At 40.0% G+C, this 57,671-nt stretch carries 54 protein-coding genes (2 of these 54 running past the window's edge); 12 read left to right on the top strand and 42 right to left on the bottom strand.

What is annotated here, in order from left to right:
• The 3 genes from OQX62_RS05120 to OQX62_RS05110 all read right to left on the bottom strand — a co-directional run.
• A protein-coding gene (locus tag OQX62_RS05120) for a hypothetical protein (protein ID WP_265830336.1) crosses the window boundary here: on the bottom strand, positions 1–6 show its 5' end (the start). The gene continues 594 nt to the left of window position 1, outside the view; the window shows 6 of its 600 coding nt (coding positions 1–6); the start codon lies at positions 4–6; its stop codon lies off the left edge, out of view.
• A gap of 84 nt (positions 7–90) precedes the next feature.
• The gene (locus tag OQX62_RS05115) at positions 91–528 is read right to left on the bottom strand and encodes a DoxX family protein (protein WP_265830335.1); all 438 of its coding nucleotides are present in this window, start codon (positions 526–528) and stop codon (positions 91–93) included.
• A gap of 61 nt (positions 529–589) precedes the next feature.
• The gene (locus OQX62_RS05110; protein WP_265830334.1) at positions 590–1,192 is read right to left on the bottom strand and encodes a TetR/AcrR family transcriptional regulator; all 603 of its coding nucleotides are present in this window, start codon (positions 1,190–1,192) and stop codon (positions 590–592) included.
• 229 nt (positions 1,193–1,421) lie between these two features.
• Between OQX62_RS05110 and OQX62_RS05105 the strand changes: the two genes are divergently transcribed.
• Positions 1,422–2,396: a YihY/virulence factor BrkB family protein gene (locus OQX62_RS05105; RefSeq protein ID WP_265830333.1), complete on the top strand. Its 975-nt coding sequence runs from the start codon at positions 1,422–1,424 to the stop codon at positions 2,394–2,396.
• A gap of 99 nt (positions 2,397–2,495) precedes the next feature.
• Here OQX62_RS05105 and OQX62_RS05100 read toward each other — a convergent pair whose 3' ends face one another.
• Positions 2,496–2,939 (bottom strand): KTSC domain-containing protein, encoded by a 444-nt coding sequence (locus tag OQX62_RS05100; protein ID WP_265830332.1) that lies wholly within the window; start codon positions 2,937–2,939, stop codon positions 2,496–2,498.
• A gap of 223 nt (positions 2,940–3,162) precedes the next feature.
• On the opposite strand from OQX62_RS05100, the gene OQX62_RS05095 reads away from it, so the two are divergent.
• The 8 genes from OQX62_RS05095 (at position 3,163) to OQX62_RS05060 (ending at position 12,209) form a co-directional block, all read left to right on the top strand.
• Positions 3,163–3,348: a Sec-independent protein translocase subunit TatA/TatB gene (locus OQX62_RS05095; RefSeq protein WP_265830331.1), complete on the top strand. Its 186-nt coding sequence runs from the start codon at positions 3,163–3,165 to the stop codon at positions 3,346–3,348.
• A gap of 46 nt (positions 3,349–3,394) precedes the next feature.
• A complete protein-coding gene (locus OQX62_RS05090) occupies positions 3,395–4,075 on the top strand; it encodes a response regulator transcription factor (RefSeq protein ID WP_265830330.1) in 681 nt (226 codons plus the stop codon).
• 9 nt (positions 4,076–4,084) lie between these two features.
• Positions 4,085–5,446, top strand: a complete 1,362-nt coding sequence (locus OQX62_RS05085; RefSeq protein WP_265830329.1) for a sensor histidine kinase — start codon at positions 4,085–4,087, stop codon at positions 5,444–5,446.
• Between the two features lie 68 nt (positions 5,447–5,514).
• A complete protein-coding gene (locus OQX62_RS05080) occupies positions 5,515–6,804 on the top strand; it encodes a TolC family protein (protein ID WP_265830328.1) in 1,290 nt (429 codons plus the stop codon).
• A gap of 8 nt (positions 6,805–6,812) precedes the next feature.
• Complete coding sequence (locus tag OQX62_RS05075) at positions 6,813–7,916, top strand: efflux RND transporter periplasmic adaptor subunit (RefSeq protein ID WP_265830327.1); 1,104 nt, start codon at positions 6,813–6,815, stop codon at positions 7,914–7,916.
• Positions 7,917–7,944: 28 nt separating this feature from the next.
• Complete coding sequence (locus OQX62_RS05070) at positions 7,945–11,094, top strand: efflux RND transporter permease subunit (protein ID WP_265830326.1); 3,150 nt, start codon at positions 7,945–7,947, stop codon at positions 11,092–11,094.
• A gap of 177 nt (positions 11,095–11,271) precedes the next feature.
• Entirely contained in the window at positions 11,272–11,514 is a 243-nt protein-coding gene (locus OQX62_RS05065; RefSeq protein WP_265830325.1) for a hypothetical protein, read from the top strand.
• A gap of 5 nt (positions 11,515–11,519) precedes the next feature.
• Positions 11,520–12,209, top strand: coding sequence for a YgaP-like transmembrane domain (locus OQX62_RS05060; RefSeq protein WP_265830324.1), 690 nt, complete (start codon positions 11,520–11,522; stop codon positions 12,207–12,209).
• 5 nt (positions 12,210–12,214) lie between these two features.
• On the opposite strand, the gene OQX62_RS05055 is transcribed toward OQX62_RS05060, so the two are convergent.
• Positions 12,215–12,691, bottom strand: coding sequence for a DUF5362 family protein (locus tag OQX62_RS05055; protein ID WP_265830323.1), 477 nt, complete (start codon positions 12,689–12,691; stop codon positions 12,215–12,217).
• A 127-nt stretch (positions 12,692–12,818) separates the two neighbouring features.
• On the opposite strand from OQX62_RS05055, the gene ychF reads away from it, so the two are divergent.
• Positions 12,819–13,913 carry a redox-regulated ATPase YchF gene (gene ychF / locus OQX62_RS05050; protein ID WP_265830322.1) on the top strand — a complete coding sequence of 365 codons (1,095 nt, stop codon included), beginning with the start codon at positions 12,819–12,821 and terminating at the stop codon, positions 13,911–13,913.
• A gap of 408 nt (positions 13,914–14,321) precedes the next feature.
• Complete coding sequence (locus OQX62_RS05045; RefSeq protein WP_265830321.1) at positions 14,322–14,720, top strand: hypothetical protein; 399 nt, start codon at positions 14,322–14,324, stop codon at positions 14,718–14,720.
• On the opposite strand, the gene OQX62_RS05040 is transcribed toward OQX62_RS05045, so the two are convergent.
• The 32 genes from OQX62_RS05040 to OQX62_RS04885 all read right to left on the bottom strand — a co-directional run bounded on the left by OQX62_RS05040 (position 14,717) and on the right by OQX62_RS04885 (position 48,727).
• Positions 14,717–14,962: a hypothetical protein gene (locus OQX62_RS05040; protein WP_265830320.1), complete on the bottom strand. Its 246-nt coding sequence runs from the start codon at positions 14,960–14,962 to the stop codon at positions 14,717–14,719. The two genes, OQX62_RS05045 and OQX62_RS05040, sit on opposite strands and share 4 nt — an antisense overlap.
• 11 nt (positions 14,963–14,973) lie before the next feature.
• Positions 14,974–15,639, bottom strand: a complete 666-nt coding sequence (locus tag OQX62_RS05035) for a hypothetical protein (protein WP_265830319.1) — start codon at positions 15,637–15,639, stop codon at positions 14,974–14,976.
• Between the two features lie 514 nt (positions 15,640–16,153).
• On the bottom strand, positions 16,154–16,906 hold the full coding sequence (gene istB / locus OQX62_RS05030) for an IS21-like element helper ATPase IstB (RefSeq protein WP_265830318.1): 753 nt from the start codon (positions 16,904–16,906) through the stop codon (positions 16,154–16,156).
• Positions 16,907–16,926: 20 nt separating this feature from the next.
• A complete protein-coding gene (gene istA / locus OQX62_RS05025) occupies positions 16,927–18,477 on the bottom strand; it encodes an IS21 family transposase (RefSeq protein WP_265830317.1) in 1,551 nt (516 codons plus the stop codon).
• 363 nt (positions 18,478–18,840) lie between these two features.
• Positions 18,841–19,617, bottom strand: a complete 777-nt coding sequence (locus OQX62_RS05020) for a restriction endonuclease (RefSeq protein ID WP_265830316.1) — start codon at positions 19,615–19,617, stop codon at positions 18,841–18,843.
• A gap of 5 nt (positions 19,618–19,622) precedes the next feature.
• A complete protein-coding gene (locus OQX62_RS05015) occupies positions 19,623–21,683 on the bottom strand; it encodes a hypothetical protein (RefSeq protein WP_265830315.1) in 2,061 nt (686 codons plus the stop codon).
• 298 nt (positions 21,684–21,981) lie between these two features.
• Positions 21,982–22,671, bottom strand: coding sequence for an FRG domain-containing protein (locus tag OQX62_RS05010; protein ID WP_265830314.1), 690 nt, complete (start codon positions 22,669–22,671; stop codon positions 21,982–21,984).
• Between the two features lie 29 nt (positions 22,672–22,700).
• Positions 22,701–22,985, bottom strand: a complete 285-nt coding sequence (locus tag OQX62_RS05005; RefSeq protein WP_265830313.1) for a hypothetical protein — start codon at positions 22,983–22,985, stop codon at positions 22,701–22,703.
• Positions 22,986–23,416: 431 nt separating this feature from the next.
• Positions 23,417–23,854: a hypothetical protein gene (locus OQX62_RS05000; RefSeq protein ID WP_265830312.1), complete on the bottom strand. Its 438-nt coding sequence runs from the start codon at positions 23,852–23,854 to the stop codon at positions 23,417–23,419.
• A gap of 709 nt (positions 23,855–24,563) precedes the next feature.
• Complete coding sequence (locus OQX62_RS04995) at positions 24,564–25,358, bottom strand: hypothetical protein (protein WP_265830311.1); 795 nt, start codon at positions 25,356–25,358, stop codon at positions 24,564–24,566.
• A gap of 123 nt (positions 25,359–25,481) precedes the next feature.
• The gene (locus OQX62_RS04990; protein WP_265830310.1) at positions 25,482–26,234 is read right to left on the bottom strand and encodes a hypothetical protein; all 753 of its coding nucleotides are present in this window, start codon (positions 26,232–26,234) and stop codon (positions 25,482–25,484) included.
• 228 nt (positions 26,235–26,462) lie between these two features.
• The gene (locus tag OQX62_RS04985) at positions 26,463–26,819 is read right to left on the bottom strand and encodes a hypothetical protein (RefSeq protein ID WP_265830309.1); all 357 of its coding nucleotides are present in this window, start codon (positions 26,817–26,819) and stop codon (positions 26,463–26,465) included.
• A 42-nt stretch (positions 26,820–26,861) separates the two neighbouring features.
• Positions 26,862–27,176, bottom strand: a complete 315-nt coding sequence (locus OQX62_RS04980; protein WP_265830308.1) for a hypothetical protein — start codon at positions 27,174–27,176, stop codon at positions 26,862–26,864.
• A 315-nt stretch (positions 27,177–27,491) separates the two neighbouring features.
• On the bottom strand, positions 27,492–28,073 hold the full coding sequence (locus OQX62_RS04975) for a hypothetical protein (protein WP_265830307.1): 582 nt from the start codon (positions 28,071–28,073) through the stop codon (positions 27,492–27,494).
• Between the two features lie 409 nt (positions 28,074–28,482).
• On the bottom strand, positions 28,483–29,277 hold the full coding sequence (locus tag OQX62_RS04970) for a hypothetical protein (RefSeq protein WP_265830306.1): 795 nt from the start codon (positions 29,275–29,277) through the stop codon (positions 28,483–28,485).
• Positions 29,232–30,275 carry a hypothetical protein gene (locus OQX62_RS04965; RefSeq protein ID WP_265830305.1) on the bottom strand — a complete coding sequence of 348 codons (1,044 nt, stop codon included), beginning with the start codon at positions 30,273–30,275 and terminating at the stop codon, positions 29,232–29,234. The genes OQX62_RS04970 and OQX62_RS04965 overlap by 46 nt, the downstream gene beginning before the upstream one ends.
• Positions 30,276–30,354: 79 nt before the next feature.
• Entirely contained in the window at positions 30,355–30,801 is a 447-nt protein-coding gene (locus OQX62_RS04960) for a hypothetical protein (RefSeq protein ID WP_265830304.1), read from the bottom strand.
• Between the two features lie 156 nt (positions 30,802–30,957).
• Positions 30,958–31,353, bottom strand: a complete 396-nt coding sequence (locus tag OQX62_RS04955; protein WP_265830303.1) for a hypothetical protein — start codon at positions 31,351–31,353, stop codon at positions 30,958–30,960.
• A 62-nt stretch (positions 31,354–31,415) separates the two neighbouring features.
• Positions 31,416–32,441: a hypothetical protein gene (locus tag OQX62_RS04950; protein ID WP_265830302.1), complete on the bottom strand. Its 1,026-nt coding sequence runs from the start codon at positions 32,439–32,441 to the stop codon at positions 31,416–31,418.
• 82 nt (positions 32,442–32,523) lie between these two features.
• Positions 32,524–33,096 (bottom strand): tyrosine-type recombinase/integrase, encoded by a 573-nt coding sequence (locus OQX62_RS04945; RefSeq protein WP_322973706.1) that lies wholly within the window; start codon positions 33,094–33,096, stop codon positions 32,524–32,526.
• A 1,574-nt stretch (positions 33,097–34,670) separates the two neighbouring features.
• On the bottom strand, positions 34,671–35,906 hold the full coding sequence (locus tag OQX62_RS04940; protein WP_265830301.1) for an endo-beta-N-acetylglucosaminidase H: 1,236 nt from the start codon (positions 35,904–35,906) through the stop codon (positions 34,671–34,673).
• A 572-nt stretch (positions 35,907–36,478) separates the two neighbouring features.
• Positions 36,479–37,555 (bottom strand): SGNH/GDSL hydrolase family protein, encoded by a 1,077-nt coding sequence (locus OQX62_RS04935; protein ID WP_265830300.1) that lies wholly within the window; start codon positions 37,553–37,555, stop codon positions 36,479–36,481.
• A 102-nt stretch (positions 37,556–37,657) separates the two neighbouring features.
• Positions 37,658–38,635, bottom strand: coding sequence for a sugar phosphate isomerase/epimerase family protein (locus OQX62_RS04930; protein ID WP_265830299.1), 978 nt, complete (start codon positions 38,633–38,635; stop codon positions 37,658–37,660).
• A gap of 116 nt (positions 38,636–38,751) precedes the next feature.
• The gene (locus OQX62_RS04925; protein ID WP_265830298.1) at positions 38,752–39,558 is read right to left on the bottom strand and encodes an alpha/beta hydrolase family protein; all 807 of its coding nucleotides are present in this window, start codon (positions 39,556–39,558) and stop codon (positions 38,752–38,754) included.
• Between the two features lie 13 nt (positions 39,559–39,571).
• Positions 39,572–40,165 (bottom strand): LutC/YkgG family protein, encoded by a 594-nt coding sequence (locus tag OQX62_RS04920; RefSeq protein ID WP_265830297.1) that lies wholly within the window; start codon positions 40,163–40,165, stop codon positions 39,572–39,574.
• Between the two features lie 2 nt (positions 40,166–40,167).
• Positions 40,168–41,550: a lactate utilization protein B gene (locus OQX62_RS04915; RefSeq protein ID WP_265830296.1), complete on the bottom strand. Its 1,383-nt coding sequence runs from the start codon at positions 41,548–41,550 to the stop codon at positions 40,168–40,170.
• Between the two features lie 6 nt (positions 41,551–41,556).
• Positions 41,557–42,291, bottom strand: a complete 735-nt coding sequence (locus tag OQX62_RS04910; RefSeq protein ID WP_265830295.1) for a (Fe-S)-binding protein — start codon at positions 42,289–42,291, stop codon at positions 41,557–41,559.
• Between the two features lie 5 nt (positions 42,292–42,296).
• The gene (locus tag OQX62_RS04905) at positions 42,297–43,691 is read right to left on the bottom strand and encodes an FGGY-family carbohydrate kinase (protein ID WP_265830294.1); all 1,395 of its coding nucleotides are present in this window, start codon (positions 43,689–43,691) and stop codon (positions 42,297–42,299) included.
• Entirely contained in the window at positions 43,691–44,965 is a 1,275-nt protein-coding gene (locus OQX62_RS04900) for a TIM barrel protein (protein WP_265830293.1), read from the bottom strand. The genes OQX62_RS04905 and OQX62_RS04900 overlap by 1 nt, the downstream gene beginning before the upstream one ends.
• A gap of 10 nt (positions 44,966–44,975) precedes the next feature.
• Positions 44,976–47,093 (bottom strand): bifunctional aldolase/short-chain dehydrogenase, encoded by a 2,118-nt coding sequence (locus tag OQX62_RS04895; protein ID WP_265830292.1) that lies wholly within the window; start codon positions 47,091–47,093, stop codon positions 44,976–44,978.
• A gap of 21 nt (positions 47,094–47,114) precedes the next feature.
• A complete protein-coding gene (gene rhaT / locus OQX62_RS04890) occupies positions 47,115–48,191 on the bottom strand; it encodes an L-rhamnose/proton symporter RhaT (protein ID WP_265830291.1) in 1,077 nt (358 codons plus the stop codon).
• 248 nt (positions 48,192–48,439) lie between these two features.
• Positions 48,440–48,727 (bottom strand): hypothetical protein, encoded by a 288-nt coding sequence (locus OQX62_RS04885; RefSeq protein WP_265830290.1) that lies wholly within the window; start codon positions 48,725–48,727, stop codon positions 48,440–48,442.
• 220 nt (positions 48,728–48,947) lie between these two features.
• Between OQX62_RS04885 and OQX62_RS04880 the strand changes: the two genes are divergently transcribed.
• Positions 48,948–49,850: a helix-turn-helix domain-containing protein gene (locus tag OQX62_RS04880; protein ID WP_265830289.1), complete on the top strand. Its 903-nt coding sequence runs from the start codon at positions 48,948–48,950 to the stop codon at positions 49,848–49,850.
• Between the two features lie 35 nt (positions 49,851–49,885).
• Here OQX62_RS04880 and OQX62_RS04875 read toward each other — a convergent pair whose 3' ends face one another.
• The 5 genes from OQX62_RS04875 to OQX62_RS04855 all read right to left on the bottom strand — a co-directional run.
• The gene (locus OQX62_RS04875) at positions 49,886–50,917 is read right to left on the bottom strand and encodes a GntR family transcriptional regulator (protein WP_265830881.1); all 1,032 of its coding nucleotides are present in this window, start codon (positions 50,915–50,917) and stop codon (positions 49,886–49,888) included.
• Between the two features lie 43 nt (positions 50,918–50,960).
• The gene (locus OQX62_RS04870; protein ID WP_265830288.1) at positions 50,961–52,673 is read right to left on the bottom strand and encodes an alpha-L-rhamnosidase C-terminal domain-containing protein; all 1,713 of its coding nucleotides are present in this window, start codon (positions 52,671–52,673) and stop codon (positions 50,961–50,963) included.
• A 225-nt stretch (positions 52,674–52,898) separates the two neighbouring features.
• On the bottom strand, positions 52,899–55,634 hold the full coding sequence (locus tag OQX62_RS04865; protein WP_265830287.1) for a glycoside hydrolase family 78 protein: 2,736 nt from the start codon (positions 55,632–55,634) through the stop codon (positions 52,899–52,901).
• Positions 55,635–55,641: 7 nt separating this feature from the next.
• The gene (locus OQX62_RS04860) at positions 55,642–57,156 is read right to left on the bottom strand and encodes a RagB/SusD family nutrient uptake outer membrane protein (protein ID WP_265830286.1); all 1,515 of its coding nucleotides are present in this window, start codon (positions 57,154–57,156) and stop codon (positions 55,642–55,644) included.
• A 19-nt stretch (positions 57,157–57,175) separates the two neighbouring features.
• Positions 57,176–57,671, bottom strand: the end of a protein-coding gene (locus OQX62_RS04855) for a SusC/RagA family TonB-linked outer membrane protein (protein WP_265830285.1). 2,633 nt of this gene lie beyond the right edge of the window; the window shows 496 of its 3,129 coding nt (coding positions 2,634–3,129); its start codon lies off the right edge, out of view — the gene reads right to left on this strand; its stop codon occupies positions 57,176–57,178.

Genomic DNA, 57,671 nt, shown 5'->3' with positions numbered 1-57,671 from the left:
TTTCATCTTTTTCTTTTTTTAAACGATGCATACGTTGCATCTGTCCAGCATATAACGCTTAAACACAGATTTATTGTTTGCTGCCGGTCTTTAGTAACCCCTTTTCGAACGGCTTCCCTTGATGCTGATCATACTGTCGACACTGAACCTACCGCCACCAGAGAATAACAACAGCACATAAGTCAGCAAATAATGCAGTCCCATTTCTTTTTCTTTCATACCATCATTTCCATGGATGATAAAAACCGCTACCAGCATCGTAATGATCAGTGGCAACACAGCTAATCTGGTAGCAAAACCCAACAGCAATAATATAGAACAAAATACTTCAGCAAAAACTGCCATCACCAGGGAAAGAATACTTCCTACACCCAATGGATCAGGAAATGTAATTGTACCACCGGCCAATAACATATTAAACTTTGGTATTCCGTGAGAAAGCATCAATAAAGCTATTGCAACACGTAAAATCAACACCGCAATATCCAGACTGCGGTGATTGTAATTGGTGTTAAATATTCTGTTCATTATGTACTAATGTTTTATGTATGTATTTAATCTATGGTAAATATATAACATAAAAATTTATTTAAAGCATTAAGGATTTAACAAAACCCTGCATAGCATCCTTTAAGATCATCTTTTTCAACTGATCAGGCTTACCATCCTTCTCTATCATTTCTATGGAAACCAATCCGTGAAGGATCGACCAATAGGTATGGAACTTCAGAAAATAGTCTGCTTCCGTATTTTTCGCCAGCGCCAATGCCTCTTTTATGGTGGAAATCAGTATCGATGTCATTTCCTTCATTTCAGAAACCTGGTTAACCATTTCGCAGGCAGGAATACCCAGCCCAAACATCAGCTGATAATATTCCTTGTTTTCGAAAGCGAACTCCCAGTAAGCATCTGCCATTTCGTATAACTGGTCTTCAGGCAACTGATGCAATCCCTTTGCACGGGATAAGGTACAGGCGAGTTTCTGAAATCCTTCGATAGAAAACTCCAGTAAAATGGCTTCCTTATTTTCAAAGTGATTGTAAATTACCGGGATGCTGTATTCTATGGCATCAGCAATTTTTCTGATAGAGAGCGACTGCCATCCATCAGTAATGACCATGTTCCAGGCTGCCGCCAATATGCCGGACCGAACCTCTTCTTTGTGCCTGATTTTACGTTCAACTATGCCCATCTCATTAAAATTATTAACAGTGTTAGCAAAAGTAATCGCATTATCTTTCAGTTTCCAGGAAATCTTATTTTCTGACTTAATTGCAACAAAATCATTTTTTAAAACAGAACTGGCAACTCATTTGCTTTGAAAACGATAGCTATCTATCGAAACCACCACGAGCACACAGCTCACAAATAGCAATGAAAATGATCCTGGTAGCTTCATAACAATAATTATTGATGAAAATATGGAAAAACGCGAAAAAAGAAAACTATCCTTTAAGGGAATCTGGAAAGTATTAACAGAGTCATTTGGCGGCTTTACGGATCATAAAGTGACCAAGCTCAGTGGTTCACTGGCCTATTATACCGTATTTTCTATGGGTCCCCTCGTTATTCTGCTCATTTCCATTTGCAGTATGGTCTGGAGACGGGAAGCTATTGAAGGTCAGATTTACTACCAGCTTGTTGATTTTCTTGGAAAAGACACAGCCTTACAACTGCAGGAAATTATTAAAAAAGCAGCAGTAAGTAATCAGAGCGTATTTTCTGCGGTAGTTGGTGGAGCTACACTCCTTATCGGTGCGACCACCGTATTCGCGGAGATCCAGGATTCCATCAATACGATCTGGGGATTAAAACCGAAACCAAAAAGGGGTTGGTTGAAAATGCTGCAGAACAGGTTTCTCTCTTTTTCAGTCATCCTCAGTCTCGGATTTATCCTGTTGGTTTCCCTCGGCGTTACCTCTCTGATAGATGGTTTCAGCACTAAACTGCAGGCTACTTTTAACCAGGTTTCAGTGATCTTCTTTTATATTCTTAACCAGTTGATTACCTTATCTGTCATCTCACTGATATTCGGCGTAATTTTCAAAGTATTGCCCGATGCGCAGATCAAATGGAAAGATGTAACCTTAGGCGCTATCGTAACTGCGGTATTATTTATGATTGGTAAATTTGGTATCTCCATTTATATCGGCAGCAGTGATGTGGGGGGTACCTATGGTGCAGCAGGATCTCTAGTAGTCTTGTTGTTATGGACCTACTATTCTTCCATCATCCTGTTTTTCGGCGCAGAATTCACCAAGGCTTATGCCATCAATTACGGTTCAGAGATTCGTCCCAATCACTATGCGGTGACTACACGTGAAGTAGAGATTGAAACCGGTGGCGATTCTATCCAGGAAAACGACAAAAAACCCACACAGATAAAAGAGAAATAAAAAAAGGTTAGCCTTAAGGAATTGAGATCAATTACTTAAGGCTAACCCGATCTGAACCTAAAAGGTGCAGGTATACGATGTATTAGAATAAAACGCTGATTAAGCTGTTTCTAATTTAACTGTATTTCTGTATGGGAATGAATTGAAGATATGACGACGTGCAAATCTTCCGGGAGAATCAGCATTCACTAATTTCACGTAAATCGCTTTAGGTACTTCGAAATACTCATAGCTGCTACCGTCCAGGAACTGTACTGTAAGCACTAATCCTTTCCAGTTATAGTCAGCAATACCACAAGTTGCAGTAGTGTTGGTATATTCCTCAATTGATAAGGCTAAAGTTTCAGGAGCAATACTTACCAGGAAGTGGTATGCTTCAATGATTTCTTTACTTTTAACTTCGGCAGCTACTCTTGCTTCATCTTCCTGAAATTTATCAGGGTGGAATTCCTTCATTAAATTCCTGTAGATAGTTTTTAACTCCTTCAGTTCGGCATCTTTCTGAACACCCAATAATTTTCTGTAATCGACAATCTTCTTCATAATGTTTTTAATGCAATATTGCCCATGATTAACAGGCTGAATTGCAGGCTCAACCGATCCCTCAGGGAAACAATTTTGCAAAGGTACACTTTTAAAATGTAATCAAAGATTAAGGTTTGGTTAAGATTATTTTAATGTGATTTTAATTCGCTTTTAACAGGGCTTTAACTTCAGCGTTTTACTTTTGATTATTTATTCTTTATCCCCTTTAATCATTAATAACATGATGAATCCAACACTCCTTGCTGCATTGGGTACGCCGGAAATCCTGGTTATCCTGGTCGTAATTATGCTTCTTTTTGGCGGCAAAAAAATTCCTGAACTGATGAAAGGCCTTGGCCAGGGCATCAAAGAATTTAAAGACGGACAAAAAGAAGAGCCTGAAACAGGAAAAAAAGAGGCAGAATAAGTTCCGAATAGATTCTACATTTGTATTTAAATAAAATAATTCAGGTATGTATAAGATTGGATTAGCAGAAGACGATGAGAAAATAGCCAGCCTGGTAAAGGCCGGACTGGAAGAACATAACTACATCGTCACCACTATGCCTGACGGGATAATGGCACTCTATGCTTTCCAGGAAGAGAAATTCGACCTGATTATATTAGATGTGATGATGCCGGGAATGAATGGTATTGAAGTATGCCGCAAACTCAGGGAAACCAATAAAGAGGTTCCGGTTTTGATGCTGACGGCTTTAGGTTCCATTGAGGACAAGGTTTTGGGACTCAATTCGGGTGCCGATGATTACCTGCTCAAACCTTTCCACTTCAAGGAATTACTGGCCCGGATCGAAGCTTTATTGAGGAGACAACAACTCGTCACACCTCAGCCGCAGGCACATACCATGGTATTTGAAGATATTGTGCTGGATACCTATAGTAAAACCGTAAGCCGCGCCGGTAAAGATATACAGCTGACAGCCAAAGAATTTACCTTGCTGGAACTTTTCCTGAAACATCCTAACCGTTTATTATCACGTCAGTATATTGCAGAAAATGCATGGGATATTAGCTTTGATACCGGCACAAATGTGATTGATGTGTATGTCAACTTCCTGCGCAACAAAATTGAAAAAGGATTTGAAAGAAAACTGATCCACACCAAAATAGGTATGGGATACATCCTTAAATAAGCGCTGCCGATGAAAATTAAAGACCGCCTGGCCTTATATTTTACGCTGATCAGTACCTTTACACTGCTGGCTGTTTTGATCGTGGTCTATTTTGCCTTCCAGAAAGTAATGGAATCGGAGTTTTTTGACCGGCTGACTGACCGGACGATGGTGACGGCGAAGCTCTATTTAAAAGCAGATGAAATCTCGACTGACGCACTTGATGCCGTAAGGGCACAATACCTGGAGCGGTTAAATGGAGAAGTCATACGGATTTACAATGAACGCAACAATGCCACATTTATAGGTGATGATGAACAATTCTGGACCAATGAGACGATCAATAAGGTTCGCCAGGAAGGTAAAGCCAGGTTCAAAGACGGAGAGAGGCAGGTTGTAGGCATCTTTTATAAAGATAACCAGGGCGACTTTGTGATTATTGCCTCAGCTATAGACCATGGAACGACGGTCAGAGTACAGCAGTTACTCAAAGTAATGATCGTTGTATTTATCATTATTTTCATCGGATTACTGCTTTCTGCAAGATGGATAGCAGAAAGGATCCTCTCCCCACTCGATGTTTTCATTCAGCAGGTAAAATTGATTAAATCCAATAACCTCGATTTCCGTGTAGCAGAAGGGAAAAACAAAGATGAAATTACCCTGCTTGCCCAGAATTTCAACAACCTGATGGAGCATATGGAACATGCCTTTATCCTGCAAAAAACATTTGTGGCCAATGCCTCACATGAACTGAGAACACCCGTTACGCGGATGGTCATTGGTGCAGAAATCAGCCTCTCAAAAGAAAGGGAAACACAGGAATACAAACAGGCCTTACGTTCCATGCTGGAAGATGCCGAGAAACTGGACAACATTATCACCGGATTAGTTCATTTGGCACAGGCAGATCTCGAATATGGCGCGGCACAACTGGAGCAGGTCCGTATCGATGAAATGATCTGGCAGATGCAGGCAGAATGGAACCAGAAAAAAGGGAGTAACAAACTAACGGTAGAAATGAAAAATCTGCCTATGGATGAACAGTTGCTGACCCTGCAGGCCAACCCTACGCTTTTGCAGATTGCGCTGGACAATATCATCAGCAATGCCTTTAAATTTTCTGACAATCAGCAGGTGAGCTGCCTGCTTGACATTACGCCTCTTGGTATAGACATCACGATCAGTGACCAGGGCACAGGTATAGAGGCTTCAAAGCTGGAACAGATTTTCAAACCTTTCTACAGCTCTTCAATAAAGGTAGAACATGCCGGCAATGGTATGGGGTTATATATGGCACATAAAATCATCACGCTTTTTGGCGGAAAGATCACTGTAACGTCATCTAATGCTTCGGGAACCACATTTCTCGTTCAATTCCATTCATTTTAACCACTTTTTAATTCGCCTTTAATTCACCTTTAATTTCGCCAGATTAGATTTGTTTAAACATTAAACAGATGGCGACCAACAAATTAAAACTCTTTATATTATTTACCGGATTTGTCCTGCCAGGCTTAACCAACAATGCAGCAGCCCAGTCTACTGACACGTTAAAACTCAGCCTCCCTGTAGCAGAACAGCTTTTTATCAGGAACAATTACCAGTTAATTGCCCAAAACTATCAGACAGATCAGGCAAAGGCAGATATCATCACAGCAAGATTATTTGATAATCCGGAGCTTGAAGCAGAAACGCAGTTATATAATAGTGAAACAAAAAGGTTTTTTGAAACTTCCAGAACTCAGGGACAATATTCGGCCTCCATCTCACAACTGATCAAACTGGCTGGGAAGCGCAACAAAAATATTCAACTGGCTACTGCCGGGGTAAAGCTGAATGAATACCAATATTTTGACCTGATGCGTACCCTGAGGTATAATCTGAGATCCAATTTCTATAAAACCTATTACGCGCAGCAAAGTGCAAAAGTATACGAAGAGCAGATCAACTCGCTGAAAAAACTACTTGCTGCATCAGAAGAACAGCTGAAAGCCGGAAACATTGCCATGAAAGATATGATCAGGATCAAATCATTGCTCTACAGTCTCCAGACCGAATACAATAACCTGGAGAATGACATCGAGGATAGGGAAACTGACCTGAAACTGATGACCAATGTAAAGCCAGATGCGAACCTGCAGCTGGTCATGGATCCTTCCGAAGAACAGAACTACCAGCTCAGCAAATCTGTCTATGTTAACCTGCTGGATTCTGCCCGTAACAATCGTGCAGACCTGAAAATGAGTCAGGCAGGAATTACCTATGCAGAGAAAAACCTGACACTTCAAAAAGCAATGGCCGTACCGGATGTACAGTTTTCACTTCTTTATGATCTCCAGGGCAGTTATCCCAACAACTATGTTGGTCTGGGTATGCATATTCCAATCCCTTTATTTAACAGAAACCAGGGCGAGATCAAAAAAGCAAAAGTTGCCATTGATGCCGGCAGGAACATGCTGAACCAACAGGAATCCACACTGGAAAATGAAGTATTTAACAGTTATCAATCGGCATTAAGAACAGAGCGCTTATATGATGGCTTCGATAAAAACTTTAATTCCGACTTCGATAAACTGATTGGCGAAGTGGTAAAGAATTTTAAAAACAGGAACATGAGTTTGATTGAGTTTATGGATTTCTATGACTCTTATAAACAGAATACGCTGCAGATGAATGACCTGAAATATCAGCGGATGAACGCTAAAGAAGAGATGAATTACGTGACTGGCTCTACCATATTTAAATAATACAAGACATGCAAACCCAATTGAACAACCTCAGTAAGCTTATGCTGAGCCTGCTGACTGCTGCCCTACTCTTACAAAGCTGCTCGGAGCAAAAAACCGAACCGCCAAAAGATGATAAATTTCTAATTACAGACTCATTGATCAGCAGGTTGATGATAGATACGGTAAAAAGTCCGAATAATGAATCTGACCTGAGCTTCTCCGCCAAAATTGCCCCCAATGAGGAGACCACCGCAAAAATATTTCCGATGGTTAGTGGAAATGTACGTGCTGTACCTGTAAAATTAGGCGACAGGGTGAGTAAAGGACAGGTACTGGCCACTATGGGCAGTCCGGAAATGGCTAATTATGATAAAGAAGCCATCAGCTCCTCTGCAGAACTCAGAAATGCAGCAAGAAGTCTGAAGGTGGCCGAAGACATGTTCAAAAGTGGGCTGTCATCCGCCAGAGATTTAGAAGAAGCAAAAAATGATTATCTCGTTAAACAGGCAGAAGATAAACGCAGCAGGGCTGTACTGAACCTTAACGGTGGCAGCACTAACGGAACTTATACTTTAAGATCGCCTATTGCTGGTTTCGTCATTGATAAAAACGTAAACAGTAACATGCAATTGCGTGCAGACAACAATGAGGCTTTATTCACCGTTGCAGATTTATCTACTGTCTGGGCGCTTATTAATATTTACGAATCAGACATTTCCAGCATTCAGCAGGGCGATCCGGTAAAGATCTCCATCCTCTCCTACCCTGATAAAGTTTTCAGCGGGAAAATTGATAAGATATATAATGTGCTTGATCCCGACAGCAAGGTGATGAACGCCAGGGTAAACATTCCAAACCCGGGTTACCTGCTGAAACCAGGCATGATGGCTACTGTACAGATCACGGCTAAGTCTGATAACGTTTTGCCATCAATCAATGCAGATGATATCATTTTTGACGAAGATAAAAGTTATGTGCTCGTTTTGGATAAAGTGAAAAAAGTACGGATACAGGAAGTGGAAGTCGGCCGGAAATCTGGCAGCAAAGCCTACATCAGTAAAGGTTTGCAGGCGGGCGACCGTGTCATTGCTTCCAAAACCGTATTCATTTACCAAAGTCTCAAAGACTAATTTTCAGGAATCTCTTTAAAACATCAAAATGAACAAGTTCATTAAGTCTATCATAGGATTCGCCTTAAAAAACAAGTATTTCGTATTCTTCGCCACCTTCATTATGGTGATAGCAGGATATATCAGTTTCAAAAATACGACCATAGAGGCATTCCCGGACGTAACCAATACCAATATCACCATCATCACCCAATGGCCCGGAAGAAGTGCCGAGGAGGTAGAGAAATTTGTGACGCGACCACTGGAAATCGCGATGAACCCGACAGAGAAAAAAACAAGTATCCGTTCTTCGTCTTTGTTCGGACTTTCAATTGTGAAAATCACCTTTGATGACGATGTAGATTATGCCTTCGCCAGGGTGCAGGTCAACAATCATATTGATGATGCAGATATTCCTGCCGGAGTAACCCCGGGCATTCAGCCTTCATCTGGTCCCACTGGTGAGATTTTCCGTTATACCCTCCAAAGCGATAAAAAATCCATCAGGGAACTGAAAACCCTGCAGGACTGGGTAGTGGAAAGGGAGTTACTCTCTGTACCGGGCGTAGCCGATGTGGTAAGTTTTGGCGGTGAGGTAAAAACCTATCAGATCACCATAGATCCGCAGAAATCTATACAATATGGCGTAACCGCGAAGGAAGCCTATGATGCCGTTTCCAAAAGTAACATCAACGTCGGTGGTGATGTCATAGAGCAGGCAGGTCAAGCCTATGTAGTGCGCGGAATTGGGGTATTGAATAACATTGAAGAGATCAGGAACGTCATCGTAGAAAACGTAAACGGAACCCCTGTTTATGTAAAAACTATCGGAGAGGTTACTGAAGCAGCTTTACCAAGACTGGGACAGGTAGGAAGGGATAACGATCCTGACGTAGTGGAAGGTATCGTAGTGATGCGTAAAGGTGAAAATCCAAGCGAGGTACTCACCAGCCTGAAAGCAAAAATAAAAGAGATCAATGATAACATCCTGCCCGGGGATGTGAAGATCAATACTTTCTACGACAGGGAAAACCTGGTGGATTATGCCATACATACGGTAATGCATAACATGATGGAAGGGATTATCTTCGTTACCGTGATTGTGTTTCTCTTTATGGCCGACTGGAGAACAACGGTTATCGTTTCCATCATTATTCCACTCGCTTTACTCTTTGCCTTCATCTGCCTGAAATTAAAAGGGATGTCTGCCAACTTACTCTCGATGGGGGCGATAGATTTTGGAATTATCATCGACGGGGCCGTCGTGATGGTCGAAGGAATTTTTGTGGCGCTCGATCACCGTGCCCATAAGGACGGTATGGAGAAATTCAACAAACTCAGTAAACTCGGCATTATTAAAAGAGCCTGTTTAGAGAATGGTAAAGGTATCTTTTTTGCGAAGCTGATCATTGTAACCGGTTTGCTGCCCATCTTTACTTTTCAGAAAGTAGAAGGAAAAATGTTCTCTCCACTGGCCTGGACATTAAGCTTCGCCTTATTAGGTGCGTTGATCCTTACCTTCACTCTTGTACCCGCACTTGCGAGTGTATTATTGAATAAGAATGTAAAAGAAAAAGATAACTTCTTCCTGAGGGCAATTACCAATGGTACCGTTAGGTTTTATAATGCCTGTTTCAAATCAAGAAAGATCGTTTTCCCCATTGCATTGGTGATCCTTATCGGCGGACTCTTCAGTTTCAAATTTCTTGGAACAGAATTCCTGCCTACCCTTGATGAAGGATCCATTTATGTAAGAGCCAGTGCACCACTCAGCATCTCTTTGAGTGAGACCAAAAAGTTATCAAATGAGATCCGTAAGATCTTCCTTCACTTTGACGAAGTCAAACAAGTGGTTTCACAGACCGGAAGACCCAATGACGGAACAGATGCTACCGGCTTCTATAATATGGAGTTCCTGGTAGATATCTATCCTAAAGACGAGTGGAAACGCCATGAAAGCAAAGAGCAGCTGATTGAGCGCATGCAGGAAAAGCTGAAAGGTTATCCCGGCATCAGCCTTAACTTCTCACAGCCGATTTCAGATAATGTGGAAGAGGCCGTATCAGGCGTAAAAGGATCTATTGTGGTAAAAATGTTTGGAGAAGACTTCAAATACATTGAAGATAAAGAGGAGAAAATAGAAGCTATCCTTAAGACTGTACCCGGTATCGAGGACTTAGGTATCCTGAGAAACCTGGGTCAGCCAGAACTTCAGATCAACCTGGATCAGACCAAGATGGCCCTTTATGGGGTAACCGCAGAAGATGCCAACGCTGTAATTGAGATGGCCATTGGCGGTAAATCTGCCACGCAGATCTTTGAAGGAGAGCGTAAATTTGACCTGAGGATAAGATATCCCGATTCTTTCAGACAAAATGAGGAGTCGATCGGTAACCTGAGGATTCAAAGCATCTCCGGTGCGAAAGTGCCTCTGAGCGAGATTTCAACCATTAAAAAAGTAACCGGTCCCAGTATCATCTACCGCGACAAACATGAGCGCTATGGCGCCATCAAATTCTCTATCAGGGGAAGAGATATGGGCAGTACCATTGCTGAGGCGCAGGCTAAAGTGAATGCCGCCATCAAACTCCCTAAAGATTACAAACTGCAGTGGGCAGGAGATTTTGAAAACCAGCAAAGGGCTACAGCAAGGTTATCCCAGGCTGTACCTATCAGTTTATTGCTGATCTTCTTTATCCTCTTTGTACTGTTCGGAAATATTAAAGATTCACTCCTGGTATTGAACAACGTACCATTTGCGATGGTTGGCGGGGTACTTGCCCTGCTCATTGCCCATGTGAACTTTAACATCTCCGCAGGGATCGGCTTCATTGCTTTGTTTGGGATTTGCGTGCAGAACGGTGTGATTTTACTCACCAAGTTCAAAACCAATATCGCCGAGTTGAAATACCATCCTACCTGGACGTTTTCTGACGCACTAAAAGATGGTATAGCCACCAGGTTACGTCCCGTGATTATGACAGCCATGATGGCGGCAATAGGTTTAATGCCCGCGGCTTTGTCAACCGGCATAGGTTCTGAAGCCTCAAAACCTTTAGCTATCGTAGTCATAGGCGGATTAATTACCAATACATTATTCAGTTTGTTTGTCTATCCAATCGTATTTTACTGGGCTTACCAGAAGAAAGCGAAACAACTTACAGACACCAGGGATTTGGCAAGAACAACACACCTATAGTTATTGCTTGGTTAGGGTTGTGTTTGCAGCGGCGGCGAAGATTGGCAGGTTTTCAGTCGTTGCTGACAAACACTAGGAAGGGGATTCGCGAAAGCGGCCCCTTTTTATTTGCCTTGTCATTCCAAGATTATTAAAACAGTGTCGCCCATGAACTGTTATTAAAGAAACAACGAAAACATGGCAGATTTAGAACTACATAACCCGGAATTTAAAATCACTGTTTCCCTTAGCGGAGCGGAAAAAACGATCACTGTTAAACCAGATGAAACCAGTGATGGTGTAGAATATTACATTTGTTTTTCAGGATCAGACAAGATTACACAGATCAGATTAGATGAAGATGGCACCTGGGATCAGATGTGGGGCGAACTTTCTCCTGAAGAGGTAAATGCTATCGGTTCAGCTATTCAGCAAAAATAAATGTTATGCAGACACATTCCAAACACCTGAAACTACATACACCCGAGCAAAAATTAGTGCGCCGTCAGTCAGCCAACCTGGGCCTGACTGAACGCTTTGTTTCCATATTTGCAGGGGGAATATTGTTAAGCAAAGGATTAAAAAATCCTTTTAAGTCCACCTTTTTATATGGTGCGTATTTAACCTACCGCGGATTTACAGGCAATTGCCTTGTGTATGAAGCTTTGGGTGTAGACAGCAGGAAACCACAGGCCATCAATGTACGCGGGGAGTTCATCATTGATAAACCCTGCTACGAAGTCTACAGCTACTGGCGTAACCTCAATAACCTGCCGAAAAGCATGAAACATCTCCTGGATGTAGAAGTGATAGATGAGCATTTATCCCACTGGAAAAGTAATGCACTGGGAAGTTTGTTACCTATCGACTGGAATTCAGAAATTGTAAAAGACGAACCCGGACGGTTAATCGGCTGGAGATCTGCAAGCGGTTCTGTTTTGCAGCATGTTGGAAGAGTAGAATTTGATGAAACTCCCGACGGAGCAGGTACCGTCTTAAAAATTGTTTTGTCCTACCATCCTCCTGTTGGTGGTGTAGGCATAGGTTTAGCCCGATTACTAAACCCATTATTTGAGTCGCTCCTCTCCAAAGAGATCAACTCTTTCAAAGAAAGAATCGAAGCTACCAGGCGTTAGTCTGATTAACGGCTGGCCAGCATCATAATCGATAAAAGTATCGTGACGATATAAAATACGATGAAAGCGATGGTCAGCACGCCAAAAAATTTGAAGAAAGATTTAAGTTTACTCATTGCGGCGGTCAGGCTTGCCTGATCGCCATATAATACGGCCTGATTGGCTGCAGAAGAAAATTTAAACAGCAGCAAGCTTGGATAAAACTGCAGAAAAGCAATCACTAAATAAATAGCGGTAATCCCTCCTGACCCAAGCTGTAGCAATGGATTATTCGGCATGGATGCCTGCAGTGAACCTAAAATTGCATCTACGCTAAATGCTGAAATGGCAATCAGTGCCGAGAAGATAAATCCTACTACCGAGAGAAACCTGCTCCATTTAGCAGTATCGTAAATATAGCTGCGTATATCTTCTGAAACCATTAAAGTTACTGGTTCTTCGTTTTCCAGCAGTTCAGGTTTAGTTTCCTCAAAGTTTTCCATAACGGCGTATTGTCAGTTTTTTTTAATTTTCTAAACATAGAGAATATTTGCGTGTGGCACAAGTTTATTCTGTCAGGGATTTAAAAAAATTGATACCTTTGCGCCAAATAAAGAAAAAAAATCATTCATGGCATTACAATGTGGTATAGTCGGTTTACCAAATGTTGGAAAATCCACCTTATTTAACTGTTTATCTAACGCAAAAGCTCAGGCAGCTAACTTTCCTTTCTGCACAATTGAACCTAATATTGGTGTAATTACTGTACCGGATGAAAGGTTAACAAAACTTGCAGCACTGGTTAATCCTAACCGCGTTGTTCCAAATACAATTGAGATCGTAGACATTGCCGGTTTGGTAAAAGGTGCATCCAAAGGTGAAGGCTTAGGCAATCAGTTTTTAGGAAACATCAGAGCTACCAATGCAATTATACACGTTTTACGTTGCTTCGACGATGGAAACGTGATCCACGTAGATGGTTCGGTTGACCCTATCCGTGATAAAGAAATTATAGACACAGAATTACAGCTTAAAGATTTGGATACTGTTGAGAAACGTATTCAAAAAGTGGAAAAGCTGGCTAAAACTGATAAAGAAGCAAAAAGAACATTCGAGATTTTAAGCGTGATCAAACCTCACCTGGAAAGCGGAAAATCTGTACGTTCAGCAGCTTTGAATGCGGAGGATTTTGAGTTTATTGAAGGTTTAGGACTATTAACACAAAAACCAGTCATGTACGTGTGTAACGTAGATGAAAATTCAGTGATTAACGGTAATGCATATGTTGACCTGGTAAAGGAAAATGTAAAAGGCGAAAATGCAGAGGTATTAATTATCTCCGCTAAAATTGAGTCTGAAATTGCTGAACTGGACAGTTATGAAGAGCGTCAGGAATTTTTATCTGACCTGGGCTTAGCAGAATCTGGCGTAAACAAATTAATTGTTGCAGCTTACCGTTTATTGGACCTGTTCACCTACTTTACTTCAGGCGTGCAGGAAGTAAGAGCATGGACAATCACTAAAGGCTTTACAGCCCCTCAGGCAGCTGGAGTAATTCACACCGACTTTGAAAAAGGTTTTATCCGTGCAGAGGTAATTAAATACAATGACTTCATTACATTAGGTTCTGAGAATGCCTGTAAAGAAGCTGGTAAATTATCAGTTGAAGGCAAGACTTACGTAGTTGAGGATGGTGACATTATGCACTTCCGTTTCAACGTTTAAGCACTTAAAAATAGTTTATAAAGCCGTGATTATGCATTTTGCACATCACGGCTTTTTTGTGTTTAAACGGATTTTGCATCTTTACCCGACTATCACTTAATAATTAAATAGATTTAGCAATTACCTTATAGCTATTATCTGTAATTATTTTAATATATTACTATATTTTAAAAGAAATTTATATTAGATTTGATCCTATCATATGTTGATATATGAATTGTTAGGATTATAAAAAGATATTGCGTCGCAAAGATACTCGCTTAAGGAAACTGGTAATTTCAAAGGAAACGAGGGGACAATTGCAATGCTCACGCTTTTGGCGTGAGCTTGTATGTTCGTTTCTGAGTTACCAGTACCTGAGCGGAACAGCCGCAATTCCTTTTTTAACAGGATAATGTTTAAAAAGCAATGAATTATACTTTCAACATCGAGAAAGAACTAGAGCTTTCCGGCTTTAGCATGCGGAATATTACTGATGCTGAGGCAATTTTCGTGGCAGCATATGAGAAATTATACGCGAATGACTCCGGCGTAAGCCTGTCTGCAATGGAAAAAACTTCCTTCGTCCCCCTTAAATCTGTAGCGGCTGATAAAGAGACACTGCAGGAAATATTTGCATTCTCCGTCATATTTGAACTGTTTCCCTACCAGATGAGGCTGGTTGTCAGAAAACCTAATTTAAGCACTGGCGGCAGGAAAACAAAAAAGATGTACCTGATTGAGAACGATCGGGAAATGAGCCTGATCGATTTTGATGAAATAGCAGCAAGATTAAGTCTTAACGACCTGAACAAAAAACACGATTAATCTTTCTCAGCCATTTGAGAGACGCAGGATTCTACATATTCTCCTATTTTTTTGGCAATAGGTTTCAACACATTGTACTCTGTTTTCCACTTCACTATACTCCCCCCTTCTGCAACCGGTCGGATTGATCCCATGAAATTTGCATCTTCAAACACCCGATAATCTGTACCTTCAACAGGTTTAAGAATTAATAATTTCCTCGGTTGTCCCCTGTATTCGTATTCGTAAATAAACTGGTGCATGGTTGTTCAAATTAGTTTTCCGGGCTAAAGGTAAGGTTTGCAAATTCACCACCTGAGTTATTCCCAACAAAAAATCCAATCATCCCCTCTTTATGTTTGCTTAACTTTTTAACAGATAAACTGGATTCTCTATTGCCGTTCACATAAACTTTCACTTCGGTCTCCGTAAGCACCACTAATACATGGAACCATTTTTCAGGATCAGGAGAAGCATGGACAGCATGCTCATACTTTCCCGGGAAACTATCCCGAAGTATTTCCCAGTCATATTTTGGCAGTGAGATGTACTGAACACTATGTGCCTTTTTCAAAGAATCAGGCGAAAGGAAATTGAAAGGTCTGAAATAAACAGCATCAAAAATCTTATTGTTTACTCCCTGGAAGGCAAGTCCCACAAAACTGCCTTGTGGTTTATCATTACCCTTTACATCGAATTCGATGCTACCCGTATAAAACTTTGTCCCGGGGATCCATGCCAAACCATAGTCAGCCGCTTCATTAAAGTTGATACCATTATACTCAGATTCAACAAGTGACGTTATCTTCCTATTGTATAAGGGCATTTTATTCTCTGACACTAGCTTCTTTAAATCAAGTATAGTTTTGAGGTCCTGAGCAGAACAAATTGAAAATGGCAGGACAAAAAGTACAATCAGAAGTCTCATTTTTCTATTCATAACTGAAATTTAAACATTTCAGGAATGTTTACTAGATGAAACACTGTTAAATAATGTTAAAAACGGAAGTTTTGTTAAAATAAAGTCACAAAAGCTTAGTGTATTTTTTACACTCTATTTTTTTTTATTACATTTGTATTGTCAATGCGAGAGCAACTAATAACTACTCCGCATTTAAACAAAGATAATTATCGTTCATCAAGCTTCAATCTTGAACTTGAGAAATAAAGGAAAACCCGTTCATACAGGTTTATATTTGGTTAGAATAGGGATGTGTCTGGATGGAACAACCCTTTCTTTTTTTTATAGCCTTTTGTAAACTGGAATTCAGACTCTTAGGAGTGACTTAAGGGACATGTGGTTTATAATCTGTTATTTATTTATATGTTAGTAATGTGTATATTCCGGTGAAACTGACCACTTCATTCCGTGGCAAAGTGACCAGCTATTTTGCTGGCGAAGCCTTTTAGGACAGCCTCAGTAAAAGTGGGTTAAACATAATTATTTTTTGCTATTATTGGTAGTTATTTTCTATAAGAACTTGCTGTTTTTTCTTACGCAGCGATTCTCCCTTTAATTCAATTCTATTTGAGTCGTGAACAATTCTATCAAGAATAGCATCGGCTACAGTTTTTTCCCCAATTATCTCATGCCACTTGCTTACAGGCAGTTGGGAGGTAATAATTAAAGAGGTCTTTCCGTGGCGGTCTTCTATGATTTCCATGAGTGCGGCCCGACTTTGCGCATCAAAAGGTTGAATACCGAAATCGTCTAGAATCAGGAGTTGCTGTCGCTCTATCTTAGCAATTTCCTTCATGTAGGAGCCATCAGCTTTAGCGATCTTTAACTTAGCGAAAAGCTTAGGAGTACTGTGATAAATCACTTTATATCCCAATATACATGCCTGGTGTCCAATTGCTGATGCGATATAACTTTTACCAATGCCAGTGCTCCCTGTAATCAGCAGACATTCGCTACGTCCTATGAATTGGCAGTCTGCCAGACGCATAATTTGATTTCTGTCAATTCCACGTTCTGTATGGTAGGAGATATCCTCAATTGAAGCTTTATAGCGAAATTTGGCATAGAGCAACTGCCTCTCTATACGTCTGTTCTGTCGATCTTCCCACTCTGCTTCGATCAAATGGGCCAGAAATTCATCAGTAGAATATTGCTGGTTTGTCTGGGTTTCCAGACTTGCTTTAAAAGCGTGGAACATGCCAAAGAATTTCATCCTGCGCATCTTCTCTAAAGTGTTTGTATTCATTTTATTTGGTTAAGTTGATATTATTGATAGTAGTTCTTTCCCCTGATATTGTCGTGTTCCGGCATTGGTAATTCCTTAGCTGAGGATTCATCATCACATTGATCCATGTTTTTCTCCAGAATATTCTGGATAGCTTTGTAACTATAGCTGCCAAAGCCAAGGCCCCTTCTGCAGGCATTGATCAAGCGTTCATGGCCTACTTTTTTTGACAGGCTGAGTATCCCTGCACAGGAACGGAAAGCTTGTTCGGGATGCTGTCTTCGATCCAGTATCTTAATGATAAAAGCTTTAACGTCATCATGAATGTCTTCTGCCCAGCAAATAAAACGTTCTGCTGACCATTCGCTCATGAATCGGTGCGTACTGGATAGATGCTCTTGATCGGTAGTGTAATTGTAAGGACTTTGACTTCGTTTATGGATAGCCACACGTTCATAATGATAGAAGATCTCTACCGTTGAGCGGCCATAGAGCAACTTAACTTTTAGACCAATGAGACGAAACGGAACGCTGTAATAGTGTTTATCTATGCTCAGGTGGACATGGCCATTTTTCATGACAGTTGCATAGTGTATCTTTTTGAGTTCATAAGGAAATAAGGGTAAGGGCTGAAGCGCAGTCCGTTCAATTTCTTCAAATTGAACCCTGCGACTGTAATTGCGTCCTTTGAGCAGTTGGTCATTATGCTTTTCCAAGGCGGACAAGATGGCTTGGTTTAAGTCTTTCAGCGAATGAAATACCTCTTTACCCAAAGGCGCATAGATACGGGTATAAATGATTTTAACCGCTCCCTCTACCAAAGCTTTGTCTTTAGGATGGTAGGCTCTGGCAGGTAAAATAGTAGTCCCATAATGATTGGCGAAGTCTTCAAAGGTTTCATTGAGCGATGGCTCATAACGATTGCTTTTCTGTACAGCAGCCTTTAAATTATCTGGAACAATTGCCCTGGGTACACCACCATAATAGTCAAGGGCATTGATACAGGCAGTGATCAATTCTTCTTTTTGTTGTGAAAATACTGCTTCAACATAGGTCAACTGGGAAGCACCCAGAATGGCTACAAAAATTTCTACCGGAGTAACAGTTCCATCATCAGGATTTTTAATGCGCATTTTTTCACCGGCAAAATCAATATAAAGTTTATCACCAACCTTATGTTCCAGGTGCACGACCGGGTTGACCTGAATATGCCAATGGTGGTAGTGGAAGCAAAATTGTGAAAGACTGTAACCTGAAGGGAATTTTTCGATGTATTCCCGCCAAAGAATTGTTCGGGTAACGCCTTTACGTTTAAGCTCTTTTTCCATGTAGGGAAAGAAGCTCAGCAAGTTTTTCATCCGCAGGGATACTTTTTCAACTTTGGCTTTCCCAAAAAGATCCTCCAGGGCCTGGTCGCTGAGCGTATTGATCTCTTTAAAGCTAAAACCGCTCTGCTCAAATGCTGCCAGATATTTTTTTACCGTATTTCGTGACACCCCACAACGCATAGAGATAGTGAGTTTACCGGTACCCTGGGTATACATGCGAATAATCTGACGAATTTTATTCATACTAAGTGATGTATTGGCCATGCTTTTTAAAATTGTTTAAATACAAATCTTAAAAAACAGGATCACTTTTACTAAAACCCCAGGTGGTCAGTTTCACCGGAAACTAATGGTCAATTTTTAACAGAATGACTGGTCAATTTCATCCGGAACTGGGTGGTCAATTATACCGGAATCTCCATATACATTCAGACAAGTTTCATTTTGAAATATTACGCATGTCCTGGAATTTATACAAATAAAGTACATCCTCAAGTATATATTATGCCGGAATTTCTTGAAACATGTTGATTTGAGTAAGATTTCCTTTGTTGTCGATTAATTAATTTTAATTAACCTGAGATTCTTTCGGAAGTGACGTCAAAACTCTATAAGACTTTAAGAACATTATAACCTAGAATAATCTGAACACCATCCTTTAACGTCATTAAAATCTTTTAAGGATAATTCATACTGAAGGGGTTTTACGAATCTTTTTGCATCATCGGTAAAGGTGGATGATGTAACTAAAATGGCTTGCGTATACCTTTCAGCACTTTTAACACCATATAAGCCTCGAACCAATTCAACACCTACTTTGAAATCTTCTTTATATTTTTTGCACTCAATAATGAACATTTGATGACCAAATGGACTGTTATAAACTGCTACTATATCTTTACCACCATCTCTGGTTTGAGGTGTTAATGTTACTTCGTAGCCCTTTTTCCTGAAAATTTCTGCTATCAATTCCTCAAATTTCCTATGATGCAACTGGTGAATAAATTCCGGATGTTTGGCTAAATATGAAATAAGTTCCTCATTTATTTCCTGTAAACTTATCTGCAATTCAATATTATTCTCCGCATCACCAGAAGAAAATAACAATGGATATATATCCTTTAAAGGATTATATTTACAAAACCCTTGGGCCCCGCCTCTATTAGTGTAGGGGTAATGAACCTTTCCTCTTGGTAACCTTGAGCCGATCGCTTTATCTTCGTTAATTTGCATGTGTTCCGCGCAAAGAAAAGGGCAACTATAATCCTGTTCATAGAAAGTTTCATTTGCAAATTCATAAAAATCATATAGAACGACCTCAACATTCGGGGACTTCTTGCAACCGTCAACTGAGCAAAGGGTTTCGTTGGTATAATTTATATGCTTAGGATAATTATCTATCATAGCTATTAGTGGCTAGGTAAACCTAATTTGTCAAATAACAGTCGATTTCTTGCTTTTGCATCTTTTAACAGTTTAACATACGATATGACTTCTATATATGCGTTGTATTTAGAGTGAAAATAGAAATATCCTAATCCGTCCGGAGTTTGGGTATAATTACGCTCATCAAGAATTTCTAAAAGGCTATTGTTAAAATCACAGATTATGTAGGCATAAAACGGAGTTCTATCTTTATCAATTTGAATAATCTTTCCTCGGCGATCAGTGGCCTTATTGTCTCTAATTGTGCTAATGTAGGACGTAACTTGATCTATTGGATTTTTCTTCTTATTTCTAGTATTATAATCATGCCTTTCAGGTCGCTTAAACTCCACTATCACGAATGAGTTATGAGGCGCGGTGTCATTTACGAAGGCGAAGCTTTCATTAAAAATTAACAAATCTGGTCTATCAAGGCTATCAAGACCAGGCAATACCTTAACCTCTTTAAAAGATTTGTCTGATGCCAAATATGAATGATATGATAATCGTTCGTCAATCAGCCATAAGTTTTGCTGTTCAAATGTAATCTCATCAGAATTACTTTTTAACGGAAAAAATATTTTATGAATTGTCTCTTCAGTATAATACTCAGTCTGGTCATCGACCCCGAGAAATTTGTCTAGTAGTTCAATAACAGATTTTCTGTGAACAATGTACTTAGCAAGACTTGCCTTCCCGATATCATTAAACTTTTCTATAAATTCATCATAAAGCTTCTTGTATTCATCACTGTCGGTAACAAAGTTCTGATTTAATACTTTTTCTCCTAATTCCTTTACCTCAATTTCTAAGTCAGATTGAACTTTGAATAATTCTATATTCAGCCTATTACCTGACAAATTCGGACTCATATTTCGAACAACATCAGGTTTATATTTCAGTAGCGTTTTATACTGTGGTGCATCAGATATTATATGATCGCTGTATTTTGTATATTTATCTTCTCTTACATTATTCAAATACACTTCAAGTACCGATTCTAGAGATTGAATTACTTTTTGACGAATACGATCCAAATTGGGCGGATCATTCACTAGATTTTGTAGTTCTGAACCTTCTGGAGTATCTGGAAAATCAAAGCTAGTACGTTCATTGTCAACATTTTCATCAAGAAACTTGCTAGTTACATATACTTGATATGTAAAATAAGCACCTGCTTCTTCCATAATCGAGTTGCCAAGATCTGGAATGTATTTAACAAGCTTCTCTTCCCTTACCACCCTATCATGTCCACAGTAATGGATTCGGTGACCTTTCTTTACGTCATAAAGCCGCAGTAGATGGATGTTGAATTCATCACCATAAAGATTGAACTTGCTCCCTTTAATAGCGGCTTTGAAAGATGTATTAAAAATACTGTTCAAGTCGATTTTAAAACCATTTATTTTTTCTATAATATCGATGCTTGGAGCTTTTTTGTTAAGATAATAGACTAAAAAATGATCAATTATCTTTTCACCAATATCATATAATGATTTTGGACAAGTCTCTTGGTATTCAGTGATAAAGCTATTTAATATTACTGATGTTCCTGTTTTTTTACTTGAAGAGTCGATTACTGTATGTTGAAAAATGCCCTTATCTTGAGGTTTAAATATAAATTCCCTTATCTGATTCGTTTTTGTTTCCTCATTTAAATAACTACTTTTAAAACTCAAACTTTTGAAAGCTTTCAAGCAGACGAACCTACCAATTCCTTTAGCTCCCCTTTCTATCTTATGGTCAGATTCTGCTGTTAAAAATGAATTAAAATTATCCAAATTGAGACCAATACCATTGTCTATAATCTCTATATCCTTTATCGGGTAGATGTCAACTTTTTCGCATTCCGCCAAAAGTTCTTCATTTCCTTGTCTAATTACATTAATTGAAATCTTTCCTGTTGATAATCCCTTGTCCTGGATGGCGTGAATAGAATTACTTAAGGTTTCAAATAAAGGCCACAGGGATTTGGCTTTGGGTAGTTTTGTGTTTCTTATTTTACCTGAAACATTTGTATGTAATTCTGGGAAGGATTCTGCCATAATTATATTATTAAGATTTTAATGCACTAATATCAATTTCCTCATTCGATTTTTGAAACATAGAGATAGGATGATAAAATAAAAGGTATAATCCCTAAATATAACTATCGTAGAACTATTTTTAAGGTGTCCTTCAGTTTTCTCGATATTTTCAATAATAGGTTTAGTGATTTACGTCTATTATAAGAATGGTTCCAAATCTCTTTAATATTATCTAAACCAAAGGCAGATGTAAATGATTCTCATATCTATACGAAATTTTATTATCTACTAGCAAACAGCGAGGTCAAAACACAAATTAGTGCTCATTTGATCGTAACCACTTAATATGTTTTGCAATGCCATCAAGATCAGGGTATACCGTACCAGGATGTATTCCAAATCGGTTTAAAGTTGTTTTAATTTGGTTTCTAAGGCTTTTGTGAATTTGTATTTTTTTTAAATCGGCAGGTTCCCACGGCTCATATGGAGAATTGTGAATTGTAAATAGTCCACCCTGTGCTATTATTCTTTGATCCCAATGTTTAGGAACATATCGCCTCACATTTTTGATTAAAAACGGATCATAAGTTTCACTTAATGTCACTAATCCGGTGGGCTTGAAAATATAAACACATGAGTAGTCGCTAAGTTTTTGATCATCTTTAGTGAAAACCTCCTCAACTGCAAAATATGTTGCTATTAAAGGGTTTTTCGACCAATCTAATAAGCTAGTTGGCAGACCATGGTGTTGACCTATAGATAGCAATTCGAGATCATCATCTTTATAGTCCCGTATAAATGGATAAGCCCTATGTTTGAAAACATCAAATAATCTTTTCTCTTCCTTAACTGTTAAATTTTGTCCGTTTTTATCTTTTAATCGACCTATTGATGGCGTCAAATTAAAGGTCGAATTGCGGACCCCTCGATAAATTGAATTATCAGTTGTTTCCGTTTGTGTTTTAAGAAAATCGTAAAAGTCATCAATTGTCTTTAATTTCATCATGCTAACCACTCGCTTGTTAAAATCTATATTTACTTTGTATTTGAAAACAGTTTACTAATGGCGACTACTTTGGGGCCTTTCATTTCGATAGTATTCGAGTTCTCCCTTATAAAACATTCACTTCCAACAAAAGAAAGCTCTTGTTGCTTAGGGACTGTTAATCGTATAACACTTAAACCTTTATATTCAACAATATCTAATTGAGACAAGACTTGCGATTTTAAAGGCTCACTCAATTCCGACTTACTAATTGCGTCCAATATTTTATTTACATACTGATCAAACGTATATTGCAATAAAGCAATTTTTTTCATCAACTGCCCATACTAACTTTCTTTGGTATCTCCTATTAACTAGAAATTTATTGTCAGCATAGTTTCGGTAAGCCTCTTGGACACTCATGCCTCTGGGTGTAATACTCATTCGCGTTATATTTATTAGATCCTGTAATATACCATTATTTCAATTAAAGGGACAAATAGTGATAGAAGAAATAATTGGACGCTATCCAGATGTAAAAGGAATTGATTTCAAAACCCAAATGGCATTTGATTTATAGAAAATTTAAATTGTGCTCACCGCCTGCGAACTGAACGAAGGTGTCAAAGGAGAAGTGCGTAAGCACGACTTTGACTATGTTTTTACACAAGTAGCTTGAAGTATGAAAGCTGTGAAGCCTATATTATAATCTTATTACACTGTAGGTAACGTTCGCTTGGATTCAGATCGCACGGATAATAGTTATTTACAACTTATTAACTAGGTCTATTAATGCCTGAATAGTAGCTCTTTTGTGGCTAGACTTAAAGCTTTCAAAATAACTTCCACTTAAAATCGTAAATCTAAGGGGTATAGTGTTAGAATTCATTATTTCCAGTAAAAACACCAGTCTCTCGATAGGTTCTTTAATCTCTTTCTCAAACCCATCTCTAGGCAAAGCTTTACCATCGGCTTCCCATGAATAAAAATATTTGTCATCTGAAAAACTGCCTAAACTTTTAATCATTTCTTCATCTTTCTCCAACTCGAGCTTAATCACCACATGCCCATATCTTTCTGCGGGATCTTTTCTATAAGTGCTCTCAGCTATTATAGGAAGAGCATCTAGATTTAATTTGCTTTTTAACTTACCTTCAATCTCTTTAAACTTATCATAAGGGAATACACTAATTGACGTGGCCATTTTTGAATCTTTAGAACACTAACATACTATTTAATCTGCACATTTATAATTGCTCACTTAAACTTCGCGAATTGAGGTTAAAATGTACGCAGAGGTAATCCGCAGGATGACTGCGTGCTATGTCAAGGACACAAAGCCTAGCTGCAGTTTTAGCCGACGCGTAGGTGAGCATATACTAAAAGATGGCTGAGGCATTTTAAATCAACGTAGTGAAATGGAGGAGATTTGAAGGCGAAGGAAGCTATCACGGAGCGATGCAGTTTGCGTAAAGCATTCATGTATGACAGATATGTTTTGAAACGAAGTGAAGCCAGGATAAACTTATCCTAGCTGAACGAGGTCATATCTGGCATTCTTAATGCAACGCTTACGAATGCGCAGTACCTTATTTACTGCACTGGCTTTAATCATACCACAGGTCCGCTGATAGAACGAACTGCCCGTACTATCCATAATGAAAAGCACAGCAATTCTATACAACCAGCGCTTAAAGACTAAAACTCCCCATACCTCCATCTAAGCCGCTAATGGAGCATGGGGAGTCTTTAGGATGAATAGTTAATAGGTTAATTATAAATGAGAACTGTCCGCAATTTGATGATAGATGGCACAGGAAGGTTATTCTTATACTGGCCTTATTAATTCAAACCCTTGTATACCTGAAGCTACCATCTGTGGAAAAAACTGATATCGGAAGAATGGTTCGCTTTTAAGTACAATAATCAAATGATAAGAGATAGTATTGATCATTCAATTGCACAACATAATCGCTCTGCCCATACTTCTCAAATATTAATTGGTACACATCAAATTGTTTAGTGGCAAATAATGACCATATGGAGAATAATACTCTATTCCTTATTATTTCTAACTTGTCAGAGTCAAAACTTAACTTAGAATCTTCAAACGGATGACCTATCTGTTTGAGAATTTCCTTTAATACCTCAAATCCGTTTGTCTGATCTGACAATAGCTTCTTCGTAAAATGTTGAGGTTCACCATTAATCACTCTGAAAAAATCAACATTATTGTCAAAATATCCAAAAGTATAGATCCATGTCATATAACGCTCCACAAGGTTGTCATAATCACACGCCAATCGCAGATAATTGCAGACTAATCCTACTTTATATTCGCTATCAAAGGCATTTTTATAGTTCAATGGAACTGTTGGTAAATTGAATCTTGAAAGACCTTTTGCAAACTGCGTTGTAATCCAAATCTCGTCCCACTCATCTAGTATATCACAATCATAAAGTAGCATATAATTCTCTGAAAGCCATTCTTCTGGCAGTAATACTTCATCATGTACATTTATCCAGAAGTCAGGTTGTTCATAATCTGTTATTTCAACCCATTTTTTTGGCAGGAGTTTAACATAATTTGATTCGTCAAGCACATAGTAGGAGCCGTAAGTGATACCAAGTATTTGGCATTCTATCGCCAATGTGGTTTCATTCGAAGGGATAGGTTTAGGGGATAATTTTCTAATAATACCTTTCATAAGTTACCTGATCTAGTCGATCATCGTTATCCCAAAATTAAACAAAAAGAGCCACATTTCTGTGACTCTAATCTTGGTGTGCAATAATTTCAGCTTTTATATCTCAATATGTTTTTAATAGTTTTACTGGCATTGATATGTAAAAGAAATAGTATTTACTCCGTTATAATAACCTGCTGGAGATTCGCTCTTAATGTTTAATGAGATCACTTTACCATCTTGATCCTTCTTATAAACGTAAGTCTCCTTGAATTTTTGGATAGTACCACCTCTGGTAATTTGTTTAGAAATATCTTTCACCAAATTTTTAGAACTTTTCCCTGTGAACGTTGCAGTGAGACTAGAAAATGTATGCTGATTGAAAAGTAAATTGCTATATAATGCATTTTCATATCCGAGTAAGTTTTGGTACGGTTCATTATCATAATAAGTGATATCTGTAGTTTCAGTACCATCAGTAATCACTTTAACCAGATTACCATTGCTGTATGATAATACAAATTCTGGCGTAGTACTGCCCTTTCTAATCTTTTCTATAAGGTAACCATCAGCATTATATTTATAAATGTCAAAATCGTCAGAGATTATTCTTCCTGATGCATCAACATTGAATGACTGGTTTTCAGCACCTTTGGCATCTATAAAGTTAACCTTTCCCGTTTCATAATTGAATGATCCAGTGCCAAATCCATAAAGATTAGTAACCTTTGATACTTTACCATTTCCATCATACGTATATGTGGATGCAGGATCATCACCTTCTTTTACTGATACAATTTTACAGGCATTTGTTGGCTCTACTGTATCGTTACCATTTTTCTTGCACGCACTAAATAATAGTACAGCCAATAGTATTAACATGTTTACTTTTTTCATTCGTTTAGGATCTTTTTTTAAGGATTTTGAGATAGTGAGTTTAGCCTCTCGTTATTATGTTTTTTCTGTGCTGGAGTTGAAGTGTATTAATGTTACTTATGTTGCATTCCACTAAATTACATGTAAGCCAAATCTTTTATTACGGGAAACCATAATGGTACACTTGCTATATACAATGGAAGGATTTATGTCAATTAGTGGGATGATTGGTATAATAATGACATCATACTATTTTATGTTTTTATGCCATTTATTCAAAATTGATTGACCTTTACGAGCCAGTGCCTCCTCATCACAAAATTCATATCGATAATTTACAGTTTCATCCCAATGCTTTGTCGCAATAAATTCAGCCATAGCACATGTATCTCCACCGGAAAATATAAAATATGCCATCGATTGGATCGCAACTCCAAAATCACCTTGACTTGGTTCAGTTCTCTGTTGGATTGACAAACTGTTTAACTGAGCTATTTTGCTTGAATTTTGAACTTTAAATTCTATTGTATTGAATTTTGCTTGACCGTGCCGATAGATGTATTTGGTTTTATAACCTAAGTATAATTTTTCAAATGAATTATTCATATCGATGCATTATAAATGCTGTTTCCTAATTTCAATAGTGATTTAACGTAGCTTAGGAAAAGTGTAATAAATATTTTTACGTATTTCACCGACAAAGTCTCCGATGAAATGGTTTGCAGCTGGGATTATTGCGATCTTCCCATCGATATTCACAGTGGCAACACTATCCTGATATTGATCAGATAGGTTCTTGAATTCTAGTATCGTATCTTCAAGTTTTAAAATCATTTTACCGATCACTGGATCTAAGCCAGTACCGTATTTGTCAATACGAGCTGATATTTCTAATATGATCTTGTAGACATTTTGAAAGGCATTATCGACTTGCTGCTGCTTTGCACTTTTTGATATTGACATTGGATATTATTTTTATACCGGTAGTTCCAATCCGGTGATTAACGACGAAAGCGTGGAACTGTAGCCAATCCATGCTTGAGGCCCTGAGAAGCCCACACAACAGACTGGAACAGTCCACGCTTTCGCATGGACGTTCGCACATCTGTTCTCGTTGTGTAGAAGTTTCTCAGGTTTCAAGCACAAGAACAATAGCTAACGCTAGTATCTTGGAAATAGATTGTATATTCTTATTTAATCTGCTGGTTTCATTCTCCTGCTTTATTTATCGTAAAGATATAAAGAAGAATGAAACCATATGCAAATCAATAATGTATTTTATGCAGGAACTTTCTCTTCCGTATGCACCGTAATATAATCGTGTTCTTGACTGAACAATCTATTTATAAAGAATGGCTGAATATCTGTAGCACAATGGTCGATTCTTATACAGTTTTCAATATTTGTACCTCCAACAGTGGAATTAGTAGTATTAAATACTATTCTAAGCATCCTGTTGAATAGTTTGTCTCCAAATCTGGTTAGAGAGTCTTCATCATAGCTTACGTAAATCATCAGATATCCGAATCTATTGCGAGTTAAAGTGAAGTTATGGAATGAACTTAACCATTCATTTATAAGATTGGTTGGTTTACCAGAGTTTAAGTGATCAACAGTTACAGACATCCGATATTTTAGGCTGTCAAATGCTGTTAATAATTCTCTGGTTTGTTTTACAATGCTGAAGTATGCTTCTTCAACTGCAATGTTTCTCTGGTCTAAGTTCTTTTCTAGAACGATTTCGGTGTTTTCTGTTAAAACTGTCATTTGATCTGTGTTTGAAAGGATTTGGCTTGGATTAATTGTTTTTGATTGGTTTTGTGAATTGAAATTTGATTGTACTTGTGCTTTTTTGGCCATACGGATGCAATACCCTGTTAATCCAGAGCGTGATTTTAAAAGTGTTTAAGTGATTATTTATTGATTTGCAATGCAGGATTGGTACTGGTAGGATTGTTTAAATAGAGTTGCTTATTTCCGATGGGCGGAATTTGTCGTACAGGTCTATGATATTTGGAAATACAGATTCCGATTATAGCTGCGTTACTTTTAGAAAAGAAAGACTGCGATATTGGTACAGTTGAAGTGCGGTAAACAGAACTGGTTTCTTGTATATTATTTCATTTCCCCTAAATCAAAGTCGGGGGGATTGATGTTTATAGGCTTGGTGGGCGGGATATTTGAATTTTTAAAAAATTATAAAAAAAAAGTTCTTCTTTTTAAGGAAGAACTTTCAGACACTAAATTATAAGGGGTTAAATACAATTAATTACTGTCTGATCTTTTTTCTATTGAATTTCGCCCGGATGACTTTATAACCTTTTTTATCGGGAGAAGATTTTAAAGTTGTTCTAGGCCCTAAATCAAAATATTCTTGTAACAGTTTGATTGTCGGTCTAAGGTTCAAATCATTCTTATTAATCCCGGTCTCAAGCATCGATTTATATATGTCAGTTGTAGCTTCAAAATCATCGGGAAACATTTCATCTAAGTCATAAATAAAGCTAAAATTAGATTTGTTCTCTTTAATTCTTTTAGCATTGGTAGCAGCAATGATCTTCTTACTTGAGTATGCTATTTTTAATAATTCCTCTTCCCCCAAAATGAAGTAAGCATCATAAATATCGGGGTAGCATTTCTGTATTTCTTTTAGAATTATATCACGGTTGTCAATCAAATACGACGCTGGCGATTCTTTTGCCTTTCTAATCGTATTAACTATGCTAATCACTAAATCTTTCATCGTGATACCGTTTCGCGCAACTTTATAATCAGCGTCGGGGATTTGATAAAATTCTGAATTGATGTTCGGTTTGAAGTAATTGTTATTGTAAGCATTTTTAAAGTTCTCCACTGATTGGAATATCATCCTTACACTTTGATCATAAAGAAAATGATCCACCATAAAGTGGTTTTTAGATCCGTCTTCATTAATAAATTTGGAGTAGGTTACCAAGTTTAATGCTTCGTCCAATGTTTGAATCGCACCTTCATCATTAGTAGATTGTCGAAGGAGCTTTATATCGTTATAACTTTGCTCACAGCCGTCGAGAAACTTAAGCATTGCTCTCGGTTTTTTGCACTAAGCGAATCAGAGAAATTTGATATCGCATATATTTTTTTTACACCGTTTCGGAACCGACCTACAATTTGGATTGCTTCTGATCTGGGATCTATCATAGTGTGATCAGCAAAATGTAGATTTGTTGCCAGAACAACAATGGGCTGCACGTCCATCATAATATCAACAGCGGAATTAAATCTGCTGGTAAATCCGTTTAAAATTCCAAAGCTACTGGTGATTTGTTCGTCACAATTGTAACCTTTAGATCGCAATGGATACATCTTTTCCCTAGAACAGAATATCTGGCTTTCTTCCTTTATCTGAAGATCTTCAATTAGAGAAGTAATTCCCCGAATGGAATTTAAGAAAATACAAAAGGTCTCATTCGGATTTGCTTCTATTAGATTTTTGAGACTTAAGGAGACATTATTACTGGGTATTAACTCGATTTCCTTTCTGTAATCATATGTAGGATCTATTAATACTTTTTTAAAATTATGCTCAATAAATCTTGGATCTGTTGGTAATACTGCCGTAGCTGAAATGAATGCTTTCTGATCAAATTTAAAGAAGTCATTAAGTGGTAATAGTATTTTTTCACGGAAAGCAACATCTTTCATAGTGCGGTCACACTCATCAAAAAGTAAGAAGTATTGCTTATAGATATCTAAATTAAGGATCTCAGCTGCTTTCATTACCTTGTAAAATGATTCCGGAGTAACCATAATTTTTTTATAGATAATTTTATCATTACTCATATAATTCACAATATCATCAATGTAAATACCTTCGTAAATGCCAAAGAAGCCTTTTGTTCTTTTGCCCCTGATCACTGGTACATTAGCTTCTATTATTACTGAGTTACGCATTGCTGCTAGTTCCATTGACGTCGCACGTATTCCAGGAAGTATCTTAAAATAAATACTATCTGAAAGCAGCGCATCCATGATATCGGCCATATACTGGCCTTCTTTTAGTTTGATTGTAATTTCTTTCATTTAATAATGGTTTATAAGCTTTGAAAAGATTAATAAGTATCATGGAGGGCTTTGCACTCCATGATACTTCTATTGAGGTCTAGCCCCGTTTTGCTTCTTCGTATAACCCCTGCATGCTTATGTTAATGGAATAAGCGCCAAATAGATATCCCGAGATTAATTTACTTAAACCGTCAAAATATGGAACTCTTAAGGTAGTTCCCCCTTTATCCCCATACTTCTTAATCCAGTAACACTCTTTTCCATCTGAATCTGTCATGGGAAAATCGGTTGTATTAAATTTACCACCATCAGTCATGATCGACAGCAAGGCGAAAATGGACTTAATTTCATGTTTGGATGAAGTCCTAATAACATTTAGAAAATCCTTTTTAAAACCGATACCTTCATCTAAATTGTCCCTAAAAAAGGAGATATCATCTATGACTGTTTTAAACTGTTCATTCTGCGTCTTAACTTCTTCTTTGGTTTTAACATTCTCTGAGACAATCATATTTAACATGTCGTCGTTATCTTTTATAGTCATATTTTATTGTTTTGTAGGCATAGGAATGCCAGCACGATTTTATCGTGTTCTTTTTTTATTAATTAAAAATTTGATTTAGGGAGTCTGCAGCCTCCTTTGATACGATAGATGGTAGTTTATTGAACTATGAATTTACAAAATTCATCAAAGTCAATATCAAAACTTGATTTTATCTGCTTCCGTTAAAAGTAATAAATCATTTAAACCAGAAAAGCTAGGTACACAAAACAGTTTTTCCTTTCCTTTTCCTAATTGGAAGAACCAATGAAATAATTGTCCATCCGCACTAGGCTTATTTGTTGCTGCTGTTACATAGCCTTCACTAGACTTCAGTATATCAAATAAAACCTTAATTGTATACCGTCTGGTAATATCATAGGAAAGGAATTGATCTCTCAAATGTTCTTTACATACTATGCCGATTTCTGTATCCAAATCCAGAAATACATTTGAAGCATTAATTGTGTGATTGTGCCCCTCTGTGAGATGTTTAGTCAAATTGGCTGAAAGTCGTTGACCGGGCAACGATACCTCTTTTTTTTCAATATTCATGATACGATTGTATTTGTGTTTGCTACTAAGACCATCTTTTCGCTTCACAAATAGACAAAAAATCACTTCGAACCGTTCTCAACTATTTTTGGTAAATAAAGTTCGAAAGTTTGATTAGAGATAATTGCAGTTTTATAAAGACCTAATCTCTTCTTTGCAGTAGTAGATAAATCTTTATACTTTTTTATCAAATGATTTATCATCGCTGAATTGTAATTTGTATAGTTACGCCCGAATTCTTTGACCTCTATGCCGCCCATCATTCCTGACTTCACAAATGGCTGATTTGTGCATAAATTATATACAAGGTATATTACTCTAGCTTCCTCAGATGTTGGATAATCTTTTAATGTATTAGCAGATTTGTGATATTGAAATACTTTGTTATCCCTTAAATATTTAAGTGCTTTATTCAAAAAGTGCTCTTCAAAGGAACTATCTGGATTATTCAATATTAATCGTTTTAATCGTTCTCTAGTCTCAGAAAGATCATTTAGCGTAATTGTCTCTTCCGTTACTTCTCTGTTTAAAATATGGGAAATAAGCTCATCGTAGTCTTCACAAAGGTAGCTGATGTAAGGTTTTAGCATTGCGAATAGAAAGGCTTTAGATAAGCGCCGACCTGCAGCGACTTTTACAGGCTGTTTGGGTCCTTTGTCAATTAATGTCAATTCTAATGTAGAGAGCGTAGCAGAATCAGCGAAACCACTCATGATTAATATATTCTCAAGTTCATCAGGAAATATGCTGCTTTTACGATGTTGTTCGATTAGTATCTCTTTATCAGTTTTGATTAGTTGAGTGCCTAAATACAAAAGATTGTTGAGATGGGTTGTGTCCTGTAGTTGCTTTTTTATCAACCTCATCTGATGATTAATATTTTGCCAGTCTGTTTCAGATCTATAATTGAGTGGAAACGTAAACTTCATTCTGGTGATATCCTCTGCTAATTCTTCGAGGGTATTAGCTTCAAAAGCTGCAATAGTGTGATGAGAACGTAAAGATTTAAGATTGACGAGCAAATCCAAATCATCAATATTGTTACCGTGCTTAAATTGATAATCTGTTATATCTATTGGATCAAACATTCAGCTAATATCTAATAAAATATTTTACTTATAAAAAAAGCAGAACAGGTTTTTAATCCATTCTGCTTTACTTGTTATTATTTTAAACTGTCTTTCTCTCCTTCAATTCATATGGCTTAACGGCTCTATTAGATTGTAAATAAATCTCTGTAGTAGCTATACTGCTATGATTTGCTCTTTCTTTTATCACATAATGATCAATACCGTCATCAAACTGATTTGTAATTGAAGTGTGCTTTTGCTCATAAAGGGTGATATTAACAAATTGCGGGTATTGCTGTCTAAATCTTCTCATTAGTGTGCCTAATTCCTTATATGAATGTGGCTTTCCAAATTTTAATATATTATGTCCTCCGAACAAGTACATTTCATCTGATAAAGATATTCCCTTATTTAATGTGTTGTTGCAGATGATAGTAATTAATTCGTTTACCTTCTCAGACATAAGGACTGTTCTGATAGAATCGTTCTTTTTATTTAAGATTGAAATATGTCCCCGTTCTAGACTTATATCTTTTAAACGAATAAGCACTTGTTCAGACAAGCGTATATTGTTTTCATAAAGTAATAAACCACAGAGATAAAGTCTTGTATATGTATACTTCTCCTTATTCTCCAGAATGTCGTAAAACTCAGCAAATAAATCCTGTGGTATGATCTTAAATCTCTTATTCTGCTTAGCCTCACTAAGTTTATTGAGCTTTCTTAAGTGATTTTTAATTGGAAGCTCTAGGTAGTCAATTAACCATCCGTAATATTGGGTTATATATTGAAAATGCTGATTGACAGACGTGGCTTGTAATTTCTTTTGATTTTTGCTATTCTTACTGTTAAGAACATCAATCCTGTAATTGATCCAGAAATCCGAGCTTAAATCAATAAGCTTAAAATTTTTGTAATTTTCTGTTTTAAAAAGACAAAGTAACTTTCGATGATGTTGTCAATAGTTTATCAAGGTTCTTTTTTCAACTGTTCCCTCTAGCATCTGCTTACATTTGAATTCGTAAAAACTTTCAATCGTGGCGTGAATGCCAGTCCTCATTGATATAACTGAAGTCGTTGATACCATCTGCAATTCATGAGCTATAATCTCTAAATCCTGCTTAAATAATTCCTTAAGATCAGACTCAATCTGTGCCTGAGTCATTTTAATTGCTGTGTCCAGTGAGTTAAAGAATCAATAGATTTCTTCTTAACAATGCCATTGCCGTAGTACTTTTTTTGTGTGCCAAACTTATAGTCTAAATAATACTTTTGCTCCTTTGATTCTTTATTAGGAACCGACAGGTGAATCTCAGTCCCATTGTAATTTGCTAGCAAGTATTTTTTTGATTTGGTAATTGTCCGATTGATCTTCATTAAGAATTTGTAAACAAATCCCCGAAGTCATCCCCCTAGAACAAGAAATCAGTTTAAAATGGCCTTTATGATACTCTAACGCGAAAACCCGTTCATACAGGTTTATATTTGGTTAGAATAGGGATGTGTCTGGATGGAACAACCCTTTCTTTTTTTTATAGCCTTTTGTAAACTGGAATTCAAGCTCTCAGGAGTGAAGAAAAGTATTTGTGGTTTCAACTCTTCCTGCTACTAAAATGATCCCCTAATAATTAATTTATACATAGCAACTTATGTACCCCGAAGGTGAGCCAAAAATTAAAATCTATAGCACTAGAGCTAACTAGTTTCTAATTGTATTTAAGTTGATCTGGCAACAATTGTTTGGAAATTTCAATATGATCCCAATAAAAAATATTAAATTGAATTGTACTTATCCAAACAGGTGATAGCAGTTTCGCTTGTGGTTCCTCAAAGACAATTCCGCTTTCCATAATCAAGAAGCCTGATTCATTACACTCAATCTATAATTCTAAGTATAGACTACGGTATTATGGTGGTGATGCAGATTAATAGAAAACTCACATTTAACTGATATAACTTCCATTATTTTCCTACCCATGTGTACCCATACTGTAGCTAAACCGTACACTATCCATACCTGATCTGTACTCTCTAAGTATAGATAGGCTATAGTATGGATACGGATAGGGTACACATGGGTAGGAGTATTGTAGAAATAGAACTGGAATAATGTGACTATTTAATACTTTCACATCACCACCGTACCACCATCATATCATCTCTAGCTGTGAAATGTCTGTACTTTGAATTCAGGATTTTCTGGTGTGGTGACTATGCAGATAATCCTGCATTAGTTTAATACTATGCTTATTGAATTTTAACAGATGTAACCAGATCATTTGCATTTGGTGAGAGTGTAGTAAAGTTCGGATGATTACTACTCAGTACCCACGATGTTCCTGTGGAATTATTATCAGCATACATAGTTACAGTCCACCCCTGCGGAATACGGACTGAAGAAGCCCAGTCGTTAATAAACCCGTAGCTTTCTAATTGAGTTAACGTATAGGTTCCTTTTGGAATACCATTGGTAGTTGCACCCCTGTAATTGGCATCCTGATAAAAGTTGACACCAGTTGTCCCTTCACCTCCAGAATTATAAAGCGAATTCGTGTTATAAAGCACATTTGATATACTCGAAAGGTAACTTTCGACATTAGAATTGGGCAGGTTGTAATAAAGATATACCCCATAATTGTTATTTTTCGTCTGAGTAGCCAGATTTGCAGCTATGGTACTACTGGTTGCCTGGATGTCAATTGCCGCGGGTCCAAGATTACTGGCCGTCAGCCCGGGTACATTTGGAACCGAGTAAGTGCCATACATAGCGTTCCAGCTGTAGTCTATTTTTGAACCAACGGTTACTCCATTGAAGGACAGCCTTGATGCCGCAGGACCATAATAATAAAACGTGATCAGCTTTGTTGGCATAAGCTCCCGCAGGGCAGTGACCAGATAAACAAATGAACTGGCGTTAGGTTGCCCGGTGCCGTTAACACCATAGTCCGAATATTCGTCATCAAAATCGATCCCATCCAGCCCATAGGTCGTAACCGCATTGCTGAGTTGCTGAGCAAATGCCTGTGCATCTGCCTGATTAGCTAAGTTAGAAATGCCCATACCCTGGTGATTGCCTAGAACGGAAAGAGTAACCTTAATGCCTTTAGCTTGCAACGGCTCAATGTAGGTTGCCTTATTATTGAGCACATTAGTAACATTTTCATTGAAATATAGTTCCGCCTTTCCCGTGCTTGCGTTACGGTTGATATTAGCGGCAAAAATGATAGCCATATCAAAAAGTCTTTTTCCACCAGCATTGAGTGTATATTTACCCACATTCCTGATGTCCGCGTAATTCACTTCGACGTAACAGACGCCTAAAGGTCCACTTTTAACACTTGGAATTGATATTACAGAGACTGCCCGATTTTGTGGCAATTTCAAATCAGGCAACTCCCGCAGTGGAGTCTCTTTTTTACAGGAAAATAGGGTGAGGCATATGGCAGATACAGCCATAAACCTAAAGGAATGGTTTTGAATCATAAGATTTAATATTTGGTTATTACTGACTTACAATTTAAGAATAATACCTTAAACTGTTGATTACAAACATGCTTTATGCAAAAATGGTGCAATTGGTATTTGTAATCAGAAAGAAAATAAATGGTATAAGCTGATTAGGATCTGAAAGGTAACAGATCCGTATCAACGTTTGGATGACAGCACGGTAAGTCCACCCCAAGTCCACGCCCAGTCCACGCCAAATTTACTAGTTGAAAAATGGGTGGATTTCACTTGGAATTACCGTGCTTTTGACGTGGACTTATCCAAACGTTGATACGACCTGATACAAAGCTGGCAGCACATCACTTACTCTGTAACGAAGCACACCCATCAGTATTAAGAACCACATTATAGGCCATGTATACGCCATATGATGTCATACAGCAGTATTTTGACAGGAGGTGATAAATTTCGTCAATTTGTATCTTATGTTTGTTGACGAAGCAAAAGCTAAATGCAAAAACAGCAGAATTAACCGACTATTCACAATATAAAATTACAAAATGTCAGAAAATTTAAGATCCTTTAATGGTTTAAAAAGATATGTTAGCTTACCACTTTACATTTTGTTCAATGTACTGAATCAGGTCTCTTGCCATTACCTGCTGTTCCGCCACATTGGGGTGTCCTGCAGTGTTTTTAAAAGGGAAGAAATGGGTGTAAATGCTTTCATCTTTCAAAGAAGCAACCGCCTGCTCAATATATCCGGGCCATGGAGATCCCGTCTTAGTTGCATCCATATTCCCCAATGCGCAAATGATCTTTGCATTTTTATATTTGCCTCTTACAGATTTGATAAAATCGCGGTACGCCGCTACGATCTGTTCTGCTGATGGAGCCTGATTGCCAAAACGGGCCTTGAATTCAGGATTGTCTGGTCTGGTGACTATCCACGAATCGTTCTGGAAAAGATTTACGACAACCAGATCCGGTGTGTATCTGGAGAAGTCCCATTTGCTTTTCGCATCCGACGGGTCCAAACGATCGTACATTTCAGGCATGATCAAAGGAAACCAGCTTACTGTTACGCCTATCCCGCTCCTCGCAATACAATAATATTCTGCATCAAAATGACGGGCGGTTGTTGCTGCATAACTTACGTAGTTATTTTCGTAAGGACCTGAACCACGATCCTGACCAGTACTATCTTCAACGGCCATTCCACAGGTAATAGAGTTACCAAAAAACTCTATTTTTCGCTTGCGTGTCGGGGTGGCGGGTAATAACTCAGCCCCCTTGTTCAGTGTAAAATTGTAAAGTAAAGTTTTACCCATTGTCCATTCGGTACGCTTAAATAACTCCAGCACATGTTTTCCGGCTGGTAAGTCTGCAACAAGAATATATTCTCTTTTTCCTTTTCCGGGATTGAACTTTCGGATCACCTTGCCGTCAACAATAATATTATAAAAGTTATCTCCACGTTCATCATTCAAAACTGCTTTTACACCTGTTCCGTTAAAATTAATGCTTACTGTGGTGCCCGACCAAAACATAGCTGCAGCGGTATCCAGTTGCTGCACACGCCCCATATAATGCAGGTGAGTATCATCATTTTTAATAAAAGTCTGTGCAATGGATTGTTCTCCGGAAAGAAGAAGAAGGGCCGCGATTATAATTCTATTCAGCATGGGGATAAAAATACAAAAGAATAATGAATTGATCAGGGAACAACTGGTAAAGCCAAAATAGAACTGGTCCGGCTTAAAAAAACCAACCGGACCAGCTGTTATTTATTTTACAAGATTCTGTTTTACGTAATCGAAACTCTGTTTGATACTCGTGAAAGGATCAATTTTAATCACATCCTGTTCCACAAAAATATGTTTCAGGCCGGATTTTTTCTCTCCTTTAAAAATGTCTTTGAAGTCAATATTTCCGGTACCCACTTCAGCATAACTAATTCCTGTCAACACATCTTTTGAAGGTGCCTTATCAAGTGCGCCACCAGTAATTACTGCCGTATTGTTCTTGTCCATATCTTTCACATGCCACATAGAGAAACGTTTAGGATATTTTTCAAAATAATCTATCGGATTAATGCCCGATTTTTTGATCCAGAATAAATCAAGCTCAAAAGTAACAAGTTCAGGATCTGTTTCATTCAATAAGATATCATAACCTTTACCGCCATCTGCGAGTTGTCTGAATTCCCAGAAGTGATTATGGTAACCTACGGTCAGACCAGCTTTAGCACATAATTCGCCAGCCTTATTTAACTGTGCAGCCATATACTGGAATTCAGCTTTACCCAGTTTATCTAAAAGCATAACGGGTGGAACGGGTACAATGAAGTATTTCTGACCAAGAGCTGCAGCAATATCAATCTGGTATTTCAATGCGCTGTCATCGCCGTTTCCAATTGTCAGAAAATCGTTTAACTGATAATGACCGCTATAGGTTTTCAACTGATTATCTTTTAATAAGCTACTCAGTTCCGGAACAGTAAGTCCCCAGAGTTTAGCTGCTGCATCATTTTTCTGATACCCATAAAAGGTCTCTACATGCTGATAACCTATTCCAGCTACCTTCTGTATCGAAGAATGTACATCCTGATTCAGAACGTCTCTGATGGTGTATAACTGTAAACCGATCTCCCTGACTTTTTTATTCAGGTAAGGCTCAGCTGCCATAGACAGCAACGAGTTGGAAGTAATTAATGCTGTACTGAGTAAAGCAGTCTTTTTTAGAAATGATCTTCTGTCGTCCATTGTATGATGATTAGTTTTTCAATATCGTGATAATATTGATTTAAATACCAATCTTGAGAAGATTAAGCTATATAATGACAAAACGTATCAGCCACAGGTATTATATCTGGGCATCATTAGCGTTTAACCATATTGGCTTGCAGCCAAAGATTGATCACATTGAGCGTGCGCAGAGAGAAATCTGCTCTTATAAATGGATACTCCGCTATCGTGCAGGTCTTGCAAGGCAAAAACAAATGGTTTAATCCGGAAAGCAAGACGGTACGCACCTTCCTGTTCCCACCAAGGGCCGTATATTTCTTCCAGTTATCCAGGTTCTGCTCAGCAGCCACCTCAAGATCTTTATCTCCATGTAAAGCTAATATTGGAACCTGCAGTTTTGCCAGTGTTTTAACGCCGTTGGCGTCTGCCATCGCCACACCGGCGAGACTGATCAGAAATGCGACATCTTTACTTCCTGCTGCTGCAAGAGCAATTACGGCACCGCCTTCCCCGTGCCCCATTAACCCGATCTTATTTTTACTGATACCATTTACACCCTTCAAAAACTGAATTGCAGCTAAAGCGTCATCAGCTAAATTGCGTGTAGTAGCCAGTTCAAGTTCGCCTGTAGTTTTTCCGACTCCACGATCATCCAGTCTCAATACAGCAATTCCATTATTACTCAGATAATCCGCTATTTGTGCAAATAGTGGGTGGCCTGCCATTTTGCCGTCCCGATCCTGTTTTGCGCTATCAGAAACGATGATAACAGCGGGCACATTATTCACATCTCCAGGTAAGGTCAGCGTCCCGGAGTAATTAATTTGACCATCTGCACTTTTAAAGCTTACCTGATGAGCAATATAAGAATTAACAGCTTGTGCCTTTGCAGGCAAAGTCCATATCAATAAAATAGTAGCTATTATTAGAAGATTCTTCAATTACCGGTATTATTTATACTTCATTAATCAGGAATACCGTCATACTTCTCGGGCCATGCGCACCAAGAACAAGCGATTGCTCTATGTCAGCTGTTTTGGAAGGGCCGGCGATAAAAGATCCAAAACCATAATCTGTCCTGCCGATCCGCTCATAAGCGGCATGCATATCAGGAACAAGAATATGACTGTTAACCAGCATTACGATATGCTGGGTAATAAAAGGCAAAGCCCTCACCCCCATTCTGTCTTCAGTAATCCATACGGCTGAATTTTCCGCAATGGCAAGCAAAGGTTCGAAAATTGCGACATCCACATCAGCATAGCTATGCGGATCAGCATTCAGTTCAAAAGCAGGTATTTCTGCTGAAACCAATGACGCTACAGTCGATACAATCCGCTTTTCATCTGCAAAGTCAACATTCATCTGCTCCTGAACCTCTTGCAGAGAGCTGACCAGGTATACTTTGCTCCCTATACCTTCAGCCATGGCCTTAAATTTTTCCGTCAGGCTCAGTTCCTGATCTCTTTCAAAAACCGGGATCGAAGGTAAGGCACTCAGTTCCGGTTGGTTTTGCTGCAAAGCAGCCAGTATTTTATCTCTGCTCATCTTTATTTCTGCTTCACATTTCGTTTATACCACTCGCCGAACGACTCTTCAGGGGCTTCTGGCATATCACGGTGTTTATACCAGGGATTAAACTTATTATTTACGGCAAAAGGCACATGTTTCAAAAACCAGCGCCCCGCTTTACCTGCGGTTCTGTAGATCACCGGCGAAGACAAGGTAAAGGTCATCAGCTGCATGCCAATCTTCTTCGAGGTATCTGCGTATCCTTCTTTAACTATGACCTGCCGCCATTTATAGAGCTGCTGATGAATATCTATTTTAACCGGACATACGTTAGAGCATGATCCGCACAGCGTAGAGGCAAACGGCAGATCCGCATACTTTTTCATATCTAGATTTGGCGCGAGAATAGCTCCGATAGGCCCTGATATGGCATTATGGTAACTATGACCACCACTCCTTCTATATACGGGACAGGTGTTCATACAAGCTCCGCAGCGGATACATTTTAATGAGGCACGGAAATCTGCACGCCCCATCTGGATAGTGCGACCATTGTCTACAATAATAATGTGCATTTCCTGCCCGGGTCTGGGCTTTTTGAAATGACTGGAATAGGTAGTAATCGGCTGTCCGGTTGCACTCCTGGTGAGTAACCTCAGGAATACCCCCAGATGTTTGCGCTCAGGAATGATCTTTTCCATGCCCATACTGGCAATATGCACATCTGCAAGATGCGCGCCCATATCGGCATTCCCTTCGTTTGTACAAACCACAAATTCACCAGTCTCGGCAATGGCGAAGTTTACGCCTGTCAGTGCCGCTTTCCTGGTCAGGAAGGTTTCCCTGAGATGTTGTCTGGCGGCCTCTGTCAGTATCTGCGGATCTGAAGTACCTTCAGGCACACCCAGATGCCGATAAAACAACTCGCCGATTTCTTCTTTCTTTTTGTGGATACAGGGCAATACAATATGGCTTGGCGGCTCTTTGGCCAGCTGCACAATACGTTCCCCAAGGTCAGAATCAATGACATCAATACCATGTTGCTCCAGGTATTCGTTCAGGTGGCATTCCTCGGTCAGCATGGATTTACTTTTAACCATCTGGCCAATGCCGTTTTTCTGGAGGATATCGTGCACAATACGGTTATGCTCCGCCGCATCTGCAGCCCAGTGTACAATAATTCCGTTGGCTAAGGCCTTCTCCTCAAAACTGACCAGGTATTTCCCCAGATCAGACAATACATTATTTTTAATTTGTGATGCAGTCTCCCTGAGCATTTCCCATTCGGGAATACTGTGGGCCGACTTATCTCTTTTCTGCCTGATCCACCATAAGGTTTCATCATGCCAGTCTACCCTTGCTTCATCCTGGTTAAAAGTCTCCGATAATTCGGGATGTGTTTTTATAGCTTCGTCTGTCATCTCGGGTTATTCTGCATTTAATATCTCTGCAATATGCAGCACCTTCACTTTACTGTTCTCTCTTTTTAAAATTCCTTCCATATGCATTAAGCAGGACATGTCAGCACCGGTAATATATTCTGCGCCATGATCAAGATGATCTTTCACACGATCCTTACCCATTTTGGAGGAAACTGCTTCCTCCACTACGCAAAAGGTTCCGCCAAAGCCGCAGCATTCGTCCGTGCGACTCAGTTCGATCAGCTCTAATCCTTTTACTTGTGATAACAATTGCTGGGGCTTGGAAAAATACGGGGCAACGAGCTCAGTCATCTGCGTAAGGAACAAACCACGCTGACCATGGCAGCTTTGATGCAATCCTACTTTATGCGGGAAGCTGGATTGCAGATTTTCTACTTTTAAAATGTCTACCAGAAATTCTACCAGTTCGTAAACCTTAGTCCGCACCACAAGTGCTTTCTGCTCATCCTTGTCTGTATGCAAATGGTCTTTGATATGCAGCACACAGCTTCCAGAAGGGGAAACGATATAGTCGAACTCCGCAAAATTGTCGACAAATAGCTGGTTACAGTCTTTGGTCAGGTGTTCAAAGCCTGAATTCGCCATAGGCTGACCGCAGCAGGTCTGACCACTGGGATAAGTTACATCTACCCCCAGTTTAACGAGCAGCTGATAAGTGGCAATCCCCGCATTGGGATAAAATTGATCTACGTAACATGGAATGAACAATCCGACTTTCATTAGAATTATTTGGTTTTACCCGCAATATCGTTATTCATTGCGTAATATTTTAATTCAATAATATCATTTGGCATTGGCTTCCTGTTCCAGCACCGGTGAATGGCCAGTGCAGTACCAATTGCTGTGGCCTGTGCCATTGACGCGGCGAAAATTTCCATATCTGGAAAAAGCAAGGCCAGCAGGTTCATGTAGATCGCATTTTTACTAAAACCGCCATCTACAAAAATCCTTTTTACCTCGGCATTGATGACCAGTCGGGAAGAAGCCTGTTGCTGAACAGCGATATCGAGCATAAACTGGTGGTAAGCGAGTTTATCAGAGGGAAAAGAAGACAGATCCCGCGCTGCGAAAGCCGATTCTTTACTGGCCGGAGGATTGAGTTCCTTTCTTTCTGCCATCCCCTTCAGCAATATCTCAATAATCCCGGCATCATATTTCATTGTTTTGTACCTGCCCGCACTTTGTTTAAAATGGGCTGCAATACGTTTCACCTGCTGATCGTGTTCATAACCGGCAAAAATACGGGAAGACTTTACAGGCTTGCCTTTGAACTGCATATAACTCAAACAATCCTGTTCCAGCTCATCTACTGTTAGCGGGGAGTGGTTGAAAGGATTCATAGTGATACACCAGGTTCCTGTAGAGATTAACAGGAAAGGGTCATGAAAATTGATCAGATAAGGGATCAGCGCAGCAGAACTGTCATGCAGACCAACTCCTACTTTATACTGATTACCGGGGAATTCTGAAGGAAATACCTGGTCGGCATCCACAATAGGTGCCAGCTTAAGATCCAGGCCTTCCTTTTTTACCCACTGATGGTAGTCATTAGCACTAAAATCCCATAGCTGGGTATGACAGCCTATACTGGTCAGATCTGAATATTCCACACCGGAAACCAGGTAACTGAGGTACTGAGGAAGGTGCAGCGCATATTTAATTTGCTTGTACAGTTCAGGTCGCTCTTTTTTAATCCTGTACAGCTGCATGCCCGAATTCAGGTTACCCAGCACAGGTGATGCCGTAGCGGCAGAGATGGCCTGCTCCCCGCCATAAGTTGCATAGAATTCTTTTTTAAGCTCCTCAGGATAGGCTTTCAAATAATTATATAAGGGTGCCAGTGGTTTCCCATAGGCATCGATATAGACGAAGCTGGCACCATAGGTTGAAAAATTAATGGCTTTGATCTCAAATTCCTTGCGCTTCAGTACTTCGCGCAAAGAATCAAAAATCGAGAGCCGCAAACTTTCCAGGTTCTCACAGGGATCACCATCCTCATCGTAGGTTTCTATGAACCGGGCAGAGCGCTCAAAAACTATTTTATAGTTCTCGTCAAACAGGAAGATCTTTTTGTTGGTCTTCCCGACATCGAAAACTACTATAACCGGCAGCGCACTCATTATAATCCTGTGGCTACGGTTTTCATTCCCCTGTCTGCAATCAGGTTTTCCCTTACTTTCAGCTCACGGTATAAGGCGACAGGTTTTCCAGCACCACCGCTTCTCAGCCTTGCTTCCTGCACAATCGCCCGAACATCTGTCCGGAAGGCATGCTGCAGAATTTCCTGACAGCGGGCCACATCATTTTCCTGCTGTGCGATGGCCAATGCAGCACGGTCTACCAGTAAAGCCTGGGTATAGGAAAGCATAATAGCCTCGACCGACTGCAGCAGATCTTCCAAAGGATCTTTTACATTATGGGAAGCGTCAATCATCCAGCCTAATCCGCTGGCATGGTCTATTCCTTTAGCATCCATTCCTTCAACCAGTTCATTAAAAATAAGGAACAGCTGGTAAGGTTTCATACTTCCGGCAGTTAAATCATCATCGCCATATTTGGAATCGTTGAAATGAAAACCGCCCAGTTTACCTTCCATCAGCAACAGGGAAACAATCTGCTCAATGTTGGCATTCGGTAAGTGATGCCCAAGATCGACCAGCGTATAGGCTTTCGGTCCCAGTTTGTTTGCATACAATAGCGACTGGCCCCAGTCGCCCACCGTAGTAGAGTAAAAGTTAGGTTCAAAAGCTTTGTATTCCACAAATACCTTCCATTGTTCCGGTAATGCAGCATAAATCTCTTCCAGGCTTTCCAGTGTATTCTGGAATGCTTTTCTAAAGTTCAGTTGTCCGGGAAAACAAGAACCATCCGCCAGCCAAACCGTCAGCGCATCAGATCCCAGGGCAACACCCTGACGAATTACTTCAATATTGTGTTCGATTGCCTGCTTGCGCACGGCTTTATCTACATGCTGTAAAGAGCCGAATTTATAACTATGTGCCTGTCCTGCCTGATCCTGAAAGGTATTGGAGTTCATCGCATCAAAACGGAGGTGATGGTGCCCGGCCAGCTTTTTAATCGCATCGTAATCCTGTGGGATATCCCATGGGATGTGGAGTGATACGGCACCGCTGGACTGGTTCAGCTGATGCAGTAATCCGATATCCTGAATTTTCTCTTCCAGGCTACGGGGTTCCCCTCCACCGGAAAAACGACCGAAACGTGTCCCGCCTGTACCTAAAGCCCAGCTGGGGATGGCAATTTGAAATTTTATCAATTTACTGATCACTTCTTCGATCTGCGCATGCTCTGCTGCTGCAAATTCGAATCTGCGTCGATGCTCAGCTTCCAGCTGCTGGTTATGGGCATCTATCTGATATTTCTCTATTTCCATATGCTTTAATTTATCTTACGAATGCCATGGCTACACCACCATCCACATTCAATACATTACCAGTTGATTTATTTAAGAGTCCGCCAACAAATACCAGGCAGGCATTTGCGATATCTTCGGGGAGGATAATCTTGTCCAGCAAAGTACGTTTGGCATAGAATGCCGGCAGTTCTTCTACCTTCACCCCATAAGCCTTCGCGCGACCAGCTGCCCAGTCGCCCTCCCAGATCTTGCTGTCTGAAATCACAGCATCCGGATTTACCACGTTTACACGAATTTTGTCTCCGCCAAGTTCTGCTGCATTCAATCTGCTCAGGTGTAACTGCGCAGCTTTTGCAGAGCCGTAACCAGCATTATTCGGTCCCGATACCAAAGCGTTTTTGCTCACGATATTTAAAATATCACCACCAATTGCCTGCTTGCGCATCACTGCTACCGCCGCCTGTGTAACTTTAAACTGTCCCTTGACCAGCACATCATATAACAGATCCCAGTCTTTATCGGTATGCTCTTCGATAGGTTTGGAAATGGACAAACCCGCACAGTTGACTACAATATCAATCCCGCCAAAAGCAAGGGCAGCAATGTTAAAAGCCTGCTGAATATCATCACCCTTGGTGACATCCAGCACTGCTGTAGTATAAGCGTCTTTTCCATATAAACCTTTAAACTCCTGATCTGCCTGCTCTAATCTGCCACCATCGTTATCATTAATAATTACCACCGCACCTTCTTCTACAAATTTCTTTGCGATAGCTTTACCAATTCCCCCGGCACTGCCAGTAACCAGAGCTATCTTGCCAGAAAGCGCCTTTGGTTTAGGCATTCTCTGCAGTTTAGCTTCCTCCAGCAACCAGTATTCTATGTTAAAAGCTTCCTGACGTGGCAATGAAGTATATTCCGAAATGGCTTCAGCCCCTTTCATTACATTGATGGCGTTGATATAAAATTCTGCTGCCACACGGGTAGTCTGTTTGTCTTTGGAGAAAGAAAAAAGTCCGATACTCGGATAAAGTATGATTACAGGGTTAGCATCACGGATTGCAGGACTGTTTTCATGTTTACAGGTAGCATAATAATCAGCATACATTTTCCGGTAAGCCACAAAAGCAGGTGCCAGTTTTTCTTTGATCACCGCAGGATCAGTCAGATCTGCTAAAGGATCAAGTTCCAGTACCAGCGGACTGATTTTGGTACGCAAAAAGTGGTCAGGACAGCTGGTACCCATAGGAGCGAGCCGATCCAGATCTTTGGAATTGATAAATTCAAGCACTCTCGCATCATCCGTGAAATGCCCTACCATATGACGTTCGCTAGAGCAAAAACCACGTAAAATAGGTGCCAGCAATGCGGCCTGTGCTGTCCTTACAGACTGTTCCGGTGAGCTGAGTTGCTGACCACCAAATACTGGTCCTTTTTTACCATAGTTCTCCTCCAGGTAAGTCGCGCAGATTTCTATGACTTCCAGCGTATTGATATAACTTTCATAAGCCGTATCTCCCCAGGTAAATAAACCATGAGAACCCAGCATAATCCCCCGGATTCCCGGGTTTTCATCCAGACAGGCCTTTAACTGCAGTCCCAGATCAAAACCTGGTTTTTGCCAGTCTACCCAGCCAATAGTACCGTTGAAAAGTTCCTGCGTAATCTGTTTGCCGTCCTTTGCCGCAGCGATGGCAATGGCAGCATCCGGGTGTAAGTGATCAATATGTTTAAATGGCAGGAAGCCATGCAGTGGCGTATCAATAGAAGGTGCTTTAGAATTAAGGTCATAAATACAGTGGTTGAAAAGCTCTACCATTTCATCCTCCTGATCCAGTCCCCTGTAAATCTTTTTCAAGCTTCTTAACCGCTCTACATATAGTGCAGCCAGTCCATTACGCTTTAATGTACCTATATCGCCCCCGGAACCTTTGATCCACATTACTTCTGCTGTTTCACCTGTCAGCGGATCTGTCGCGTCTGCCTTACAGGAAGTATTTCCTCCGCCATAATTGGTCAGGCGTAAATCTGCACCCAGTAAATTGGAGCGGTAAAGTAATAAGGCCACCTCATCTCCTGCCAGTTTAGCGGCTTCGGCTTCGTCCCATAAATAACTTACGTGCTTAAAACGGTCTCTTTCGAACATATGATTTAATATTTTTTGTGACTATTTAATTGAATTCCCATACCCTACAATCAGGATAGATGCGATAATGAAACCGATCCCTGCAAGCACTGTACGGAATGTTTTTTTGCTTACGGCTGTCCATTCTTTCAGCACTAATCCCCATACATTGGCCACGAGGATTATAAAGGCCATATGCAGGATCCATGAACTGGCACCATTGCCCAGTTTACTTTCGCCCATACCATAAAAGAAGAACTGCAGAAACCAGGTAGTTCCTGCCAGCGCAGCAAAAATGTAGTTGGCCAATAATGGTGTCTTTTTGTTTGTATAATCTTTGAATGTTTTATTACGCGCATTCAGCAGCATACACCAGAGAAAATTGGTCGTAAGCCCGCCCCAGAGGATCACCACATAAGTGACATTATTCTGGTAGAGAAACTCTCCCTGTCCCGGATGAAGCGTTTTCCACAAATTATTAGCTTCATGCGCCATATCCTTACCTGCATCAATCCCAAAAGCAAAACAGGCACTCAGGATACCAGAGATAATCGCAACAGTAAGTCCCAGTCCGATCTTAAACTCGGTACTTTCTTTTTTTTCCTCTTGTGCATTCAGGTCTTTCTCTTTCATCATTCCCGCCTTCCCGCAGATAAAAATGCCGACTACACAAACCAGCAGGCCAACGATGACCAATTGCCCCCAGGAGCTGCCAATAATATCAGTAAAAGTATCTTTTCCTGATTTTGGATAAATATCATAGTAGATTGAAGGCAGCAGGGCACCGAATACAGAACTTAAGCCCAGAATGATCGAACTACCCAGTGAGACACCCAAATAACGTACACCCAGACCATAGGTGAGTCCCCCTATGCCCCATAAAATACCAAAGAAGTAAGTCAGGCCGATCACTGCACCATCAGTATGTTTGATAATTGCAGAAAAGTCAGGAATAGTAAGATATGCCGCTAATGGTGGTACAATCAGCCAGGAAAAAATACCGCCAACAATCCAGTAACTTTCCCAGGCCCAGCCCTTAACTTTTTTATAAGGAATGTAAAAACTCCCGGAGGCGAAACCGCCAATGAAATGGAATATAACTCCAAAAATGATTTGCATACGTGTTTATGTATTTGGTTAGAATAATTAAGCGATAATAATGCTTTGAAATGGGTTAACTGTTATTTACTGTCCTGCTCCGGAATTTCATAACACTCTGATGCGAACCCGCAGGAAGGGGTGTAGAGATACTATTGAATTTTCTTTGATCAATCATAAGGTGGAATATATTTGGTATAGCCAAATTATCACTAAAGAAAATAAGCCACCTATATGATTTGATATTTAAGCTATACTTTTTGGCATTGTTATTTGCGTTTTCCGGCAGAGACTGAGATCATTCCTTGATTAATCATCATGGTAATTTCCGTTAGACCATTCGCTACCTCATCAATCTTTGTTTCTAATCGACCCGTTCTTATTTCAAGCTGATCGATCCTGGATTCCATATTTGTGAGCTGTAACTCTAACTTATTGATTCTCCCCGCCATTCTGTCGAAGCCTGCTTCCATGGAAATGCTCATTTCCTGGAAAAGATTTAACAGTGCAAAACTCGTTTTTTCAATTTCAAATAACCTTTTGTTAACGACTTCCATAAATCCTGAATTAGTATTTCAAAATTACCTTATTTAATTTTTAATAAAAAATAATTTCTATTTTAATTAATAAAGACAACAAAAATAGCTATTTAATTACCTGAAGCACCTGCTTTAATTTACTGTCCCTGGCCATTAGCCTGCAATTCTTCAAGAGATTTCAAATTCATTATTTCTTAGTATTTTTATTCCCTCCTGTAAGCAAACCATATATAGCCCTATGACCGATTATTATAAATACCTGCCTGTCAGTGCTGAAGATAAGAACTGGGGCTTATATGTACTCAATGCAGGAACCATTCGTACAGGTCCGGAAGCAGTATATCCGGTAAATACTCACCCTTCACATCATTATTTCAACTGGAACAATGGCCGCATTTTGGACGAGTACCAACTCCTTTACATCACAAGGGGATCCGGGTATTTTGAATCGGATAACTGCAGTTACAGGAAAATCGAAGAAGGTTCAATTATTGTGCTTTTCCCGGGAGAAAGACATCGCTATAAACCTTCAGAAGAAACGGGATGGGATGAATACTGGATAGGTTTTAAAGGGGAAATAATGAATAACCTTGTACGCAATAGCTTTTTTAGTCCGGCACAGCCCTGTTTCTATATCGGTTTTAATGAACAGATCTTCGGCATGTTTGAGTCTATCATCGAAAAGACCAAAACGGAGATTACCGGTTACCAGCCAGAAATTTCTGGCGCAGTTCTCCATTTGATGGGCAGTCTGCGTGCCTTATTAAAAGAAAATTCCAATATACATGATGACAGGGAACTCATTGTCAACAAAGCCAGGATTCTATTCCGCTCCAATATTGATAAAAGCTATTCCCCTGAACAGGCTGCTGAGGAACTGCAGGTAGGGTATTCCTGGTTCAGAAAAGTATTTAAAAGCTATACAGGTCTCTCCCCCGGACAGTTCTTTATCCAGCTCAAAATAGAAAAAGCAAAATCGCTGCTGTCTGACCCCAGTCTTTCTGTGAAAGAGATTGCTTATGCGCTAAAATTTGAATCCAGCTTCTATTTTTCCAAATTATTTAAAGATAAAACAGGAATCACACCCAGTGCTTTCAGACAGCGTGAAATCAGCCTCACGACTGGCAGATTGTTGATTTAAGCATCACTGTTCCTTTTAAGGTGATAAGGAAATCTTTATAAAGATGGCCGTAGTGTAAGATAAAATGGTGCCTCCTGATCCTGATGGTTCTGGCTCTTGATGATCTCGGCAGCAATAGTTCCCATCATCTTAAAATCGGTGGATATGGTGGTAATGCCATTCAATAGAAATCTTTTAAGCGGGGTTTCATTGTAAGAAATTACCCCTACGTCTTTACCCATGGTTAACTCCATCGCCATGATCCGCTCAATCAGCACCACAAGGTCATCTTCCATGAGGTTAATATACGCTTCACCAGATTCTATAGGCTCATTGTACACGTCGTTCACAATCACATGATTAAAGGCATATTGCTGACAAAATCTTCTGAACCCATCGATAATTTCATTTGGAAAATAACTCTTTTTTGGGAAGATGAGCTTCAGGGTATGGTATTTCTCCAATTGCTCCTTTGCTTGTATAAGCGCCCTGTAGATATCCTTTTCAAAATTTTCGTATACCGCTGAATAGTGACCCGTTACGCCGGGAACCTTTTTATCCAGCAGGATTAACTTATCGGACGGAATCGTATTGATAATTTTGTAGGCATCTTCACCGCCTTCCACAAAATGCGGAATAATCACATAATGAGAATATTCAGTCCGCTTGTTCATGATCAGCTTTTTGAAGATGGCGAAGTCGTTATTATAAATGTAAAAGTCGATCAGCGCATCTTCCCCCAATGCGGCGACGAAAGAATCGTAAATAATCTTTTTGTGTACAGACAGCTTATTAAATAATAAAAAGATCTTGATTTTCTTCTTGAACTCTGTATTGTCAATATAAAACCCCTTGCCGGGTACCGACAAAATAACGCCTTTTTTTTTCAAATATTTATAGCCTTTTTCTGCGGTGTCCCTGGATATTTCGAGTACACTGCTCAATTCATTGATAGAAGGCAGGATATCATTTCTATTCAATATCCCCTCCTCCACAGCTTCAATGATAGAATCACTGAGCTGTAAATACTTGGGCGTAGCAGAATATTCATCCACATGAATGAATTTGAAAAAATCACTTGTCTTGATCATAATGATATCTTTTTAAAACCTTTTAGCATAAATTAGGAAATTACCTGATCACCTTCACCATTTCAGGCGCATCAATTACCGTATTCACTTTGCCCTTAGCCAGTTGAGTATGTTTTATTTTTACGAGGCCATAGGGCGTTGGAAATGTACCCTCAACAAAACTCAGGTCGCCCAAATGCGGCCTTACCCGGATCACTTTACAGCCGGGCGCAATAACCTGCACCCCCAGAACATGTTCTGTAAGCCATGAGGTAGGTCCGGATGCCCAGCCATGAGCAAGGCTATGCCTTAGTTTTTTATAGCTGTAGGCACCATAGGCTGCATGGATATCTACTTTACCGGCAGGTACCAGCTCATCAATGCGTCCCGCATTTTTCGTCCAGGACAGCTCAAAATCCTCCCAGAAGGTAGTAGCCCCCATGTCCAGCATCCCGCCCCAATATTCCCTGATATTGTCTATCGCTCCCTGGTAATCTCCTGCTTTAGCCTTTGCCTGCAGCATGTAGTAGCCGTAAAAAGTAGAGAAATCTTTTGTGCCGCCCACAGCAATAAATTCTCTGTTTGCTTTTTCAGCCGGCATTAATCCCGCTAAAGCCAGCAATGCTGCTGCCTGCTTATTGTTTGCCGCATCGGGAACGCTTTTCTTTAACAAATTTAGGGTCGACTCACATTTAAGTGCTGTGGCTTCTTCGCCGAGGATATGGCAGAGTTCAGCACCGTCTTTTAAGGTAAGCAACATCATGGCCTGCAGACCGGCATGCACGGCGGGTTTATTGGCATAAGATGGCCAGTCCATAAAGCGCATGCCATCCAGGTCTTCCTCATTGCCTTTCACTTTCGTCATCAGGTGATTCAGCAGGCTAAGCAGATAAGTACGCTGCGCTTTCAGGTAATTCAGATTTCCCTGGTATTGATACCAGTCGCGCTGAATCCGGATCCACCACATCGAATAGGAACTGATCCCATTCATCCATTCTGGTACTGGCGTTACCTTTTTGATCAGATCAAGACTTTTAGGTACCACCTCGTTATAACCAAAAACAGTATTTATGGTCATTACTTCAGGATGCATATCCCCTACCCATACTAACCTGTCTCTTTTAATTCCGTCCCACAAATATTGCTGCATATTTAAATGAACAGTATAGGCACCGGTGGCCCAGATTTTATTGAGCCTTTCATCACTACTGTGAAAGGAGCCCAGATACGGTACATCACGGTAAGTAGCGATTGCTCTCACTTCTTTTAACAGCAGTTCTGTATTGGTATCGGCCAGATCTATCCGCACAAAACGAAATCCTGTGTTCCCCAATTCCAGCCCCCCCAGCCAGGGCAGCTCAACAGTAAAATCACGAATGGCATGGTCGTTCGTAGCCCCGCTTAAAGTATCTATTTCCGCCATAGCCTCACCCGCAGATTCCCCGAAACGAATGCGCACCTTCACGGGGCCCTGTTTATTCATCAATCCGGTAACGAGTTGCAAACCTCCGTGGAGTTCTTTGCCATAATCCAGCAAAATACCTGGTTTGGTATTATTATCACTTTTTAAGGTGACCAGATCTTTATTGACCAGCTCTGCCTGCCCGTTTCCTGCTTTGAGTAATTGCTGTGCATTCAGGATGTACCTGCCGGTGGTGTCCGACTGCCACAGGATGCGTCGGGGAGAAAGATATTCACGAACGCGTGGATCTTTCTGGGCAGACACAGTGATCGCCAAGGATAAAAAACAGGCTAACAAAAGGGGATATTTCATCTTGATCATGGGTTAAGGCTAATATTTTATAGTAGCCAGCAGGTCTTTCAGCCCACCTTTGCGGGAAATATTATCCGGAGGGATTAAAAATGCCGCCAGTATACAGCCGATGAGTAAAAAATATATGCTATTCTTTAACCTGCTCATTAATTTTATTTGGTTTTATAATGGAATCGGATCAGCTGAATATCTCAGCCGATCCGATTCCATTAGCCTGCGTAATATCTACAATTTTACTGCGTATTCAAACTGATAGGTACCGGAACCAGCATTTATTTCAACATCGTTACCCTGATCTGCTACCTTGCTAAATCCTTTAACTTCTTTCAATACAAGCCCATTTTCTGTTACAGACGCTTTAGCGGCACCAGGCAGCCTGATCAGCGCTGTGGTATTGGGAGGAATAACTACTTTTAATTTAAAATTGCCGTTCTCTATTTTCCAGTCGCTTACTGCCAGCCCATATAATGTTTCCAGTTCTGCTGCCGCATGTGTGATATTGCCCCCCGGTTTTGGGGAGATGGTTATTTTCTTATAGCCTGGTCCCGACTCATCCGTATCCAGCCCTGCCATCACCCTATACATCCAGTCGCCGATTGCACCGTAGGCATAATGGTTAAACGAGTTCATGCCCGTGGTTTGAAAACTGCCATCAGGCTTGATCCCATCCCAGCGTTCCCAGATAGTGGTTGCGCCCATTTTAACAGGGTATAACCATGAAGGATAGGTTTCCTGCAGCAATAGTTCGTAAGCTACGTCCGTACGACCAAAACGGGTAAGTACATGACATAAATAGGGAGTTCCAAGGAAACCGGTGGTGAGGTGATTGCCATAACTTTTAATATTTGTAACCAGGAAATCTACTGCCTGTTGTCTCAGGTTTTCCGGTAACAGCTCAAAATTCAGTGCCAGCACATAAGCTGTCTGCGAACCGGAAACCAGTCTGCCGTTAGGTGTTAAATATTCTTTTAGAAAAGCCTTTTTAATCCGCTCCAGCAGTGCAGTATATTTATCTTCATCCCCCTTATTGCCCAACACTTTTGCCGCATTGATCAGCAACTGTGTAGAATGTGCATAAAAGGCCTGAGCAATCAGGTATTTATCTGTGATGGCTGAGCGACCATCATTGTCATCATCCGGACGATAAAACAGCCAGTCGCCAAAGTGAAAGCCCGTATTCCAAAGATCATTTGTACTTTTCGACGTCATGAATTCTACCCAGGCCCGCATACTGGGATACTGGTTTGCCAGTATTTGCTGATCACCATAAGCAACGTACATATTCCATGGGATAATCGTTGCTACGTCTCCCCAGCCAGCAGATCCCGTAGAACCTTCATTCAATATGTTAGGCACTACAAAAGGCACACTTCCATTCGGTAACTGATCTGAAGCTACATCTTTCATCCACTTGGTAAAAAATCCCGCCACGTCCATGTTAAATGCTGCCGTTCTGAAAAACACCTGTGCATCTCCTGTCCAGCCCAAACGTTCATCACGCTGCGGACAATCCGTCGGCACATCCATAAAATTACCCTTTTGTCCCCATTCAATATTATGCTGTAGCTGGTTCAGCAAAGTATTTGAAGTACTGAACTTACCTGTCGTCGCCATATCAGCATAAACAGCAATAGCTTTAAAAGCTGCAGGATTAAGGTTGGCTACATTTCCTGTTACTTTCACATACCTGAAACCCTGGTAAGTAAAATGTGGTTCATAACTTTCTACACCAGATCCTTTAAAGATATACCTGACCAGCTGTTTCGCGGAGCGCATGTTATCATCATAAAAATTACCCGCCTTATCCAATACCTCGCCATGTTCAAACTGGATGGAAGATCCAGCTTTGCCACTTAACTGGAATGACACCCAGCCGACCAGGTTCTGACCGAAATCCAGCACCGTCTCCCCTTTCGGAGTTTTAATGATCCTGACTACTTTGAACTCTTCATGTTTGTGGGGAAGGGGACTGATACTGCTTTCCAGTACTTCTTTTCCTGCATCTGCAATTGTCACCCCTTTCCAGCCTGTATCATTATAGTCTGGCAGTGCCCAGCCTTTCTTTTCATACTTTGCATCATATACCTCTCCGTTATATAAATCCGAGAAGCGGATGGGGCCGGTAGCATACTTCCAGGTATCGTCACTGCCAATGGTCTTTGTTGTGCCATCAGCATATTCAATCTGCAGCTGTGCCAGTCCGCTCACCTGTTTACCATAAAAACCTCTTTGATTATCAAAGCCAATGCGACCTGCATACCATCCATTACCGAGCGTGAACCCAATGGCATTCTGCCCGTTTTTGAGCAACGAGGTTACGTCATAACTTTGATATAGGAGTCTTTTGGAATAACTTGTCCATCCGGGAGCCAGGTGATCCCTGCCTACGCGTTTACCGTTTAACTGTGCTTCATATAAACCACGCGCAGTTATGTATAAGATGGCAGATTTCACTTTTCCAGTCGCAGCAAACACTTTCCTGAACATCGGGCTTGGTCCTGTGATCGTATCAGCAAGATCGCTGGTAATCCATTTGGCCGACCAGTTAGCTGCGCCAAACAGACTTGTGCGCCAGGAACCAATGGCGCTCCAGGCAGATTCCTTTCCCTGGTTATCTTTTACCTTCACCTGCCAGTAATATTTTGTGTTGGGTTTCAAAGGTGTACCGGCATAGGGCAGAAATACCGAAACCTCGCCTTTCTTTTTACCACTATCCCATACCAGTGATTTCCCTGCAGATAAATTCGCAGAATCTGTCCCTACCCTGATCTGATAAGCCGTTTGCATCACATTGCGCTGGGCTGACCGGATCTTCCAGCTTAACCGGGGCGCAGCAGCGCTGATATTCAACGGATTTTCCTGATATTCTGTCTTTAAGTCGCTCACCTGCAGTTGCTGAGCAGATACTGAAAGCGTAAACAATGAACAATGGAGGGCAACTATTAAAAAATAATTTCTCATAGTGTGGTTATTGAGGGTTTTGAGTTAGATTATCAAGATTCACTTCTCTTTGCGGAAGCGGCAGCAAGAGCTTATTTGTATTCAAAATATAGGATCCTGAAGGAATATTTGGCTTGTTTGCAATCTCATATTGTCCATGGGCAGCCATGAGTGTTTCCGCTTTTCCCGAACGGACAAGATCATACCAGCGATGATTTTCGAAAGCCAGTTCAACTCTTCTCTCCTGTAAAATCGCATCCCTGAACGCCTGCTGACTGTCTACACTTAAGGCAGCAACCGCATTTCCGGCGGTCTTTGCAGGCAGACCGGCACGTGTGCGAATCTGATTCAGCAGGGTAAAGGCTTCTCCGCCGGCAGCAAATCCCTGCTCATTTAAACATTCTGCAATCATCAGCAAAACATCCGCATACCTGATTACCGGGAAATTGTCATTTGTACGCCCCCTGTCTACAATACCGTGATTGTATTTTTTAACATATGGAATATTGATCACTTTGCCCGTCAGATCTGTAAAACTCGTTGCCAGTGAAACGTCCTTTCTTAAATCGCCCGCCTCATAGGCACTGATCATATCTTGCGTAGGGATATTCCATCCGTTACCACCCCCAAGGGTTGTGCCCGGGTCACCCGTAACAATACTGCCAGAATTCCATGGTGCAAACTGATACATAAAATTACTTTCGAGACCGGGTTGTGCACCAAGATACTGAATTTCGAAAACAGACTCGCTATTATTTTTACTTGATGGTAAAAATATATCGTTATAAACAGGTATCAAACTATAATCTAAAGTCTGCACTTTACGGAGGGCCACCAGCGCTTCGCTGAATTTCTTTTGCGTCATGTACACTTTGGCCAGCAGGGAAAGCGCAGCACCCTGCGTAGCACGCCCCGCATCTGTACTGCCATATTTTACAGGAAGGCTGGTAGCAGACGCATTCAGGTCCGCAATAATCTGTGTATAAACTTCATCCACACTGGCCCTGCCCTTCGACCGGGCATCTTCGGGCGACTGGGTAGGGAGCAGCCTTAAAGGTACACCGCCAAACTGCCTGACCAGGTTGAAATAATTAAAAGCACGCAAGAATGTCGCCTCCCCGGAGTACTGGTTTTTCATGACCTCTGCCATAGGCACCTCTCCAATTCTGGTCAGGATCTCATTACAACGGGCAATTGCCGTATAATTTTGCTGCCAGTACAGCTGCAATGGCTCCGCTGTGGCGCCAACAAGAAATTCGTCTATAAACTCACGCTGCTCATAGCCCCTGTCTGACGGGTTATATTGATAGGTCGTATTGTCCGACCGCATTTCACCGAACAGCCAGTAGCTTACCCTGCCCATATCACTGATCGAAGAGTAAGCGCCATTAACAGCCTGTCTGATATCCCCTTCCGTTTTATAAAAGTTAGTTCCGGCAATAGAAGCTTCAGGAGTCTGATCTAAAAAGTCCTTTTTGCAGCCGGAAATGACTAAGCTGATTAAAAATACGCCTGTAACGATATATGTTGAATAATTCTTCATGATGATAATTGCTGAAAGATTAAAAAGTTAGGTTTACACCAAGGATAAAAGTTCTTGGCAAGGGGTAGTTCGTGAAATCCTCTCCCGGAACCAGTGCACTGCTCACTGCATTGCCCGAAATCGTATTTCTGCTCACCTCCGGATTGGCACCGCTGTATTTGGTGAAAGTAGCCAGATTCTGAACGCTGGAATAAATCCTTGCCCCTTTAATCACTTTCGAGTTTTCCAGCCATTTCCCGCTAAATTTATAACCCAGCGTCACATTCTGGATGCGCATATAACTGGCGCTTTCTACCCATGATGAATTGACATCACGGTAAATTACCCTGGAACCGTTTGTAGTGGGCGTGAAGCCATCGCCGGGGTTTTCGGGCGACCGCCATCTGTTCAGCACTTTCTGATCTACATTAAAAATACCATCAATATTCAGCAGGTATTGGTTTGCCGTTTTTAAGATTTGTCCGCCTTGCGAGCCTACCAGCAGCAGATTCAAGTCAAAGCCTTTATAACCAAAT

It is taken from the genome of Pedobacter sp. MR2016-24, from assembly GCF_026239655.1.
Classification (GTDB): Bacteria; Bacteroidota; Bacteroidia; order Sphingobacteriales; family Sphingobacteriaceae; genus Pedobacter.
Note: the sequence above shows the minus strand (reverse complement) of the source record. Positions and strands in the feature narration are given on the sequence as shown.

Excerpts from the sequence above, each read along its gene's own strand:
- OQX62_RS05070 (WP_265830326.1), top strand. The coding sequence starts at position 7,945 with ATGAACAAGTTCATTAAGTCTATCATAGGATTCGCCTTAAAAAACAAG.
- OQX62_RS04995 (WP_265830311.1), bottom strand. The coding sequence starts at position 25,358 with ATGAAAGGTATTATTAGAAAATTATCCCCTAAACCTATCCCTTCGAAT.
- OQX62_RS04970 (WP_265830306.1), bottom strand. The coding sequence starts at position 29,277 with ATGCTTAAGTTTCTCGACGGCTGTGAGCAAAGTTATAACGATATAAAG.
- OQX62_RS05115 (WP_265830335.1), bottom strand. The coding sequence starts at position 528 with ATGAACAGAATATTTAACACCAATTACAATCACCGCAGTCTGGATATT.
- OQX62_RS05040 (WP_265830320.1), bottom strand. The coding sequence starts at position 14,962 with ATGCACCAGTTTATTTACGAATACGAATACAGGGGACAACCGAGGAAA.
- OQX62_RS05045 (WP_265830321.1), top strand. The coding sequence starts at position 14,322 with ATGAATTATACTTTCAACATCGAGAAAGAACTAGAGCTTTCCGGCTTT.
- OQX62_RS04895 (WP_265830292.1), bottom strand. The coding sequence starts at position 47,093 with ATGTTCGAAAGAGACCGTTTTAAGCACGTAAGTTATTTATGGGACGAA.
- istB (WP_265830318.1), bottom strand. The coding sequence starts at position 16,906 with ATGAATACAAACACTTTAGAGAAGATGCGCAGGATGAAATTCTTTGGC.
- OQX62_RS04940 (WP_265830301.1), bottom strand. The coding sequence starts at position 35,906 with ATGATTCAAAACCATTCCTTTAGGTTTATGGCTGTATCTGCCATATGC.
- OQX62_RS04980 (WP_265830308.1), bottom strand. The coding sequence starts at position 27,176 with ATGTCAATATCAAAAAGTGCAAAGCAGCAGCAAGTCGATAATGCCTTT.
- OQX62_RS04915 (WP_265830296.1), bottom strand. The coding sequence starts at position 41,550 with ATGACAGACGAAGCTATAAAAACACATCCCGAATTATCGGAGACTTTT.
- OQX62_RS05005 (WP_265830313.1), bottom strand. The coding sequence starts at position 22,985 with ATGAAAAAAATTGCTTTATTGCAATATACGTTTGATCAGTATGTAAAT.
- OQX62_RS05075 (WP_265830327.1), top strand. The coding sequence starts at position 6,813 with ATGCAAACCCAATTGAACAACCTCAGTAAGCTTATGCTGAGCCTGCTG.
- OQX62_RS05055 (WP_265830323.1), bottom strand. The coding sequence starts at position 12,691 with ATGGAAAACTTTGAGGAAACTAAACCTGAACTGCTGGAAAACGAAGAA.
- OQX62_RS04965 (WP_265830305.1), bottom strand. The coding sequence starts at position 30,275 with ATGAAAGAAATTACAATCAAACTAAAAGAAGGCCAGTATATGGCCGAT.
- ychF (WP_265830322.1), top strand. The coding sequence starts at position 12,819 with ATGGCATTACAATGTGGTATAGTCGGTTTACCAAATGTTGGAAAATCC.
- OQX62_RS05010 (WP_265830314.1), bottom strand. The coding sequence starts at position 22,671 with ATGATGAAATTAAAGACAATTGATGACTTTTACGATTTTCTTAAAACA.
- OQX62_RS04930 (WP_265830299.1), bottom strand. The coding sequence starts at position 38,635 with ATGGACGACAGAAGATCATTTCTAAAAAAGACTGCTTTACTCAGTACA.
- OQX62_RS05065 (WP_265830325.1), top strand. The coding sequence starts at position 11,272 with ATGGCAGATTTAGAACTACATAACCCGGAATTTAAAATCACTGTTTCC.
- rhaT (WP_265830291.1), bottom strand. The coding sequence starts at position 48,191 with ATGCAAATCATTTTTGGAGTTATATTCCATTTCATTGGCGGTTTCGCC.
- OQX62_RS04950 (WP_265830302.1), bottom strand. The coding sequence starts at position 32,441 with ATGTTTGATCCAATAGATATAACAGATTATCAATTTAAGCACGGTAAC.
- OQX62_RS05080 (WP_265830328.1), top strand. The coding sequence starts at position 5,515 with ATGGCGACCAACAAATTAAAACTCTTTATATTATTTACCGGATTTGTC.
- OQX62_RS05100 (WP_265830332.1), bottom strand. The coding sequence starts at position 2,939 with ATGAAGAAGATTGTCGATTACAGAAAATTATTGGGTGTTCAGAAAGAT.
- OQX62_RS05015 (WP_265830315.1), bottom strand. The coding sequence starts at position 21,683 with ATGGCAGAATCCTTCCCAGAATTACATACAAATGTTTCAGGTAAAATA.
- OQX62_RS04920 (WP_265830297.1), bottom strand. The coding sequence starts at position 40,165 with ATGAGCAGAGATAAAATACTGGCTGCTTTGCAGCAAAACCAACCGGAA.
- istA (WP_265830317.1), bottom strand. The coding sequence starts at position 18,477 with ATGGCCAATACATCACTTAGTATGAATAAAATTCGTCAGATTATTCGC.
- OQX62_RS04935 (WP_265830300.1), bottom strand. The coding sequence starts at position 37,555 with ATGCTGAATAGAATTATAATCGCGGCCCTTCTTCTTCTTTCCGGAGAA.
- OQX62_RS04900 (WP_265830293.1), bottom strand. The coding sequence starts at position 44,965 with ATGGAAATAGAGAAATATCAGATAGATGCCCATAACCAGCAGCTGGAA.
- OQX62_RS04955 (WP_265830303.1), bottom strand. The coding sequence starts at position 31,353 with ATGAATATTGAAAAAAAAGAGGTATCGTTGCCCGGTCAACGACTTTCA.
- OQX62_RS04910 (WP_265830295.1), bottom strand. The coding sequence starts at position 42,291 with ATGAAAGTCGGATTGTTCATTCCATGTTACGTAGATCAATTTTATCCC.
- OQX62_RS05060 (WP_265830324.1), top strand. The coding sequence starts at position 11,520 with ATGCAGACACATTCCAAACACCTGAAACTACATACACCCGAGCAAAAA.
- OQX62_RS05090 (WP_265830330.1), top strand. The coding sequence starts at position 3,395 with ATGTATAAGATTGGATTAGCAGAAGACGATGAGAAAATAGCCAGCCTG.
- OQX62_RS04990 (WP_265830310.1), bottom strand. The coding sequence starts at position 26,234 with ATGAAAAAAGTAAACATGTTAATACTATTGGCTGTACTATTATTTAGT.
- OQX62_RS05020 (WP_265830316.1), bottom strand. The coding sequence starts at position 19,617 with ATGATAGATAATTATCCTAAGCATATAAATTATACCAACGAAACCCTT.
- OQX62_RS05105 (WP_265830333.1), top strand. The coding sequence starts at position 1,422 with ATGGAAAAACGCGAAAAAAGAAAACTATCCTTTAAGGGAATCTGGAAA.
- OQX62_RS04880 (WP_265830289.1), top strand. The coding sequence starts at position 48,948 with ATGACCGATTATTATAAATACCTGCCTGTCAGTGCTGAAGATAAGAAC.
- OQX62_RS04860 (WP_265830286.1), bottom strand. The coding sequence starts at position 57,156 with ATGAAGAATTATTCAACATATATCGTTACAGGCGTATTTTTAATCAGC.
- OQX62_RS04960 (WP_265830304.1), bottom strand. The coding sequence starts at position 30,801 with ATGACTATAAAAGATAACGACGACATGTTAAATATGATTGTCTCAGAG.
- OQX62_RS05000 (WP_265830312.1), bottom strand. The coding sequence starts at position 23,854 with ATGGCCACGTCAATTAGTGTATTCCCTTATGATAAGTTTAAAGAGATT.
- OQX62_RS05035 (WP_265830319.1), bottom strand. The coding sequence starts at position 15,639 with ATGAATAGAAAAATGAGACTTCTGATTGTACTTTTTGTCCTGCCATTT.
- OQX62_RS04885 (WP_265830290.1), bottom strand. The coding sequence starts at position 48,727 with ATGGAAGTCGTTAACAAAAGGTTATTTGAAATTGAAAAAACGAGTTTT.
- OQX62_RS05085 (WP_265830329.1), top strand. The coding sequence starts at position 4,085 with ATGAAAATTAAAGACCGCCTGGCCTTATATTTTACGCTGATCAGTACC.
- OQX62_RS04905 (WP_265830294.1), bottom strand. The coding sequence starts at position 43,691 with ATGAGTGCGCTGCCGGTTATAGTAGTTTTCGATGTCGGGAAGACCAAC.
- OQX62_RS04865 (WP_265830287.1), bottom strand. The coding sequence starts at position 55,634 with ATGAGAAATTATTTTTTAATAGTTGCCCTCCATTGTTCATTGTTTACG.
- OQX62_RS04975 (WP_265830307.1), bottom strand. The coding sequence starts at position 28,073 with ATGGCCAAAAAAGCACAAGTACAATCAAATTTCAATTCACAAAACCAA.
- OQX62_RS05110 (WP_265830334.1), bottom strand. The coding sequence starts at position 1,192 with ATGGGCATAGTTGAACGTAAAATCAGGCACAAAGAAGAGGTTCGGTCC.
- OQX62_RS04870 (WP_265830288.1), bottom strand. The coding sequence starts at position 52,673 with ATGAAATATCCCCTTTTGTTAGCCTGTTTTTTATCCTTGGCGATCACT.
- OQX62_RS04985 (WP_265830309.1), bottom strand. The coding sequence starts at position 26,819 with ATGAATAATTCATTTGAAAAATTATACTTAGGTTATAAAACCAAATAC.
- OQX62_RS05095 (WP_265830331.1), top strand. The coding sequence starts at position 3,163 with ATGATGAATCCAACACTCCTTGCTGCATTGGGTACGCCGGAAATCCTG.